This is a genomic window from Bacillus sp. OV166 (assembly GCF_900177675.1).
Lineage (GTDB): Bacteria > Bacillota > Bacilli > Bacillales > Cytobacillaceae > Neobacillus.
In genome coordinates, this window is the sequence record NZ_FXWM01000002.1 from 521,517 (window position 1) to 579,187 (window position 57,671).

General features: G+C 36.9%; 58 protein-coding genes and 5 pseudogenes (2 of these 63 cut by a window edge). 16 read left to right on the forward strand and 47 right to left on the reverse strand.

Translation table 11 applies throughout. The features are described from left to right. Positions 1-355, forward strand: the 3' portion of a protein-coding gene (locus CCK98_RS34300; protein ID WP_088091016.1) for a GntR family transcriptional regulator. The gene continues 311 nt to the left of window position 1, outside the view; the window shows 355 of its 666 coding nt (coding positions 312-666); its start codon lies beyond the left edge, outside the window; its stop codon occupies positions 353-355. 227 nt (positions 356-582) lie between these two features. Here the strand turns inward: CCK98_RS34300 and CCK98_RS34305 are convergent. The 8 genes and pseudogenes from CCK98_RS34305 to CCK98_RS34340 all read right to left on the reverse strand — a co-directional run bounded on the left by CCK98_RS34305 (position 583) and on the right by CCK98_RS34340 (position 10,451). Then, a pseudogene (locus CCK98_RS34305) lies at positions 583-2,054 on the reverse strand (IS1182 family transposase). A 90-nt stretch (positions 2,055-2,144) separates the two neighbouring features. Next, positions 2,145-3,485: pseudogene (locus CCK98_RS34310) on the reverse strand (IS3 family transposase). 200 nt (positions 3,486-3,685) lie between these two features. Continuing rightward, positions 3,686-4,978 carry an MFS transporter gene (locus CCK98_RS34315; RefSeq protein ID WP_088091017.1) on the reverse strand — a complete coding sequence of 431 codons (1,293 nt, stop codon included), beginning with the start codon at positions 4,976-4,978 and terminating at the stop codon, positions 3,686-3,688. A 589-nt stretch (positions 4,979-5,567) separates the two neighbouring features. Further along, positions 5,568-6,548: an electron transfer flavoprotein subunit alpha/FixB family protein gene (locus tag CCK98_RS34320; protein ID WP_088091018.1), complete on the reverse strand. Its 981-nt coding sequence runs from the start codon at positions 6,546-6,548 to the stop codon at positions 5,568-5,570. A gap of 10 nt (positions 6,549-6,558) precedes the next feature. Then, positions 6,559-7,320 (reverse strand): electron transfer flavoprotein subunit beta/FixA family protein, encoded by a 762-nt coding sequence (locus CCK98_RS34325; protein ID WP_088091019.1) that lies wholly within the window; start codon positions 7,318-7,320, stop codon positions 6,559-6,561. Between the two features lie 209 nt (positions 7,321-7,529). Beyond that, a complete protein-coding gene (locus CCK98_RS34330) occupies positions 7,530-8,150 on the reverse strand; it encodes a glycerate kinase (RefSeq protein WP_088091020.1) in 621 nt (206 codons plus the stop codon). 578 nt (positions 8,151-8,728) lie between these two features. Next, positions 8,729-8,908, reverse strand: coding sequence for a hypothetical protein (locus CCK98_RS34335; protein WP_088091021.1), 180 nt, complete (start codon positions 8,906-8,908; stop codon positions 8,729-8,731). 364 nt (positions 8,909-9,272) lie between these two features. Then, positions 9,273-10,451 (reverse strand): TetR/AcrR family transcriptional regulator, encoded by a 1,179-nt coding sequence (locus CCK98_RS34340; protein WP_256942638.1) that lies wholly within the window; start codon positions 10,449-10,451, stop codon positions 9,273-9,275. Positions 10,452-10,658: 207 nt separating this feature from the next. Here CCK98_RS34340 and CCK98_RS34345 point away from each other — a divergent pair, with 207 nt between their 5' ends. Both CCK98_RS34345 and CCK98_RS34350 read left to right on the forward strand, forming a co-directional pair. Further along, positions 10,659-11,996, forward strand: coding sequence for an aldehyde dehydrogenase family protein (locus CCK98_RS34345; RefSeq protein ID WP_088091022.1), 1,338 nt, complete (start codon positions 10,659-10,661; stop codon positions 11,994-11,996). 106 nt (positions 11,997-12,102) lie between these two features. Continuing rightward, positions 12,103-13,248: an iron-containing alcohol dehydrogenase family protein gene (locus tag CCK98_RS34350; RefSeq protein WP_179196086.1), complete on the forward strand. Its 1,146-nt coding sequence runs from the start codon at positions 12,103-12,105 to the stop codon at positions 13,246-13,248. A gap of 131 nt (positions 13,249-13,379) precedes the next feature. Here CCK98_RS34350 and CCK98_RS34355 read toward each other — a convergent pair whose 3' ends face one another. Next, positions 13,380-14,258: a YhgE/Pip domain-containing protein gene (locus tag CCK98_RS34355; protein WP_179196087.1), complete on the reverse strand. Its 879-nt coding sequence runs from the start codon at positions 14,256-14,258 to the stop codon at positions 13,380-13,382. A gap of 304 nt (positions 14,259-14,562) precedes the next feature. On the opposite strand from CCK98_RS34355, the gene CCK98_RS34360 reads away from it, so the two are divergent. Further along, positions 14,563-14,850, forward strand: coding sequence for a MerR family transcriptional regulator (locus tag CCK98_RS34360; RefSeq protein WP_088091025.1), 288 nt, complete (start codon positions 14,563-14,565; stop codon positions 14,848-14,850). 341 nt (positions 14,851-15,191) lie between these two features. After that, positions 15,192-15,314, forward strand: coding sequence for a hypothetical protein (locus tag CCK98_RS37175; protein ID WP_256942639.1), 123 nt, complete (start codon positions 15,192-15,194; stop codon positions 15,312-15,314). Between the two features lie 694 nt (positions 15,315-16,008). Here CCK98_RS37175 and CCK98_RS34365 read toward each other — a convergent pair. The 6 genes and pseudogenes from CCK98_RS34365 to CCK98_RS34390 all read right to left on the reverse strand — a co-directional run. After that, positions 16,009-16,293: pseudogene (locus CCK98_RS34365) on the reverse strand (DUF1641 domain-containing protein); the annotation flags it as partial. Positions 16,294-16,437: 144 nt separating this feature from the next. Further along, positions 16,438-16,824, reverse strand: a complete 387-nt coding sequence (locus CCK98_RS34370) for a hypothetical protein (protein ID WP_088091026.1) — start codon at positions 16,822-16,824, stop codon at positions 16,438-16,440. Continuing rightward, positions 16,824-17,369 carry an NAD(P)H-dependent oxidoreductase gene (locus CCK98_RS34375; RefSeq protein ID WP_088091027.1) on the reverse strand — a complete coding sequence of 182 codons (546 nt, stop codon included), beginning with the start codon at positions 17,367-17,369 and terminating at the stop codon, positions 16,824-16,826. Before CCK98_RS34375 ends, CCK98_RS34370 begins: the two co-directional genes overlap by 1 nt. Positions 17,370-17,497: 128 nt before the next feature. Next, entirely contained in the window at positions 17,498-18,133 is a 636-nt protein-coding gene (locus CCK98_RS34380) for an HlyD family secretion protein (RefSeq protein WP_088091028.1), read from the reverse strand. 36 nt (positions 18,134-18,169) lie between these two features. Then, on the reverse strand, positions 18,170-19,804 hold the full coding sequence (locus CCK98_RS34385) for an MFS transporter (protein WP_088091029.1): 1,635 nt from the start codon (positions 19,802-19,804) through the stop codon (positions 18,170-18,172). Between the two features lie 260 nt (positions 19,805-20,064). After that, a complete protein-coding gene (locus CCK98_RS34390) occupies positions 20,065-20,493 on the reverse strand; it encodes a MarR family winged helix-turn-helix transcriptional regulator (RefSeq protein WP_088091030.1) in 429 nt (142 codons plus the stop codon). A 300-nt stretch (positions 20,494-20,793) separates the two neighbouring features. Between CCK98_RS34390 and CCK98_RS37180 the strand changes: the two genes are divergently transcribed. Both CCK98_RS37180 and CCK98_RS34400 read left to right on the forward strand, forming a co-directional pair. Next, complete coding sequence (locus CCK98_RS37180) at positions 20,794-20,907, forward strand: hypothetical protein (RefSeq protein ID WP_088091031.1); 114 nt, start codon at positions 20,794-20,796, stop codon at positions 20,905-20,907. Positions 20,908-21,149: 242 nt separating this feature from the next. Beyond that, a complete protein-coding gene (locus CCK98_RS34400) occupies positions 21,150-21,638 on the forward strand; it encodes a site-specific integrase (RefSeq protein WP_373408561.1) in 489 nt (162 codons plus the stop codon). A gap of 472 nt (positions 21,639-22,110) precedes the next feature. Here the strand turns inward: CCK98_RS34400 and CCK98_RS34405 are convergent, their stop codons facing one another. The 8 genes from CCK98_RS34405 to CCK98_RS35935 form a co-directional block, all read right to left on the reverse strand. Further along, on the reverse strand, positions 22,111-22,938 hold the full coding sequence (locus CCK98_RS34405) for a sugar phosphate isomerase/epimerase (protein WP_088091033.1): 828 nt from the start codon (positions 22,936-22,938) through the stop codon (positions 22,111-22,113). Positions 22,939-23,040: 102 nt separating this feature from the next. Continuing rightward, positions 23,041-24,474, reverse strand: a complete 1,434-nt coding sequence (locus CCK98_RS34410) for an aldehyde dehydrogenase family protein (RefSeq protein ID WP_218780194.1) — start codon at positions 24,472-24,474, stop codon at positions 23,041-23,043. 97 nt (positions 24,475-24,571) lie between these two features. Next, positions 24,572-25,528 carry a hydroxymethylglutaryl-CoA lyase gene (locus CCK98_RS34415; protein WP_088091034.1) on the reverse strand — a complete coding sequence of 319 codons (957 nt, stop codon included), beginning with the start codon at positions 25,526-25,528 and terminating at the stop codon, positions 24,572-24,574. Between the two features lie 105 nt (positions 25,529-25,633). Continuing rightward, positions 25,634-27,400 carry a thiamine pyrophosphate-binding protein gene (locus tag CCK98_RS34420; protein WP_088091035.1) on the reverse strand — a complete coding sequence of 589 codons (1,767 nt, stop codon included), beginning with the start codon at positions 27,398-27,400 and terminating at the stop codon, positions 25,634-25,636. Next, positions 27,400-28,398 carry a zinc-binding dehydrogenase gene (locus CCK98_RS34425; RefSeq protein ID WP_088091036.1) on the reverse strand — a complete coding sequence of 333 codons (999 nt, stop codon included), beginning with the start codon at positions 28,396-28,398 and terminating at the stop codon, positions 27,400-27,402. The genes CCK98_RS34420 and CCK98_RS34425 overlap by 1 nt, the downstream gene beginning before the upstream one ends. 320 nt (positions 28,399-28,718) lie before the next feature. Continuing rightward, positions 28,719-29,729, reverse strand: coding sequence for a LacI family DNA-binding transcriptional regulator (locus tag CCK98_RS34430; protein WP_088091037.1), 1,011 nt, complete (start codon positions 29,727-29,729; stop codon positions 28,719-28,721). A gap of 325 nt (positions 29,730-30,054) precedes the next feature. Then, complete coding sequence (locus CCK98_RS34435; protein ID WP_088091038.1) at positions 30,055-31,365, reverse strand: MFS transporter; 1,311 nt, start codon at positions 31,363-31,365, stop codon at positions 30,055-30,057. Positions 31,366-31,870: 505 nt separating this feature from the next. Continuing rightward, positions 31,871-32,233 (reverse strand): substrate-binding domain-containing protein, encoded by a 363-nt coding sequence (locus tag CCK98_RS35935; RefSeq protein WP_088091039.1) that lies wholly within the window; start codon positions 32,231-32,233, stop codon positions 31,871-31,873. On the opposite strand from CCK98_RS35935, the gene CCK98_RS34445 reads away from it, so the two are divergent. After that, complete coding sequence (locus tag CCK98_RS34445; RefSeq protein WP_088091040.1) at positions 32,195-32,383, forward strand: hypothetical protein; 189 nt, start codon at positions 32,195-32,197, stop codon at positions 32,381-32,383. The genes CCK98_RS35935 and CCK98_RS34445 overlap by 39 nt on opposite strands. On the opposite strand, the gene CCK98_RS34450 is transcribed toward CCK98_RS34445, so the two are convergent. Beyond that, positions 32,380-32,943 (reverse strand): shikimate kinase, encoded by a 564-nt coding sequence (locus tag CCK98_RS34450; protein ID WP_088091041.1) that lies wholly within the window; start codon positions 32,941-32,943, stop codon positions 32,380-32,382. The genes CCK98_RS34445 and CCK98_RS34450 overlap by 4 nt on opposite strands. A gap of 108 nt (positions 32,944-33,051) precedes the next feature. Continuing rightward, entirely contained in the window at positions 33,052-33,291 is a 240-nt protein-coding gene (locus CCK98_RS34455) for a hypothetical protein (protein ID WP_088091042.1), read from the reverse strand. 409 nt (positions 33,292-33,700) lie between these two features. Between CCK98_RS34455 and CCK98_RS34460 the strand changes: the two genes are divergently transcribed. The 4 genes from CCK98_RS34460 to CCK98_RS37185 all read left to right on the forward strand — a co-directional run bounded on the left by CCK98_RS34460 (position 33,701) and on the right by CCK98_RS37185 (position 35,455). After that, a complete protein-coding gene (locus CCK98_RS34460) occupies positions 33,701-34,060 on the forward strand; it encodes a substrate-binding domain-containing protein (RefSeq protein WP_088091043.1) in 360 nt (119 codons plus the stop codon). Between the two features lie 235 nt (positions 34,061-34,295). Continuing rightward, positions 34,296-34,595 carry a hypothetical protein gene (locus CCK98_RS34465; RefSeq protein WP_306299007.1) on the forward strand — a complete coding sequence of 100 codons (300 nt, stop codon included), beginning with the start codon at positions 34,296-34,298 and terminating at the stop codon, positions 34,593-34,595. A gap of 385 nt (positions 34,596-34,980) precedes the next feature. After that, positions 34,981-35,286: an IS3 family transposase gene (locus tag CCK98_RS34470; RefSeq protein WP_142292263.1), complete on the forward strand. Its 306-nt coding sequence runs from the start codon at positions 34,981-34,983 to the stop codon at positions 35,284-35,286. Between the two features lie 49 nt (positions 35,287-35,335). Then, the gene (locus CCK98_RS37185; protein ID WP_373408556.1) at positions 35,336-35,455 is read left to right on the forward strand and encodes an IS3 family transposase; all 120 of its coding nucleotides are present in this window, start codon (positions 35,336-35,338) and stop codon (positions 35,453-35,455) included. Positions 35,456-35,773: 318 nt separating this feature from the next. Here the strand turns inward: CCK98_RS37185 and CCK98_RS34480 are convergent. Then, positions 35,774-35,959, reverse strand: a pseudogene (locus CCK98_RS34480) (CorA family divalent cation transporter); the annotation flags it as partial. Between the two features lie 376 nt (positions 35,960-36,335). Here CCK98_RS34480 and CCK98_RS34485 point away from each other — a divergent pair. Next, on the forward strand, positions 36,336-36,587 hold the full coding sequence (locus CCK98_RS34485; protein ID WP_088091046.1) for an AbrB/MazE/SpoVT family DNA-binding domain-containing protein: 252 nt from the start codon (positions 36,336-36,338) through the stop codon (positions 36,585-36,587). Continuing rightward, positions 36,584-36,988 carry a type II toxin-antitoxin system death-on-curing family toxin gene (locus tag CCK98_RS34490; protein WP_373408557.1) on the forward strand — a complete coding sequence of 135 codons (405 nt, stop codon included), beginning with the start codon at positions 36,584-36,586 and terminating at the stop codon, positions 36,986-36,988. The genes CCK98_RS34485 and CCK98_RS34490 overlap by 4 nt, the downstream gene beginning before the upstream one ends. 113 nt (positions 36,989-37,101) lie before the next feature. On the opposite strand, the gene CCK98_RS34495 is transcribed toward CCK98_RS34490, so the two are convergent. From CCK98_RS34495 to CCK98_RS34545, 11 genes are all read right to left on the reverse strand, one after another. Next, positions 37,102-37,836: a hypothetical protein gene (locus CCK98_RS34495; RefSeq protein WP_088091047.1), complete on the reverse strand. Its 735-nt coding sequence runs from the start codon at positions 37,834-37,836 to the stop codon at positions 37,102-37,104. A gap of 264 nt (positions 37,837-38,100) precedes the next feature. Continuing rightward, positions 38,101-38,592: an L-serine ammonia-lyase, iron-sulfur-dependent, subunit beta gene (locus CCK98_RS34500; protein ID WP_256942640.1), complete on the reverse strand. Its 492-nt coding sequence runs from the start codon at positions 38,590-38,592 to the stop codon at positions 38,101-38,103. A 22-nt stretch (positions 38,593-38,614) separates the two neighbouring features. Next, a complete protein-coding gene (locus CCK98_RS36915; protein ID WP_306299014.1) occupies positions 38,615-38,722 on the reverse strand; it encodes a hypothetical protein in 108 nt (35 codons plus the stop codon). Between the two features lie 244 nt (positions 38,723-38,966). Next, entirely contained in the window at positions 38,967-39,428 is a 462-nt protein-coding gene (locus tag CCK98_RS34510) for a TlpA disulfide reductase family protein (RefSeq protein WP_088091049.1), read from the reverse strand. A 78-nt stretch (positions 39,429-39,506) separates the two neighbouring features. Beyond that, positions 39,507-40,424 (reverse strand): glycine betaine ABC transporter substrate-binding protein, encoded by a 918-nt coding sequence (locus tag CCK98_RS34515; protein WP_088091050.1) that lies wholly within the window; start codon positions 40,422-40,424, stop codon positions 39,507-39,509. Positions 40,425-40,451: 27 nt separating this feature from the next. Continuing rightward, positions 40,452-41,309, reverse strand: coding sequence for a proline/glycine betaine ABC transporter permease (locus CCK98_RS34520; protein ID WP_088091051.1), 858 nt, complete (start codon positions 41,307-41,309; stop codon positions 40,452-40,454). Next, entirely contained in the window at positions 41,306-42,568 is a 1,263-nt protein-coding gene (locus tag CCK98_RS34525) for a glycine betaine/L-proline ABC transporter ATP-binding protein (protein ID WP_088091052.1), read from the reverse strand. Before CCK98_RS34525 ends, CCK98_RS34520 begins: the two co-directional genes overlap by 4 nt. A 106-nt stretch (positions 42,569-42,674) precedes the next feature. Next, positions 42,675-43,817: an aromatic ring-hydroxylating dioxygenase subunit alpha gene (locus tag CCK98_RS34530; RefSeq protein WP_088091053.1), complete on the reverse strand. Its 1,143-nt coding sequence runs from the start codon at positions 43,815-43,817 to the stop codon at positions 42,675-42,677. An 81-nt stretch (positions 43,818-43,898) separates the two neighbouring features. Then, positions 43,899-45,050 (reverse strand): N-methyl-L-tryptophan oxidase, encoded by a 1,152-nt coding sequence (solA, locus tag CCK98_RS34535; protein ID WP_088091054.1) that lies wholly within the window; start codon positions 45,048-45,050, stop codon positions 43,899-43,901. After that, a complete protein-coding gene (locus tag CCK98_RS34540; RefSeq protein ID WP_088091055.1) occupies positions 45,034-47,508 on the reverse strand; it encodes an FAD-dependent oxidoreductase in 2,475 nt (824 codons plus the stop codon). The genes solA and CCK98_RS34540 overlap by 17 nt, the downstream gene beginning before the upstream one ends. Before the next feature lie 333 nt (positions 47,509-47,841). Then, positions 47,842-48,207: a helix-turn-helix domain-containing protein gene (locus CCK98_RS34545; protein ID WP_088091056.1), complete on the reverse strand. Its 366-nt coding sequence runs from the start codon at positions 48,205-48,207 to the stop codon at positions 47,842-47,844. 147 nt (positions 48,208-48,354) lie between these two features. Here CCK98_RS34545 and hxlA point away from each other — a divergent pair. Further along, positions 48,355-48,989, forward strand: a pseudogene (gene hxlA / locus CCK98_RS34550) (3-hexulose-6-phosphate synthase). Here hxlA and CCK98_RS34555 read toward each other — a convergent pair. The 10 genes from CCK98_RS34555 to CCK98_RS34595 form a co-directional block, all read right to left on the reverse strand. Beyond that, a complete protein-coding gene (locus CCK98_RS34555) occupies positions 48,922-49,419 on the reverse strand; it encodes a hypothetical protein (protein WP_088091057.1) in 498 nt (165 codons plus the stop codon). The pseudogene hxlA and the gene CCK98_RS34555 overlap by 68 nt on opposite strands. Before the next feature lie 240 nt (positions 49,420-49,659). Next, positions 49,660-49,848, reverse strand: a complete 189-nt coding sequence (locus CCK98_RS34560) for an aspartyl-phosphate phosphatase Spo0E family protein (RefSeq protein WP_088091058.1) — start codon at positions 49,846-49,848, stop codon at positions 49,660-49,662. 56 nt (positions 49,849-49,904) lie between these two features. Then, positions 49,905-50,123: a S8 family serine peptidase gene (locus CCK98_RS37190; RefSeq protein WP_142292271.1), complete on the reverse strand. Its 219-nt coding sequence runs from the start codon at positions 50,121-50,123 to the stop codon at positions 49,905-49,907. A gap of 176 nt (positions 50,124-50,299) precedes the next feature. After that, positions 50,300-51,190, reverse strand: coding sequence for a LysR family transcriptional regulator (locus tag CCK98_RS34565; RefSeq protein ID WP_088091059.1), 891 nt, complete (start codon positions 51,188-51,190; stop codon positions 50,300-50,302). A gap of 103 nt (positions 51,191-51,293) precedes the next feature. After that, on the reverse strand, positions 51,294-51,617 hold the full coding sequence (locus CCK98_RS34570) for an MFS transporter (protein WP_088091060.1): 324 nt from the start codon (positions 51,615-51,617) through the stop codon (positions 51,294-51,296). A gap of 70 nt (positions 51,618-51,687) precedes the next feature. After that, on the reverse strand, positions 51,688-51,969 hold the full coding sequence (locus tag CCK98_RS36760) for a hypothetical protein (RefSeq protein ID WP_256942641.1): 282 nt from the start codon (positions 51,967-51,969) through the stop codon (positions 51,688-51,690). A gap of 160 nt (positions 51,970-52,129) precedes the next feature. After that, positions 52,130-53,440, reverse strand: coding sequence for a nitrate/nitrite transporter (locus CCK98_RS34580; protein ID WP_088091061.1), 1,311 nt, complete (start codon positions 53,438-53,440; stop codon positions 52,130-52,132). Positions 53,441-53,455: 15 nt separating this feature from the next. Then, on the reverse strand, positions 53,456-54,886 hold the full coding sequence (locus CCK98_RS34585) for an FGGY-family carbohydrate kinase (RefSeq protein ID WP_088091062.1): 1,431 nt from the start codon (positions 54,884-54,886) through the stop codon (positions 53,456-53,458). 14 nt (positions 54,887-54,900) lie between these two features. Continuing rightward, complete coding sequence (locus CCK98_RS34590) at positions 54,901-56,412, reverse strand: FAD-binding oxidoreductase (protein ID WP_088091063.1); 1,512 nt, start codon at positions 56,410-56,412, stop codon at positions 54,901-54,903. Between the two features lie 36 nt (positions 56,413-56,448). Then, positions 56,449-57,243: an SDR family oxidoreductase gene (locus CCK98_RS34595; protein WP_088091064.1), complete on the reverse strand. Its 795-nt coding sequence runs from the start codon at positions 57,241-57,243 to the stop codon at positions 56,449-56,451. A 161-nt stretch (positions 57,244-57,404) separates the two neighbouring features. On the opposite strand from CCK98_RS34595, the gene CCK98_RS34600 reads away from it, so the two are divergent. Continuing rightward, a protein-coding gene (locus CCK98_RS34600; protein ID WP_088091065.1) for a MurR/RpiR family transcriptional regulator crosses the window boundary here: on the forward strand, positions 57,405-57,671 show its 5' portion. The gene runs 483 nt beyond the window's last position; the window shows 267 of its 750 coding nt (coding positions 1-267); its start codon is at positions 57,405-57,407; the stop codon falls past the right edge of the window.

Sequence of the window (57,671 nt, forward strand, 5' to 3'; positions counted from 1 at the left end):
CAAAGATATAGAAGAACTCGAAAATTATTATCATGACATGGTTAATGCTGGAGTAAACAATGATTTAGAAAAAATTAGGATTGCTGATGAAGACTTCCACACTAAAATATATAAAACGGCAGACCATAAATTCCTGTTTAATGTTTGGGTATCCTTGTCCTCCAAACTAAGTCGGATATGGTACCTTAACAGTCAAGTGTATTTTACTGATCTGTCCGAATTAGCCAGCATTCACGAATCCATATTAAAGGCTTTCCAGAACAGGGATTTGAATGGCTGCATAAAGGCATTTCATCAACACGTTAACTATGAGCGCAAGCAAAGAGCTTCCCTACCTTTAAGTTCAGCAGACTAATCCAATAACCTAAAATTAATACAAGAATGAAAAGAAAAAAGGCTTACCTCAGTTAAAGTGTACCCGTTGTAAAGGACATTTTAAAAAAAGACCTAGTCAGTTTCAAGAAGATGATCTCTGTATTGAACGAGGGCACTGAAAAACATTACTTTTTTAGTGATTTATGTGTTTACATCAAAAAAAATAGGCAACTTCTTGTACGATTTCGAACAAGAATTTGCCTATTTCTATTCTCCTTTACTATTTTTTTCTTTTAAAAGCGTAATGATTCGTTTGAAATTGACGGCGAATATAGTTGTTGCACCTTGTATTTCCATACCAAATAGACCCGAGGCTGATGCCGTATTATACCCGTGTCCATGTTTTAATTCACTATTTTTTGCTTCAATTTTATACCGTGAACGTGAGAGTTCTTTAAACTCTTCGCTGTTTTGGAATGCTTCCTGTTCCTTATGTTCAGTTGATTTGATTGAAACAGAATACGTTTTACTTTTCGCTCCTCCTTTCAACATCCTTTACGGAAAGGACATATTTTACATTTTTCAATATCAAAATAATAAACTTGTTGTTGGTTGTTACTTTTATTTTTCTTCCCTATCAGTGCTTTACGAAGTGCCATGTGACCAGCTTTACACACATACATTCCCGCATCTTTATTGAAATCAAATTCATCTTCCTTCGCACGTTTCCCATGTGTGATTAGTGGATTCAGTTTAGATACAAGTTGAAATGCCTCTTTTTTTGCATACTGGATATTATCTTTTTCAGAATAAGCTGTATCTCCAATGACTGTATTTATTACCAGGCCTGCTTTTTTACTTTTCTTAACTAATTCTTCAAGATATTTTCCATCACTTTTCTCTCCGGTTGTTACAACTGCAGCTGTAATGATCCGTTCATCACTCATCGCAATATGTGTTTTAAAGCCAAAGAAAGAGGACTCAGCTGATTTATGTCCAACACGAGCATCAGGGTCCGTTGAATAGCTCAGCTTTTCATTATAATCTTCTATGACTTCTTTTAAGACATTTAGTTTATCTTTTACAGCTGGAATTACCTCAATTTGCGGTTGGGATTCAACTACCTGGATAACTTGAAGACAATAATCTACTTCATCTTTTACTTCGTTAGAAGTCGGTTTCGATGGGAATTTTTCTTTTATTGATTCATCTATTTGATAAACAGCTTTTCGCAAATTATTTGACTTCTCTTGTATAAATTCTTTAGGTGATTTTTGATTGTAGCGTGCTTTTGTATGTGTGGCATCCACGATTATTTCATTACTCTTAATGATTTCTTTTTCTAAGGCAACCTCAACGGTCTTGCCAATAAGCATATCTAATAAACTCACATCTTGGAGACGGAGCTTACGGAATTTAGTCAATGAACTAGGATTAATAACAGGTTCTTCTGGTGCCATATCTAAAAAATATTTAAACGACATATCATATTTAGAACGTTCAACCACATCTACATCGGATAAATCAAAAATTGATTTTAATAGTAAATATTTAAACATACGAATAGGTGGCACTGCATTACGACCATTATCAAGACAATATTTATTTTTTAGTTCTTTTAAAATGAAAGAGAAGTCAACAAGTTCATTGATTTGACGAAGCATATTATCCTTTGGCACAACAATATCGTAAATTGCCATAAATGGACTAAGATTGAGAGATTCTTGGTTTGAAATCATTTTGGAAATCACCTACATACAATTAATATTATTAATTATAAAATAAAAAGGCAGTTGAAAGTTCGATTCAATTGAACTTTCAACTGCCTTTTATAAATATTGGACTTTTTCAGTGCCCTCGTATTGAACAGGGGTCATCTTATTTAAGTTCCATTGGTATCTGTAGTTATTGTAATAGATCATATATTGCTTAATTTCACACTTTAGTTCGTCTAAATTCGAACATGGCTTAATAGAGGCCACATCCTTAAAATGGCCATAGAATGATTCCTGCGGAGCGTTATCCCAACAATTTCCTCGTCTTGACATAGATTGACGCAATCCAAGCTTCTTCACTAATTTTTGAAAGTCAGGGTGTGTATAGTGAGTACCTTGATCGGAGTGAATCAATGCATTCTCTGCTTTTCTAAAGTTTCGATTCTTCTTTAACTTAAGAAGGGTGTCTGTAGCTAAATCCATCGTGATACGGTCTGACACATGATAGGCCACGATTTCATTAGTGGAGCTATCTTTAATTGTCGATAAGAAGGCCTTCTGGCCCTTTCCGTAAAATAAATATGTAATATCAGTTAGGAGGACTTTGCCTGGGACTTCCTGCCTAAATTGTCGGTTCAATAGGTTCGGCACAACTCGATGTTCCTGTGTGGCTTTCATCATACGTTTATATGGATTTGCCTTCCGAATGGGGCAGATAATGGCGTACTTATTCATAATTCTTCGAATCCGCTTCAAATTGTACTCAACATTAAATTGACCCGCCAAAGTCATTTTGATTCGACGTGCCCCTTTTTTACGGCCCTTAAAATGAAAGGCTTTCAATATTACTTCTTTTACGATTTCATCCTGTTCATCTTTTTGTTTTTTTCGTTCTTGAGATTTTGCAGAGAAATAATTATAGTAGCCAGAACGTGAGACTCCAGCGACATCACATAAATAGCTCACCATATTTTTTAATTCGTACTTCTCAATAATTGAACGAATGAGGATAAACTTTTGGTCAGCTGATAAAGATATTTCTTTTTCTTCAGCCCCCTTTCTGCAAATCGTATCTTTTTTAAAAGATCATTTTCCGCCTTTAATAAATTGTGTTGAGCTTCTAATCTTGGCGTATTTCTCCTCTAATGTAAGTTCTCTTTCACAAGGTCTTCCTGAGTTCTCAGTTCTAGTATCACGCAGCCCAGATACACCATTCTCTCGGTAGGTTGCACGCCATCTCTTGCCTGATGATCTAACTCTGTCAATTCCAATAACGTCTATATCGAATCCACATTCCTCAAATATCTGTCTAGGTAATTTCCCCTTATCATTTTCTGCAATAAAAATATGCTTAAATTCATCGGTGTAAGTAATCCCCTTTGGACTAACTGACTTAACATAAGGGTTATTTGAAAGTAAATTAATCTCTTTCTCTGTAAATACTTTTTTACTCATTTCTAGCTATTCCCCAATCCCCATTTTTTCTTAATTATACAAAAAAGTACCCGATAGGTAGACTTTTTTATAAGTGTCTACACTATCGGGTACATTTTAAGTTCATAAACCTGAGATTGGCCTTTTTTCTTTTGTCTGCAGTTTATACCAATTTTATTATTGTTTGTTATACAAACTTATGCATACCTTTTTTATATTTTTTATTGGGCACTCGCACTTTGTGTAAGTTCCTTATTGGACACATTTGCTTGTATCGGCTTTACAAAAAAGGCTACAGCAAGTGCACCAATAACACCCAATCCTCCCGCAAGGAGAAAAGCACTTGTAAAATGTCCAGTATATTGGACAATAAATCCAGTCACAGATGGACCTATAATTCCGGAAATATTGGCCAGACCATGAACAAATCCACTGACCCCCCCGACCTTATCACCGGTGACTAAATCCTGAATAATGGACCAATAAATCGAGGCGGTTAAGTATGTGAAGCAAATTCCGAGCGCCATTAATGCAACAATACTGTTCAGAGATGAAGCTAATCCTGTTAAACCAACACATACAGCTGCACCTAGCAAAAATGTGACTAACACCAATTTTCGTGAAAGCATAAGTTTCCCTGTTTTCTTGTATAAAAAGTCTGTAAGAATACCTCCGCCAATCAATCCCACTGCACCAAAAGCCCAAGGAATCATGGTTACTACACTCATTTTCATAATACTTAAACCTTTAGCCATAGTTAGATAGCTTGGAAACCAGGTCAAGAAGAAAAAGATGATGTAGTTATAAGCAAAGAAGGATAACGCCATTACTAATATAGTAGGTTGTTTAATATAATAAGAAAGTGGAAGACTCGTTGAGGATGACGCTTCTCCTTGTAATTGTCCTTCTCTAATCACTTTCAGTTCAGCTTTGGTCACTTTTGGATGCGTTTCCGGACGGTCTGTGACTGTTTTCACCCAGAGAAGAGTCCATAATAACCCGATCAAAGTAATGATTACAAATGACCACTCCCAACCGAAATTCAGTGCAATTAAGCCCACAATGGGTCCCGATATTGCACCACCTAATGGAAGACCTGCTTGATTGATCCCAATAGCACGTGCCCTTTCCTTAATCGGGAACCAATTGTTAACCGCTTTATTCGCAGTAGACGAAAAAGGACCTTCTCCAACACCAAACATTAAACGGACAATAAACAAAGAGAAAAAGTTAAAAGTAACTGCTGTTAAACCGCAAAAAATGGACCAGACCACCATGGATACACTAAAAACTTTCCTTGGTCCGTAAACATCCGAAAAATATCCTCCTATGAAATTAAACAATGCGTATCCAATAAAGAAACTGCTGAGAATAAGCCCCATTTCAGCTGGTTCCAGATGAAATCGCTTTGATATAAAAGGCATTGCTACAGATAAGGCACTACGGTCAATATAATTAATGATTGCTGCAAGAAAGAGCATAAAGACAATATACCATCTGAAATTACGAAACATACCAAACCATCCCCTATTATTTTTTTTAACAATCGTGGTTATCTGTGTCTCTGCCTAAGGTGAAATAGGAATTCTGTTTTGAAGCGCTTTCAATATTGAATAAAAAAACATATAAAAAGCATCTTTTAAATAAAAATATAATCGATAATATATACTTTACGGTACCATGGAGAGTGGAAATTAGCAATATTTATATTATATTGTTGTTATTAAAATTATGTTTTTAAAGTATTTAATTTTGATAAAGTTTAAGGATAAAATACTTAAATGTTAATGATAGATTTAGAGTCCGAAAGTCGACGAGATTAGTTGTCCCAGAATGAACGAATTTCTACCCAAGCGTAGTCTAAAAGGGAGAGTCACGCCAACAACTCTACCTTTATGACCCGTTAGACCATTTGATCATCAATAATTCGAAATCTATTTCTGTACTTTATATAATATAAGTAAACAATGAGACGCATTGTAAAGGAGAAGGAATCAACTCACCCCATATGTAATACGGTCCACATTTGTTAAATTATAGTTATCAGTAAAAAACTTAAGCTATTTCCTTTCCCTTGAAACAATTATTAAATCTATAGGATTATTATTTGACTTGACTTAGTAATATATTGGAAAATTCATTTGTCAATTGTGGAACAATCTCGAATAAATCTCCTACGATCCCATAATCAGCCACTTCAAAAATTGGCGCCTCCGGGTCTTTATTTATGGCAACTATAAATTTGGAATTGGAAATGCCAGCAACATGTTGGATTGCACCTGAAATTCCACAGGCAATGTATAAATCAGGTGTTACCACTTTCCCGGTTTGACCGATCTGCAACGAGTAATCACAGTAATCAGCATCGCAAGCTCCACGTGAAGCTCCCACAGCTCCGTTTAGTACATCTGCCAATTCTTGTAAAACTTTAAAGCCTTCAGCACTTTTTACTCCTCTCCCGCCTGAGACAATCACCTTGGCTTCCGTTAAATCAACTTTTTCAGCTGCCTTTCGAACTATCTCTTTGATTAGCAGGGTAAGAGAAGGCTTCTCAACTGCATACGAAATGGTCAACGCCTCAGTAGCATGCTGGATAGGTGTTATATTATTAGGACGAATAGTTACACATATAGGACCACTATTAAACTTTTTCTTTTCAAATAGTTTCCCAGAAAAAATAGAGCGTGTAACCACAATCTCTTTGCTAGCATCCAAATTGATATCAATACAATCACTAGCCAAACCCAATTCCAATCTTGCCGCCACCCGGGGAGCAAGGTCTCTGCCATTTCCAGTATGGCCCATAATAATAACATCAGGTTGAGTTTCTTGTATAAGTTTCACCACAGCATGAGTATATAATTCAGGAAGGTATTCATCATAATCGGAATCTTCTACTTTATATATCTGTTCAGCACCATATTGTGAAAGTAAATCTACCTGTTGAGCAGCTTGCGTTCCCATAATAACGGAAATGACCTTCCCTGCCCCTGCAACTTGCTTCGCAGCGGTTAGGGCTTCTAAGGAAACATTACGTATTTTCTGCCCTTTCATTTCTGTGATAACCAGAACTTTTCTGTCCATAATTTACCTCCTAAAATATTTTAGCTTCTTCAAAGAGTAGCTTGACCAATTTTTGGCTAGCCAAGCTAGGCTCTCCTTCTATTCGAGTGCAAGCTTCCCGTTTCTTGGGTTGATATCTTTCTACTACATTTGTTTTTTTAGTAAGATGCACACTCTTTTCAACTAGATCGGCTACACCTACATGTTCCAGGGATTTGCGTTTTGCTTTCATTATATTCGGTAAAGACGGATATCTAGGTTCATTAAGCCCTTGCTGGCAAGTAACTAGAACGGGTAATGGAGTTTCCACTTTATAGGTTTCACCTTCAACATCTCGCTCAGCAAGTACCCTTTGATTCTCGATTTGCAGTTTGACTATGGATGTAATGTGAGGAATCGAAAGCTCTTCAGCAACTCTTACACCAACTTGGCCGGCACCATTATCTATTGATTGATTCCCCGTTAAGATAAGATCGAATTTTTTTTCTTTTGCGTATGCAGCAATGACTTTGGAGATGATAAATTCATCACTATCAACCTCTTCAATTAAAACAGCATTATCAGCCCCCATCGCAAGTCCATGGCGTAATGCGCTTTCCGATCTTTCCTTACCTATTGTTAGAACGGTAACTTCTCCCCCGTGCTCCTCTTTTAATCGAAGCGCCTCTTCAATGGCATATTCATCATAAGGATTTACAATCCACTGACTTGTTTCTTCGATTATTTTTCCTTCTTTAAGTTCAATTTTTTCTTCTGTATCAAAAGTTTGCTTAATACAGACTAAAAAGTTCATGTAATCACACCTTTTTTTGATTTATATGATTATTGATTATATATTATCGATTATATACAGTTTATCATAACGCTTTTTATATGTCAAAATATTATTTCTATTCCGTCAAAAAAAAACCTACCTGCTATTCCCCCTCCGATCCGCATTCCTTCGGACAAATCGATTTTTATTTGAAGCTCCATTAAAGACTGATTTTACTTCATTTAAAGTCACTTCTCGTGAAACCTCACTTGAACTGTTTGAAGTAACCGAAATATTTGTTTTGTCGTTGACCTTAAATTATTATATGCCACTTTTGAATCCATAGCTTCTTCTAGTGTCATCGGTGCATTGACTATCGAAAAATAGGAAGTAACACCAAGTTCATTTAATATTTCTGTCTCTTCAGTTATACCGCCTGCCAGTGCAAGGACAGGAATCTTATACTTTTTGGCAAGTTGCGCTACCCCAACGGGCGCCTTTCCCATGGATGTTTGACCGTCAAGTTTCCCCTCACCTGTAATAACAAAATCGACCCCTTGCATGTTCTTTTCCATCTCAATAATTTCCAATACTAATTCGATTCCTGATTGGAGATGGGAATCTAACAAGCCCGCAAACGCATCTCCAAGGCCGCCGGCAGCTCCTGCACCAACTATATTATGAATATCTGTCCCTAGCTCCTGGAGAACAATCTGGGCAAAGTTTTCCAGCCCTTTATCGAGCTCTTTTATCATCTCTGCCGTCGCTCCTTTTTGGGGGCCAAAAACATAAGTTGCTCCGTTTGGTCCGTAAAGAGGATTGTTCACATCACACGCCACTTTAATTGTGCAAGCCTTCAACTCGGGGATTACATGGGTCTTATGACCTCAGCCTGAACAGGCCGTTTTCGTCGGGTAAACTTTTCCGCATCATAAATAAAAAATCCCCTTCCGCAAATATAATAGCGTAAGAGGACGAACAGTTTTAGGCAACTATCAAAACAGTTTTAACCGTCAGCCTTAAACAGTCTTGCAATGAGACTGGGCGGAAACCGTGTAAGTTAACGGATCAATCAACGGCAACAATCACCGAGTCAATCATCGTCAAACCCTTTCGGGAGTAAGAACGTTGGCGGGACCGCGTGGGAATCGAACCCACCAGACCTGGTACGCAAGTCTCAAGCAGTTTTGAAGTTAGAGGTAGGCGTTATTTCTATTTATTATTAGTTATCATTCGTCATCTGGAATCCTTAATTATAAAGAGGCTTCGTCAAATTTTAATATTTTAGTTACCTCTAATTATCAGTAAATATTTTTAATTCGTGACCAGTAGGTGGCCAAGAACCAAGATAGTATAGATTCGGAAACACAGTACTTCTTCTATTTATTTATAGTTACCGACATTAACTGCAAATCCTCCTTTTCACAAGGATTTGCAGTTTTTAATATTATTTAATTAAAATGACCTGTTTTCCAATCATAAAAAAATTAATTGAAAGGTATATTATTTTCCTTTCATATAAAACCCTAGTATCCCTCCAAACTAATTCTCCCAAAACCCCTACTGCCTTTTGTTCATCAATTTCTTGGTCTATAAGGGTGATTTCTTCTCCCTTTCTTATTACCAAGCACATAACACCCTAATACTTGTACCAGCTACACATTTTTATTTAATTGTTATTATTGTTAAGCCGACCGTTGCTTTAACATCTATTATTTACACTTATAAGGAAACGTTTCGCACAGTACAATCCTTCAAAATCTGTATGCAAAAGTACCTTCCAAGTTAATCCCCTCTTATTCCTCACTAAATTTGAGTTGAACACTTTCAATAGGAAGATTTCTCTCAAGCAATCTCCCTATTTGTTCTTCCATCACCTGAGGTGTATTAGCCGGTTAAACCACCATTTTTTTTCCTCCTGTTAGTTACCCATTAAGAAATGTCTTTCCCTTTCATAATGGTATTTTAGGCAAGCAAAGATCTTATATTACTTACAGTAAGGTAATTTTGTATTTTTTTAGATCAAGAAATTGTATGAATTCTTTGGCCAGAAATTCGGGGGAATGCTTCTTACCTTCGTGCGTCCAGAAAATAGCAAGACCGATGATCATTCCTGACACATAATAGGCATACATGTCCTTGCTCGCTTTAAGGGTAATATCCTGCTTAAGGTAAAACTTGCTAAGACAGCCGATAATCTCAGGTATCGGATCAGGAATACCATAATCAGCGTTGATAAAGTGGACAACTGACAAATGCTCGGTCAGATAAGTAAACAACTTGACAAGGACTTTTTCTGATTCTGCAACAGTATAGTTTTCTGTCCGTTCTTCAATCGTAAAAATATTGATAAGGTTACGGCAAAAATCCTCAATGATTTCTTTAAACAGGGCATCTTTATCAGTGTAGTGGTCATAGAAAGTTGCCCTGCGAATATCGCTTTTACGAGTGATATTCGAAATCGTGACGGCCGAATAATTCTTTGTTTCTAGAATCAATTCCGATAATGCTTCCTTTAAACCTTGCCTTGTCCGTAAAACCCTCCGATCTACATGCTCCTTATCTTCCATTTCTTTAACAGAATTGCCAAATATCCAATAAAAGCGCTTCTCAGAAATTAGCTCCCAGAATTCTTGACTGATTTGTTCTGGTGAAAACCCCACGCCTTCATTAATCCAATATAAAATAATTGCATATGTGTACAATGCCCGGTAATGGGTATAAAGCTCCTGCTCTAATGGAGACAAAGGAACATTTAAAGGTGATAAGACTACTTCTTTATTAAAGATATCGATAAAAAATCTATGAAAATTAACATAGGGCATTTTATTTCGGTCTATCATTGTTCTGAAGAAAGCTTTATTTTCGGAAACAAACGATAAGGTCGGATGGACTCTTAGGTTCATATGATGCAAATTGATATAGGACCCGTCTTTCAGGGAATCAAGAATGGCTTTTCTCAAGCCTTCCTTTTTTTCCTCAATAATTTCTTCGAACACTTCAAATTTATCTTCGTAGTGAAAGTACAAGGAACCTCTGCTGACACCCGCCTCTTCAGTTATTTCTTTTATAGTAATCTGACGGATGTCTTTTTCTGCTAGCAAATTCAATAATGTATCTTTAATTTTCCTTGTAACAGATTCAGCGTGGCTTTCTTTCATGGATGACATAGGATCTCCTCCCCTGGTTAATCAAATAATAAGCATGAAAGGCGGACATTGAACAATTTAACTTAATATGTACGATAAAGTACAAACGATTTATGATTGTCTTTTTTTCGACACATTCCACATCTATAATAGATTTGCAGGATAAAGAAAGCAAACATTGAAAACAACTTATAGGTTTACTCAACTTGTTTTAAGGAGGAAAAGAACATGGATGTACAAACAAAACAGGATATACAGCGTGTGTTCCAGCTTCAGAAAAAGAATCAAAAAAGTAAGCGTGTGACTACCGCAGAACAGCGTAAAGCTAAGCTAAACCGTTTCTTGGATGTAATTACGGCCAATGAGGAAGAAATCATTGCAGCGATTCGCGATGATGTCCGCAAGCCTTATATTGAAGTAAAACTAGCTGAAGTAGTTGGTACAGTTAAATCTATTAAACATAATATCGCAAACCTTGACGAGTGGATGGCTTCTAAAGAAGTAGGATCATCCATTAGTCCCGATGCTCAAGGAATTTTAATGTATGAACCTAAAGGGGTTTGTTTGATCCTCGGACCATGGAACTATCCTTTTATGTTGACAATGGTTCCACTTGCTTCAGCAATTGCCGCTGGAAACACTGCAATTGTGAAACTATCTGATTTTACAATGAAGACGAGTAATATTGCAGCTAAGATTATCCGTGAAGCATTTGATGAGAGTGATGTAGCAATTTTTGAGGGTGAAGTTGATGTGGCGACAGAGCTTTTAGAACAGCCATTTGATCATATCTTCTTTACTGGAAGCACTAATGTCGGAAAAATCGTTATGGCAGCTGCTGCGAAGAATCTTTCTTCTGTCACACTTGAACTAGGCGGTAAGAGCCCAACAATTATTGACAACGGCTATGATTTAATGGATGCAGCCAAAAAGATTGCAATTGGCAAATTTATCAATGCGGGACAGACATGCGTTGCTCCGGATTACGTCTTCATAAAAAAAGAAGAGCAGGCAATGTTTGCCGGCATCATGGAAAAGGTTGTCCAAGCAGGATTCCTGGCAGAAGATGGTACTGTTGACCGTAATAAATTCACACAAATTGTCAATGATCGCAACTTCAATCGTGTAAAATCTTTGTTTGACGATGCAATTAGAAAAGGTGCAGAGATTGCATTCGGTGGTCAATTCGATGCAAGCGACCGTACAATTGCACCAACAGTCTTGATTAATGTCACACCAGATATGGCCATCATGCAGGAAGAGATCTTTGCGCCAATCCTTCCAATCTTGGATTACGATCAGCTTGATGAAGTGATTGATTATATAAATGACCGTGACAAACCACTGGCGCTGTATGTATTCAGCCAAAATCAAGAGGTCATTGACGAAGTATTGAACAACACAACATCCGGAAATGCTTCAGTAAATGATGTAGTTGTTCACTTCACTGATGTAAACCTCCCATTTGGAGGAGTAAATACAAGCGGTATGGGTTCTTATCATGGGGTTTATGGATTCAGAGAATTCTCCCATGAAAAAGGCGTATTCATACAGGCTAAAAAATAAGAAATTGCATCTTGAGCAATTTTATTTCTATATCATAAGATCACAAGGAGTGTTATAAAAAATGGATTTAATCAATCAACCATTCAATCTTAATCTTAATGTGGACTTGAAATTTGGTCTGAATATTGTTCAGCAAGAACTGGCAAATAGCGTGAGACAAGCTAATAAAAATAAAGCATTTATTGTTACAGATAAAGGATTAGTTGCTTCAGGTGTCATCGAAAAAGTGACGGCTCCCTTAACTGAAGCAGGCATTGAGTATTACGTTTTCTCTGATGTGGAGGCTAACCCGCCAGCAAACTCTGTTATGGCTGGAGTAGAAAAGTACAATGAGGAACAAGCTGACATGATTATTACAATTGGTGGCGGAAGTGCAATCGATTATGCAAAAGCATTGGCTGTCGGAGCAACACATGAAGGATTTGTTCTTGACTACAGTATTGGCGGCAAGCCTATTGAAGACAAGCTTCCATTATTGTTTGCGATTGGTACCACAATCGGTACTGGTTCCGAGGTTACTCGTGTAAGTGTTATTACTGACACAGATGCTGGCAGAAAATTAGTTCTAGCGTCACCATACATCATCCCTAAAACTGTATTTGTGGATCCATCATTGACTCTAGGACTTCCAAGACAGCATGTGGCAGCAACTGGTGCAGACGCACTTGTCCATGCAATTGAATCTTATGTTTCATTACCTGCAAATCCATTTACTGATGCCCTTGCATTGCAAGCAATTCGCATGATCTGGGATAATCTTCCTCAGACTTATGCACACGCAGCAAACGTTGAAGCTCGTGCGCAGGTACACCTTGCAAGCACACTTGCTGGTATGTCATTCAGCATTGCCGGCCTGGGAATGGTACACTCATTGTCCCACCCAATGTCTGCAAGATATCATGTACCACACGGTCTTGCGAATGCAATTATTTTGCCGCATATTATCGAACATAATATCCCTGCTAATCCCAAGAAATACGCTGATATTGCCCGCATGTTCGATCCAGCATTAGCTTTGGAAACTGATACACAGGCAGCAAAAAGGCTTGTACTTCTTGTAAAAGAATTCTTGCGTTCTATAGATATTCCTGAAAACTTCAGCTATCTTGGAGTTGAATTTACTGAGGACAAGATTGCTCAATTAGCAGAAGATGCAATGAACGATCATGGTACTGTTCATTTCAACCCTCGTAAAGCAGTAGTAGAAGATATCGTTAAAATCTACAGCATTGTTCTTCCTGCACAGAAGTAAGAAAATAGATCTTCTGCTAAAAGCCTTCCGTTGAAGGAAGGCTTTTTATTTTTTCATGATTATTATATTTTTCAATTGAGATGGTCCATTTACGGTCGGTTCCACATAATAATGTAGACTTATAAATTCTCTCAACTACACTGGTAGTGCAAGTACCCTATTAAAAATAACCTCGAACCATTTAATAGAGTCGGTAATCCTGAGGCGAGTTGACCAGAACTAGTGTTCAAAGACGACAATCCAGTTCCTAATGAACTAAATCCATTCCTTACTTGTGTCATCCCCACTTGAATTTGACCCGCACCACTGGATATTTGGGTAGCAGCGTTACTTAATTTTTGGGCACCGGATGAAAATCCACCTATAGAACCAACCTGTGTTTGCATTCCGTTCACAATATCTTTGGTTCCGGAAGATAATTGGCTGATTCCTGTAGTAATCTTCTTAGAACCATTGCTTGCATCTTCAATGCTATTTCCTATCGAGGCAATGTCACCAAAAACCACCTCGGCATAATTTTTGCTCAATTGTTGAGACAATTTTGTTCTGATTTTATCAACACCTGTTGTGCCAATTTGGGAAGCGATGAAGTTGCTTCCTACATCCACCTTATAATAAAGATTAAGTGGTATCGGTTTTTGAGAAGTTAAAGTTGTTGCTCGTTTTGAAAAATTATCTGGAATAAAAATCTCAAAATAGTATTGATTATTTTTTAATCCTGTATCCGCCTTCTCCTTATTTACAAATCTCCAATTGAAGCTCTTGTCTTTCTTTAATTCCTTTACAAGTTCATTTCCAATTGCATATGTTTTTCCTTTATAATGGACCTTAACATCTTCATTTACTACAGCAACGGGAAGCCGCTCTAAATGGGCATACGGATCCCAATTGGCCCACAAATAGGTTCCACTGTATAGGGTGGGTACAAATAATATAACAAAAATGGCAGCCATTTGTTTTTTGTTTTTTAAAATATGTATCCATTCATTTTTAATCCAAGCAACATCCATTTGTATGCACCTCAAAATATATTGAACTTTCTTGTATTTCTTCCTCATTTTTTGTTTGAAGTAAAAGATTTATGCAGAGTATTTAAGAATTATGTTGAAAAATGGTGATATAGGGGAACAGAAAATCCTCTTCAATCTTTTAACGTATTAAATGTCACTATTAACTTTATTTTCAATTCATACTGCTCGTAAGTATCGTAGTCCACGTTACTCTAAGTACATTCCTTCACTTCCCCCTTGAACCTTACGCCACATTAGGTTGTATAGTAAAGTTGTAAGAAAATTAACCATCCGAAAGGAGGTTGTGAACATTAGTAAAAAGAATTGGAAAATAGGGGAATTAGCGAAACAGACGGGTCTTTCGATCCGAACACTTCACCATTACGACCAAATAGGGCTTTTATCCCCGTCAATGTATACTGAGTCAGGTCATAGAATTTATAACGAAATTGATATTGCCAAACTTCAACAAATTATGTCACTTAAACAGTTAGATTTTTCTTTGGAAAAAATTAAAGAAGTCATTGAAAACCAAGATTTTGATCCAATTGAGCTTGATGTCTCTCTCAGAGAATTGGCTTTTCCATTTTAAACTATCCTGTCCTTGATTTAAGTGCACACCTTAACAATCTCACTAAGCTTTAACACTGATATCTTCTTTCTTAAATGTTCTTGTTCCATTTCCGGCCCGTTTATTAAGAAGAAAATACACCTCTTAATAGGTAAAAGTTTCTGCTTTTGTTGAGAAAAGGTTCCTATCCATTCAAACTCATTACCGGAATGAACAACGCAAGAACCCATATTGGCTACAACAAAACTATAGAGGAATCCTTGTGTTTTTATCCGCCTGTGCACGCGATAGGACAAATTGCAAAAGAGGAAGTTGTAATCGAGGTTAAGACCATAAATGCAGGATCCTAGGTGATTAGCTGGGTGGCATCAGCAAATCGTGATGAGCGTAAATTTACGGATGCTTCAAAATTTATCATTGATCGTAAGCCCAATCCTCATTTAAGTTTCGGATTTGGTATTCATTTTTGCCTTGGTACCCATTAGCCAGGTTAGAGGCAAACATATCCCTTGAAATATTGCTTAAGCTTTTCTCAAAACTTGTTTTAAAAACGGGTTCGGAGCTTGAATCTATTCCAAGCCCATTTGTTTTTGGTGTAAAGAACTATCCGGTAACTTTTCAAAGTTAGCGAAAAAAAGAGGCTAAAGCGACAAAAAGGTGCTGCATCTTATTTTCAAAGTTTTTTGAATAACTATTGGGGAATTTTGTTTAAGAATAATGAATCAACCTTTTCCTGGGTGCTTATTTATTAAGCAATATTCTTCCACGATCGGTTGCTTTTCAAGAATAACAAAAAAGCCCAATTTCTCAGTACAAAATTGAGAAATTGGGCTTTATATTGTAATTTCCTTAGCATTGTAAATTCGTGTTTTGCTGACTTAATTTAGGGGTATCGGGCCTCCTGCAATTGCATCTATTTCAAAACACTGACAGTTAGATTTATTGCCAGCAGACATAAAATAAGATTACTGATTCTACCCCTTATTTTCAACTAGAACAAGCTCCTTTTTCTAGGTAGGCTTAAACAGATGGTAATTGGGTGAGCAGATCCGTGCTTGAGTCCTCGTCATTGTAGCGCCATTATTCCCATGAAATGAATCTGATTGGCTGCTAGATGTTTCTTGAGTCTGTGCAGTGATTTTCCGTTTCATAGGAATCGCCATTAGTCCCATCCAGCCAAGCGCAGTCTTTTGCTTCAATATCAGTCGCAGCTACGTTTTTCACGGTTTCTTTAATAGGTTCTACAATCTCTGTTATGGCACCAATCGTATCATTTTTTAATAATTCAATCGTTGCAACTGACTGGGCAAAGTCATAGGACTTTGTTAACAAATTCACAAGTTCGTTTAATTTTGGGAGCTGTTCTACTAAAGTAGTCAATGATTTCTGAACTTCTTGCTTCAACAACTGATCAAGCACATCAAGTTGGTCTCGGTTGGTCTCTTCTAGCTTTGGTCTGTCCATAACTTCTAACATATCGATAGGCCGTTAGTAATTGGTTTGGTTACTCTTTTTAATGAATGGTCCATTTATGAATGACCTAAATAAATTTCCGTAATACGTTCTACCGCGAGAGTTCCTGAAATGATCCGATTGTTAGATAATTAGTTAACCATTAAAATTTTCGGCTTTGTTTGACATCGATTGTAATGCTTTTCTAAAAACATCATCATTCATTTTCTCTTTTGAGTTGATGTCAGAATCCTCTTGATCTGCCTTACTAAAAGATTGGAGAGCTTGCCGGTAGGCTTGGTCACTTATACTAGAGGTTTTGGGCTGTTCCAATTCATTAATTATTATTTTTTCTTGACCCTTTGTTTCAACAGGATTAGCGGTTGGCAAAGATGGTTCGACCTCTTCTTTACTTGGTTCTAGCCCCTTATTCTGTGAACCATGCTTTAAAGTCTTTTCATTCGTAACTGCGTTCATGTTGAACATCATTAAAACGGCTATAATTACGATTGCAATGGCAACTAATGAGATGATTACTAACATTATTTATCCTCTCCGTGTTTTTCATTGGTAAAAGATTTTGTAACCTGAGCAACCCGTTCCCCTAAGGCTCTTCCTAATTCGAAACCTTCTTTTGGAATAATCGCGGAACTCTCTACAGGACAGGTAATCCCAACACCATAATAAGAACCATATAATGCATTTGCTGGTATATTTCCAGGTAATCCAACAATAATCATACCTTGATGAAGCATCGGGGTAATCAGGTTAAGCATGGTTGCTTCTACACCGCCATGGGTAGTTGCTGTTGTACAGAAGACGGCTCCAATTTTATTAACTAATTTTCCCTCTGCCCATAAATAGCCCAATCTATCAATCCATGCTTTTAGCCCAGAACTAATCGTCCCAAAATGACCTGGACAGCCCCAGATGATCGCATCCATTTCTGAAAGCTTATATATATCCGCTTGATTAACATGATCAATGTATACTTCCGCCCCATTTACTCTTTGAGCACCTTCAGCAATCGATTGCGCAAGTGTTTTGGTATGCTCTCCTTCGCTATCATAAATGACATAAATCTTCATCTTTCAATTCCTCCTTATTGTTGAAACAGTATTAAAATCTGATTTAATTCCTCAAAAATGATACACATCTAACAGATGAATCCCCATTTGCATGAGCAAAAGGGGAATTCATAAAGGTAAATAAATAATTATATAGAAATTTTGACTTCGGCATTCATTCCGGGCAGTACCTTGATTGATGGATTTTGAATCGAAATTTTTACTGGTACCTTTTGAGTTACTTTTGTATAATTTCCGCTTGAGTTTTGAGATGGAAGAGCAGAAAATACTGAATTTGTCGCATAACCAATTTCTTCAATTTTCCCACTATATAATGATCCAGATTCCCCGTCGACAGTAATATCAACACTATCGCCAACTTCTATATTGTTTAAATCATTTTCTGCAATATTGGCTGTAATATATAAATTATTCATATCAGCTGTTTGGGCTAAAACCTGACCAGCCTGTACCATTTGGTTCGCTTTTACTTCATTTTTGATGATGGTTCCTTCTGACATGCTGTCAATAGGAAGAGCCTGTTGTCCATTTGTAATTTTGCCTAATTCTTCTTTTTCAGAGACAATCTCTCCCTCTTTACCATTCCAATTTGTCAATAAGCCAGAATTTGTTGCTACAACTTGTGCAATATCCGCCGAGACAATAGCATCCTCTGTTTTAACGTAATTCTGATTCTCATAGTAGTAGTATCCACCTGATGCAATTAATGCTAAAACTACGACCATACCTACAATATTAATTAGTATTAAACGACCTTTACTCATGTTTCAAATCTCTCCTAACTTTTTTTGTTATTTAATTTAAGCTGATGTCTCCATTCCATCTTTCTCTTTCGGAGCTGGCAGGAGCAATCTCGTCTGTTTCTGAACCAATGACCGCCCTTTTCCAGTCAAAGTTTTACCTATCGAGCCAATAAGCATGATGATACTTAGTATAAGCAATATCGTAAATAAATCATGATAGGCACCCAATACCGCAGACTTTTTAGAATTTGCGACTAGTTCATAAGCAGCTTTACTTTTTGCCTCTGATAAGGATAAGTGGTTTCCCATGAAGGACCGAATTAATTTTGTCATTTCCCATTTAAACTCTGAACTATTTGGGTCCAATTGCCCTCTAATGTCTTCAAAGTTTTGCGCATTTTGTGTAGTTATAAACCAGCCGATTACTGGTGAGATAACAGCACCAATAAAATTTCGAATGGAGTGCAGGGTTACTGACCTCATGGAAGCCTTATGAATATCACCAGCTAATGCTGTTCCAAGAGCACCTGAAACGAGAGTCATACTGACTCCGCCACCAAGACATGCAACTTGAAAATACAAGGAATGTAAGGAAGTTTCTGGGCCAATCACCCTCCACTTGATACTTACATATAGAACTACAAGTGATCCGATTATTCCAAGTACGCCGGCCCCTAATTTATCATAGAATAGGGTTTTGAATATGGCAGTAAACACAATTCCTACAAAGAACCAAAAGTAAAAGTGGCTAAGATATACAAATGGAAGGTTCATATTATTTCGTAAAAATCCGTTAATCCCCGCAATTGCAACAATAAGGGAGACATGCGATGCGACAGCCATGATGGTACCAGAAATAGGTTTTGTTGCCTTTAATGTTCGAAAGGGAACTAATGGAGTCTCCGCTTTTACGTCCACATAAATAAACAAAATTAACAAAATGAGTCCTATAAGAAGAAATGGCCAAACATATAAAGAAGCAAATCCTTTATCTAATAAGTTACATAGTGGAAAAGCAAGGACTATCATTAATAGACTTAACAAAAATACTCCTGTTTTATCGACAGGACTATGGTCATGTCCATGCTCTTCATTTTTAGGTAAACCGAGAAAACCAATAATTAAGCAGCATAATGACGCGACTATGTTTAGAATATACAACCACCGCCATGCATCAGCTCTTAAGGAAATGGAACCGAATAAAGCTCCAATGGCACTTGCCCCAAATAATCCTGTAATAACCATAAACAAAAAGGTATTTCGGATTGCATTTGGGAAGGATTTTAAGCTAACCGGCAGGATGGTTAAGAAAAGAACACCTGCACTCAAGCCTTGAATGATTCTCCCGACAATTAAAATGACCAATACAGGAGATAGGGCAGAAATGATGGAGCCACATAAAAAAATAAAAATAAGCATTAAGTAATTTCTTCTTAACCCGAATTTCCTCGAAAGTACTGGACCAAATGGCACACCTAGCGCAAATGCCAAATTCGATAATGTAGATGGGTATAGTAAGTGTTTCGAACTTAGTTCCAGCCCGTTCTGAATAACACCTTGGTTTAGGATGTATGACAGATTAGAAAAATACTGTGAACCGATAGCAAGTATCGTTAAGATGGATATAATCAAGTATTGCGGGACAGCAACCTTTTCGGTTTTTGAAGCCGCAGTATAAACTTGTTGACTCATCCATTTTCCTCCTTTCATTAGTTGGAATATTTCTAATTTGATCAGTTAAAAAGAAGCAATTCTAAAATTTTCCTTATTAACATTTTCATCATTAATATATTGTATATTACAAGTTGTATTATACAATATAATTTTTAAAAAAATCAATGTAAAATTTTATCATAAAGAGTTAGTAAAACAAAAAAGATTATGACACATTGTCACAATCCTTTGTTATTATGTATGTTCTTGTTTTTGGAATTAAATAAACCACAAAAAAATCATCTTTTTCGTTCTTTAAAATCCTTATTTAATCGAATTAAATTATCTTCCAATTGTTTTATTTCCGCCTGCGACCAGTTTTGGAGTATCTCTGAATAAAAATTATAACGAGCTTTTTGAACAGTATTCAGGATTTCTTGTCCTTTATTCGTCATTTCTATAAGACTAATCCTTCCATTCTCAGGATTGGGAAAGCGCTTAATATATTCTTTGGATTCTAAAGTACCAACCTGTCTACTAGCTGTTGATATGCTTAACATTAATTTATCAGCTATAACATTAATTGCTAGCGGCTCATTTTCATTAACTTCACTTAATATAAGATACTCTGAACGATCCAAGTCACCTAGTTTTGGACTATAAGCTGTTATAAGCCTGACCAACAAAGCAATTTCATATTCAATAGATTGGAGTGAGTCTAAATTCAAAAAGTCCTTCCCCCTTAAAGCGAAAACCGTTTTACTTATTGTAAACAAATTAATTTTATAATAACAGCTATATCCTAGAAAAAATTTTATCGAAAAGTTTATTTTTATTACTTCATTATAGAATGAACCGCAACTCTTTTTAAAAGTCCCTCTATAAATAAAGTGGCTCCTGTGTAAACTAAGTCAACCTCACCAGACCTCTCGAACGTTTAAAAAATTCCCCACTAGTAGTTTTTTTATTTCCGCTGGTGTAAATGATTCCAGTGTATCTTCTGGGGCTTTAACTGGTTTAAAATTTTCATGGATACCCTTGAGAATTATCAGTACATGATTCCTCAACATCTTAAGCCTTCACTGGGCAGCATTAAAATTGCAAAGCTCCATCCCTCACATTTTACAAGAATATTATTCTAAAAAACTTGCAAGTGGAAAATTTGATGGAGAAGGACTATCACCTACATCGGTGAAACATCACCACAGACTCATACACAAAGTTTTAAAGGACGCAGTTAAATGGCAGTTCTTAGTAAGGAATGTAGCTGAAGCCGTTACTCCACCAAAAGTTTAAAAAGTCGAAATGCAAACCTGGGATGATGAGCAGGTTTAGACCTTTTAGCATCTAAATCCTCTGTCTACTATTCTATCTTCTAACAGCTATATTTACTGGAATGCGGCGTGGTGAGGTTTTAGGGCTAGGGTGGCAGGATGTTGATTTTGATAATCTTGTGCTTTATGTACGTCAATCGTTGCAAGAAGTAAAAAAGATTGGACTGACATTTAAAAAACCAAAATCAGGCAAAAGTCGGTCTATTACAATTACCCCTACCCTAGCAAAGGAACTAAAAAAATTATACAAACAGCAATTAGAAAATAAGCTTTTTCTCGGTCAAGAATATCATGATTTAGATTTGGTATTTGCACAACAGAATGGAAAACCAATTCAGCCCACTGAAATGGCAAGGGCGTATCGTAAGCTGGTTGAAATTAGTGGCTTGCCTTATATTAGATTTCACGATTTAAGACATACCCATGCAACGTTAATGCTTCAACAAGGAGTTCATCCTAAAGTTGTGTCCGAACGTCTGGGTCATACAACAATTGGAATTACAATGGACACGTATACTCACGTGTTACCAAACATGTAAAAAGAAGCTGTCCATCAATTTGAACAACTCTTTAAATAACCTATGTAGTGACCAAAGTGTGACCAAAGAAGAAATTTTCACTTGTTCGCGAACAATTTTAACCCTCTTCTAACTTCATTAAAAACCCCTCATAAATCCTTATATATCAATGGTTGGCGGGACTGCGTGGGAATCGAACCCACCAGACCTGGCACGCAGGTCTCAAGCAGTTTTGAAGTTTGCTGGCACCTGTTTTTCTAGTATCTCGATGTACCCAGACATCTTGATAAATCAAGGTTTCTTTATTCCCAGTGTTTTCTTGTGATTTGTAATTTTTAAAATTTGGGCACAAAGCATGGCACCACTTACTTTTCGTAACAACATAATGATAGGTTAACTCTAAAAAAAAGCCGTACAAAAAAACGCATCAGTGAAAAAAATCACCGTGCGGTAAGTAATGATTATAGTTGGAAGTTTTTCTGTCTTCGTATTCTTAACTGCATAACTCTAAACTAGAATGTTGATCAAAATATTTGTTTGCTGATTGTAAGCATCGCCGCGCATGTTCTTCATAGCCAAATGCTTCAACACGCTTGATGTTTGGCAATTCTATCGAACATGGAATTTCTGGAATTCGATCTATAATACTTGCAACATCAATACCACCTTCTCCAACATATAGGCGTTCTTCCCGAAGAATTCGTGTCATTTCTTCCATTGAAGTAGGAATTTCCTTAACAGCATCGCAAAGATGGAGAAATCTGAACCATTCCCGTGGTACAGAATCCAGGTCCTCCACTTTATCACCTGAACGATGAAAGTGGTGGATATCGATCATAAGACCAGCATTCTCCTGTTTTGCAGTTCGAAGAACGTCGTGGGCACCTGCAAGATTGTGGACGCTTGCGATTGGAACAAACTCTAATTCGACTGTAAGCCCGAATGGTTTTGCCAATTCACACAGTTCAGCAAATCGCTCGATACCATAGTTGTGATCGTCCGACCAGATGCTGCTGAGAACATGTTTTCCACCCAGTTCCGCAGCTGCTTCCATAGCAGAAAGATAATTTCTCAAATCCACGCCATCGTAAATCTTCGCTAGTTCAATATCAAGAAGCTTAACATCTGTCTCAGCAAGCGCCTTTTTCGTTTTCCTCATTAATTCCTTATTTTCAAGTGAAAAGTTTGGCTCTCCAGGTAGACTCATATAAATAGGACGTAAGCTAACATAATCATATCCAACTCGACTAGCGATATAAATCATCTCAGGTGGCGGACAACCAAGTACTGTAAGATAGGCTAAAGAATATTGTTTTTTCATCGTACCTCTCCCTTATAAAAAAGACACAGAAGGCGATATTCTTATCCTTTTGTGTCTTTTTATATGAAAATAATAGTGATAACGTTTGCCAGTAGCTAGTTATTATTTTTCTAATTCTGGATCGTAGAATTCGCCAAATAATTCTTCATCTGATGGTCTGTCTTCCGGAATTGGACTAGAAACCCAAGTTGTATTCATATAATGTTTTAGAGAAACATTTTCAGATGTAGCATTTCCGCCCCAAGTACCACAGCCCATTGAAGAGGTTTGGGGCATACCATTAGTAAATGAGCCCGCATTACCGATGGAATTAGGTTGACGAACCATGATCCGGCTAAATGAACCCCACTCACCTAAACGATTAATATGTTCGTCGTTAAATGAGTAGATCCCGCAAGAGTGACCAATCCCTCCGTTTTCAAATACACCTTCAGCCACTTTCAATGCATTTTCAAATTCGCCATCATATTTGTGAAGAGTTAGTAAAGTAGTTAATTTTTCATCTGCGAATACTTTACCTTTTCCTACACCATCACTGATTACCATGATGAATTTGCGGTCTTCCGGAATGCTAAAGCCAGCAGCTTCAGCAAGTTTTTGTGGAGAAATCGCAACCGTATCTGGTAAACGATGTCCTTCTTCATCCCAAATAACTACGCGAAGTTTTTCTCTTTCTTCATTGCTTGCTAAATATCCGCCTTCTGCTTGAAGCTGTTCTACCATTTGATCATAAATAGATTCATGGATGATTAAGTTACCATCTGCGGAACAACCGGAGCCAAAGTCTTTTGTTTTACTTAACATGGTATTGTGAGCTGCATCTTTTACATCCGCAGTTTCATCAATGATAACTGTCGCGTTACCTTTACCTACGCCATATGCAGGAGTGCCGGAACTATAAGCTGCACGAACCATATCTTGACCGCCTGTTGCCATAACTAAGTCAGCACGAGACATTAATTCGGTTGTTAGGGTTTTGCTTACAGTTGGTAAGCATTGCAGAATATCCGCCGGCGCGCCTTCTCTTTGAAGAGCTTCTCTCATTAAACGAACTACTTCGTTCGAAGTACCTTTTGAACGTGGATGTGGACTGAAGATCACAACATCACGAGCTTTAATCGCATAAATGGCTGTAACTACCGGTGTTAATTCCGGGTTGGTTGTTGGAATGAGTGAAGCAATAATACCTGCTGGTTTCCCATATTTTTTGATACCTTTTTCAGGGATTTCTTCGATAACACCAACACTCTTTTCACGTAATGCATCTCTAAGTACCCCACGAATTTTCATGCGTTTTCCGACACGATTAACAGGATCACCTAAGCCGCTTTCTTCAACGCCCATAACTGCAATACGTTCAAAAGTCTTTTTATTTGCAACAGCCCAAGCAACAGCTCGGATTAAGCGGTCTACTTGTTCCTGGCTGTAGCTTTTAATAACTTCGAAAGCTTTTTGAGCTCTTTCAAACGCTTCATCCAGTAGTTCTTCTTGTTCTGGTGTTATTTCTTTTGTTTTTTTAACAGCAGTAATTGACAAAATAATTACCTCCTAAAATTTTAAAATGAATTTTAAATATCCAAAAAGGATCTAGAAGAATTGTAGATACAAAGAGATTGGTAGATCGATCTAATTATTATCCAAGCTTTAGTTGTGATTTTGGTGCCGCATGTAATTGTGAACATGGTCCAGCCTGCAGCATATAACTGCCACCATCATGGCCTATTATGTGCTTAACTTCCTTTGCAACATTAATGAGTGCTTCTAAATTAATACCAGTTTCAATCCCCATCTCAGACAATGTATGAACAAGGTCTTCAGTTGCAACATTTCCTGTTGCACCAGGAGCGTATGGACAGCCCCCTAAGCCTGTAATTGAACTATCAAAATTGATGATTCCCTGCTGCATTGCAGCAACTGCATTGGCAATCGCCATTCCTCTTGTGTTATGGAGGTGCATTGTAAAAGTTATATCCGGAAATTTATTTCGAAGATGACCAACAGTGTTGTAAACCTGTCTTGGATTCGTCATTCCGGTTGAATCGGCTAGAGAGATTTCTTCAATTCCATAACCAATGTATCGTTCAATAATAGTGTCGAGCCGGTCGATTGGAACTTTTCCCTCAAAAGGGCAGCCGAAAGCAACTGAAATAGATCCTCCAACTTTGACATCATGTTTACTGGCTAATTCAATAATTGGAGCAAAGCCATCCAGTGCCTCTTTCGTTAAGCAGTTAGCATTAGATAAGCTGTGTGAATCCGATGCAGATAACATCAGCTTCAACTTTTTAATTCCTGATTCAATTGCTCGCTCTGCCCCCCGAACATTAGGAACTAGAGCCCGAAATTTAATTCCGGTCAACTCTTGTGAATGTCTTACTACTTCTTCTGCATCCTTTAACTGCGGGATCGCCTTTGGATGAACAAAAGAAGTGATTTCCATCGATTGGATTCCTGTTGTTGCTAATTTTTTAATAATTGCAATCTTATTCTCGGTTTGAATCCATTCATTTTCAGCTTGAAAGCCATCTCGTGGTGCCACTTCACAAACAATCACTTTTGAAGGCAGCTTCAGGTCAGTTGAAAAACTCATCTTATCACTTCCATTTTAGAATCACATATAAAACCAAGTTTTCTATTAATCTATTTCACTTCTCTCTTTATAGAGAACAGCAATATTGGAATGATTATTCCATGGTCACACAGTAACGTGGTGTACTTTCTTACCTGGCGAATAGATATCCATGATATTCCAATGCCCATCTGTTGGTACAGGATTATTCAGCATTGCAACATCAATAACGACTGGCTTATTAGCCTTGATGGCTCTTTCTAAAGCCGGCTTAAATTCTTCAGCAGCTTGAATTTTAATTCCTTCAATTCCATATGCTCTTGCAATGGCTGCAAAGTCTGGTGAGTATGGCTGATCATCTTTTGTAAACACTGTCCCTAAAGTAGTTCCGAAATGAGCCTTTTGCAGGCCTGCAATTGTTCCAAACGCGAAGTTATTCATAATTACCCATACAACCGGGATATCTTCCTCAAACGCTGTGGCAAGCAATGCTGGATTTTGACCAAATCCTCCATCACCAACTAAAGAAACAACAACTTTGTCAGGAGCAGCAATTTTTGCCCCTAAGGCTGCTGGTGCCCCAAATCCCATGGTACAGAAGCCACCAGGTGTAAGAATCGAGCCAGCTTCATAAATTGGGAATTGCTGTCCGACACCGTTTTTATTCCAGCCAACGTCAGTCGTAATAATTGCATCCTTTGGAAGCACCTCACGTACCTCTTCCAAGATTCGTTGAGGCATCATTGGGAAGCAATTTTCGTGAATAAATTGTTGATTGTTCTCCTTGAACTCTTTTCGATAAGCTTCAATCTCTGCTTTTAGAGATTCCAGGTATACCGGCTGCAACCCATGTGGATACATTTCTTTAGCAACACGATTTAATACAGCCAATGCTTTTTTTAAATCCGCAACAACACCGATATCAACAGGGTAGTTTCTACCAATCTCAGTTGGATCGATATCAATTTGAATAAGTTTTGTTGGCGGGAAATTGAACGTATATTCTGGTTCCCAAGAACTGCTGTCTGCTTCGCCAAACCGAGTTCCTAATGCTAAAATATAATCAGCTTCTTTGCATTTATTATTGATGAATTTTGTTCCCCAGAAGCCGGTCATACCTAATGTTAATGGATGGTCATCTGAAACAGCACCTTTTCCCATTAAAGAATGAGCGACTGGGATATTTAAGTGATCAACAAGCTCTCTTAACTCTTCGGAGGCGTCTGCAAGCATGATCCCGCCGCCAACATAGAACACAGGATTTTTTGCAGCTGCTAATGTTTGAATAATTTTCTTAGCTGTTTCATCGTCAATTGAAGGCTTGTGCAACGCTTTTGTATTATGCTTTACTTTTTCAAACCAAGAAGTTTCGAGTTCTTTTGAAAAAATATCCATTGGAACAGATACTAACACTGGACCAGGATTTCCGCTTTCCGATAATTGAAATGCTTTTTCTAAGATTTCAGGGAATAAATGTGGACTATCCACACGCCATGCACGCTTTACAAATGGACGATAAATCTCATATTGCGTTGCATCAGCATGTAAGTTTATCTCTTGGTGTGGATGTTTTCCGTAATAATGGGTTGGTATATCCCCGGCAATAACAACCATTGGGATGGAATCCAAAGCAGCATTAGCCACCCCTGTTGATGCATTAGTTAGACCCGGACCTACGTGACTTAAAACAACAGCTGCTTGTTTTTTTACTCGTGCATATCCATCTGCCATATGGGCGGAAATTTGCTCGTGTCTTACATTTACAAATTTAATGGAGCTCGTTTCCAATGCTGATAAGACAGCAATGTTGGTATGTCCACATAGTCCAAAGATGTGTTCGATTCCTCTATCTTCGAGGTACTTTACTAATTGGCGAGAAATAAGTTCTTTCATTAATTTTGCTCCTCCCTAAAATCAATTAAAATTTTGCCATATTGACCTGAAATAGCGTCACCATAAGCCCTTTCAAAATGGCTTAATGGAAAAATATTTGAAACTATTGGTTTAATATTAAAATCTTCATCCATTAGGTATTCAACACATTTTTCGAAATCCTCAGGAAAACTATAAATAATCGAACCTTTTATAGTAATTTCGTTTCGAACAATATGCATAATTGGGAAAGTAGCTTCAGGAGCCAACCCTATGTATACAATTGTTCCGCCTGGTTTAATAATTTGTAACGCTTGTTCGGCAGAAGCTCTTGCTCCAGCAGCTTCAATTACAATATTAAACGCTTCTCCCTGTATTTCTTGAGGGAGGGCTATTTTAACTCCTGCAAACCCATTACGTACTTTCTCAAGTTTCTTTTCGTTAATATCAACAGCAGTAACTTGTGCCCCTAAATATTTTGCTAATGCAATTGAAAGCATACCTTCCGTCCCGCACCCAATCACACAAACAGAAGTATCTTTTGATATTTTAACTTTTTGAAAGGCATGAACAATTACTGCAAAAGGTTCAATCAGTACTGCTTTTTTATTTGGTAATGATTCAGGAATTGGTAACACATACTTTGATGAAATGGTAATTTCTTCAGAGAAAATTCCAGAAATATTAACACCAAGGGAAAGTTTATTCATACAAATATTTTTTCTACCGTTTAAACAATTTTCACATTCATCACAGAATGTATTTGGTGTAACTACCACTCTAGTTCCTACAGTAAATGGTACATGTTCACCAACTTCGATAATTTCGCCGACTAATTCATGACCAGGAACTAGAGGGTACTTGGCGTGACCAAGTTTTCCTTTAAATACACCAATGTCGGAACCGCAAATCCCACCATATATTAATTTGATTTTTACATCATCTTCCTTAATATCTGTTACGGAAGGAAGTTTCTTTAATTCTAATTCACCAGGATTTTTTATATATAGCCCCAACATTCTCTTCACCGCCAATCTATTTAATTGATTTAAAAATAATTACCTAGTTTATAGTTTTGTAGATCGATCTAATTATCGTTAAAATTTTTTTCAAACAAAATAGATCGATCTAAAAAATAGCCAAGCTTTAAAGATTATTGAACACCACCCCATTACTTGAGAATTTAAAAAACATGATAAGTAAGCGTTATCACTATATTATCTTACAATTTTGATATTTGCAATACATTTCCTTCAAAAAATAGATCGATCTAAAAATTAATTCATCTTAAAATAAAAGAGAGCATTCAAGTGCTCTCTCTTTTCAAAGGTGTTAGCCTTTATGATGATTTTCGGACGACGAGTTCTGGTTGTAAAATGATTCGTTGCTTTTCGCGATTCTGATCTAAAATTCTGTGATGCAAGAGATTTGCCGCCTGTGATCCGATAAGTCTTGCAAAAGAAGACACAGTAGTTAGGGGTGGATTATATAAAGGGGCTTCATTATTATTATCAAATCCGACAACCGCAATATCTTTTCCGGGTTCTATTCCATTCACTTTCAAACCCTGCAGTACCCCATGTGCGACAAAGTCGTTAAAGCAAAAAGCGGCAGAGGGTGGTTTAGGATTATTAAGTACTTGTTGAACTGCTTCTGTTCCACCGTCTCGTGAGACAGCGCTTTGAATTATCAACGACTCATCAATTTCAATCCCTGCTCGTGTTAATGCCATACAATACCCTCGCCTTCTTTCTTTCCAGGCGGATGATTCTGACGTTCCTCCTAAAAAAGCAATTCTTCTATGTCCTTTTTGAATTAAATGGTTTACTGCCATTTGTGCTCCTGCAGCATAATCAATTCCTACATAATCACACATCACATTTTCCAATTCTCGAACGGCAAGAACGATAGGAATGTCAATTTGTTTTATTCGTTCAATTGTTGCTTTTGAACTGTCTGACACAGGGCATAGAATGATTCCCCCTACCCGATGCTCTAGCATTCTCGATATCAGCTGCTCTTGCCTGGTATCTGAATCAAACGTAGTGCCAAGGAAGACATCGTAACCCGCCTCTTCCAACGCATTATGAACCCCCCTTAACAGCTCAGTATAAAAAGGGTTGGCGATATCGGTAATAATTAGTCCAACAGTGGTCGAACTTTTTTGGGATCTCATATTTGCAGCAACACGATCATAAACATATCCCAGTTCCCGCATTGACGCTAAAACCTTTTTCCTCGTTTTTTCAGCTATCTTGGGACTTCCTCGAACTATAAGTGAAGCGGTTGCTCGGGATACACCTGCATGTTTGGCAACATCCATCAGGGTAACACGTTTTTTTTCCTCCATGAAAAATCACCCTCTAACTATTTATAAATTGTGTACTAACAAGTTATGACTTGAAAAAAGAAACTACACATTCTCTAAAAAATTTTAAAAAATAAAAGACAACTAAATTATAATTTTGAAATAGAAATAATGTCAATCATATGAGGGTATAACTTCATGGTGGCAATTCTATAGACACCATGAAGGATTATCGAAAAAAAGAACTTCACCAACTTATCAGATAAGGATTGTAATCCATATCCATCAAGAGGGAAGTCCTTTTTATGCTGGTTAAAAGAATGTTATCGAAAAAACATGTAGATAAATCCTCTTCACCACTTAATAACTATTCTTTTAACTCCAGACGCTGGATCTTACCAACAACAAACAGAAGTGATAATGCACCAGAAAGTGCAAGAACGGCCATATAGATTAAAGCACCTGTAAATGAATGTGTTTTTTGGACAATGATACCGATAATAATTGGAGTAAGGATCCCTGAAAGGTTAGCGGCGACGTTAAAAATACCACCTGCCAAACCTACTAGTTTAGTTGGAGCCAGGTCAGAAACCATAACCCACCCAGTTGCTGCCATACCTTGTGAGAAAAAGGCAACAGACATGATTGCTATTACTAAGCCAGGTACTTGGGTGTAGTTGGCCAGAACGATTAAACATGCACCTAATGCTCCCGTAATGATTGGCGTTTTTCTAGCAACTGTTAAGGATTTACCACTTTTGACCATTTTATCCGACCAAGCTCCCGCCAGTAAAACACCAACACATGCGGCGATATACGGTAGAGACCCCATAAAGCCGGCTTTGATAAAGGACATATGTTTTTCTTGAACAAGATAGGTTGGGAACCATGTTAAGAAAAAGTACAGCATTGACGCCACAGAGAATTGTGTAAAACTTATTCCCCAGATTTGACGGTATTTTAGCAGTTGTTTAACTTCTGACCATGTGATCTTGTGTTTCTCACCAGCATTTTCAGCTAGTCCACCGCCTTCACGTATGTAATCCATCTCTTCTTTATTAATAGCTTTGCTGTATTTTGGATCACGATAGTACTTTACCCAGACAAATGTAAATAGAATTCCCACAATACCCGTTACAATAAAGATCATTTGCCAGCCAAAATTCGATAATAGCCAAAATAGAATTGGTGTCGCGAATGCTAAGCCTACGTATTCACCTGCAGTGTAAACACCCGTAGCCATTGCACGTTCCTGTTTTGGAAACCAAGCAGCTACAACACGACTGTTAGTCGGAAATGCAGGTGCTTCCGTGATACCTAATGCCAGACGGAGCCCAAAGAATCCTGCAAAATTTTTTGCAAACCCTAAGCATAGGGTAGTGATTGACCATGTACAAAGCGATACGGCATACGTTAACCTAGGACCAAATCGATCTAAAATCCAGCCGCCTGGAATCTGCATAAAGGCATAGGACCAGCCAAAAGCCGAAAAGATCAAACCGAGTGTAACCTGATTTAAGCCTAAATCCTTCTGAATGGAAGATGCTGCAACTGAGAGGTTAGTTCTATCAAGATAGTTGATTGCTGTAATGATAAAAAGAAGTGCCAAAATTGAGAAGCGAGCGCGCGTTGGTTTCTTCAATGGTATTGTCATTGATTTCCGTGCTACTTGTGCCATTTAAATCCCCCTTATCGGTTTCCCTACTTTTTTGTCCTCTTGCTAATACACAACATGATAGCGATTACATTTTAATTAAAATGTAAACTGTAATTAGACTGAATCTCAAATAAAATAGTAAAGGGATCAAATTTATAAATTTTGTAAACTAGAATATCAAAGACTCGGATAACGCTTACAAAATTCAATGATAACTTTCATAGATATTTATTTGATATATCCAATCTTTTAAATTACGCTCACTACCCAAGAATAAAACCTTTCACTTTTGTTTTTCACCCCCCGCTTTAAAAATTAGACCGATCCAATTTTTCTAGTAGATCGATCTACTGAATCTTTAATTTATTATATAATAAAAGAATTAGTTTGAACATATTTTTTAAATTTTTGTGACTATTCTCTCATTTTAAATTTCAAGGCATTAAAAAACTTTAGGAGCAACGAAATGTATATCCTGCGGTGATATTTTTGAATTCACTCCAGATATACATTTAAGAGGAACTCCTTACAACCAATTCCGGCTTAATGATGATTCTTTGCAGTCTCGATCAAGGCCGATAATTCTTTGATGAAAAAGATTGGCAGCTTCAAAACCGATCTGCAGGGCAAAAGAAGAAACAGTTGTCAAGGGAGGATTATATAAATATGATTCTGATACATTATCAAATCTGAGGACTGTAATATCTTTCCCTGGTATTTTTCCTCCATCAATCAATCCCAACATGACACCATGGGCCACGAAATCGTTAAAGTAAAAGACTATAGGAGGTGCATCCGCAAGAGAACCTGGCGGATAGCATTCGCTCCTCCCTCCCGGGTTACATCGTTCATGATAATTAATGATTTGTCTACCTCGATACCAGCTTATATTAGTGTATTACTATACCCTTACTTTCTTTTCTACCGTGCAGATGATCCCGAGGAACGCCAAGAAATGCGATTCCTCGATGTTCCTTTGGAATTAAATGGTTTACAGCCATTTGTGATCCTACAACTAGCAGCCTTAATTCTTGGTTAAATGCCATTTGAACTTCGATCATAGATATCATAAGCAACTTTCAACGATTCAACAATAAAGTCTGCTATATCGTTAGGATTAAGATTGTCGGTTTCAAGTTTGGAATGATGAATATTGTATAATGCTTGTCTCTGATAAAACAACTTTTCGATTTCTTCGGTGGTTTTCCCGTGCAATACTGGCCTAGTATCAATTATAATATTTAGCCTTTCTTTCCATGATTCCCATGTAATATCTAAAAAAATTACTATACAATTTTCTAATGTAACTTTACGAACTTCTTCTTGAAGGTACGCTCCTCCGCCTAAAGAAATTACCTTTAGTTTTTGGGTACAGTTTTCCTTAATTATTTCTTTTTCCTTTTCACGAAATGATTGCTCACCGATGAGTTTAAAAACATCCACAATAGGAATATTAAAACTATTTTCAATAACCTTATCTATATCAATAAAATCCCTATAGAGCTTCTTCGCAACCAATTTTCCAACGGTAGTTTTTCCCACTCCCATAAATCCTATAATAACAATACTTTTCTCCCTTATTGATCCTCTATTGTTCATAAATTAAAACACTCTTTCTAAAGGTAATTTTCTTTACACGATCATAACAAATATTTCTTTAATATAGTTTAAATTTACGTAATATTCTAAAGAATTATTGTCTAAAATTTATTCTATTCCTACACTATTTTTAAGTTTAAAAAACAAAGCCAACTTTTCTTCATTTTCCAAATTACTATTCATAATTTCACTTACCTTACTTCCTAGAGCTGCATTTTTTTCCAACATAATACTTAGATGAATCAATTGTCTTTTTTCTTCTTCCTTTAAAGATGCTTCATCAACTCCGAATATTAATTCCAATGCCATATACCCAAACGTGCTGAACATCTTATCATAAAATGACATCCCAGTAACCTCCCATTGTTTTTTTAGATTGATCTAATTTTAAAGCGAACAAATGTTACTTTTATCTCGCAGGTGTTTTTCTAAAGCTAACAAGGTTTTAGCCAGTACTTGCAGAGATGTAAGTATTTGGGGTGGTGGACAACCAAAAACAGTAAGGTAAGCTAACGAAAATTGTTTTTCCGTCATGTATTCCTGTTTTGTTAGATCGATACAATTTTTAGCGTTAGGTCCTCCCGAATTGTTTAGGTTTATTTTATTAAATAATGTTTATGCCTTCAATGTATTTATAAGAATATTTATATTATTTTTTCTTAAATACAAATGTCTGCATATGATACTCTATTTTGATGAATATATCGCCTAAAAATTCCTTCTCTCTGAAATCCCATTAATATAATAATATGTTGGTATGTTAGCAAGAAATCCAGATTTAGATGGTATTTTTGCAATTTGGGATGAACCAGCGGAAGGAGCACTAGCTGCAGCTCGTAAAGCAGGGATAAATGATATAGTCATTACTACAGTTGATTTGGGAAGTAATGTGGCACTTCAAATTGCTTCTGAAGGAAATATAAAAGGTCTTGGAGCGCAATTACCTTATGAAAATGGAGTTGCTCAAGCAATTATTGCGGGATATTCATTACTTGGTAAGGAAGTAGCTCCATTCTATGTTGTACCAGCAATGAAAGTAACAAAAGAAAATGTCTTAAAGGTTTGGAAACTGGCTTATCGTCAAGATCCTCCGGATGCGATTCAAAAGTACTTTTAATTAGTTCGATTATACCGGTGACAAGAGTCATCAACCCCAATATTACCGTATATGAATTTTTTTATGGGAGAGGCCGGATTCACGCTGAAGTCGGCCTCTTTTCATGGTGACCGTTTTCTCTTTTCGAAAATTTATTTTTGCACCAGAGCCAAAAAACTTACTATTTAGTCTGTAAGGATCAAATTTAGCTTTCAGAGGAGAAAAATCAATATCGGATGAAAGAAATGAAGGAGCATTGGCTGCGGCCCGTGCCGCAGGAAGAGATAATTTGGTCATCACGACGATTGATTTAGGTGCTACTGCAGCTTTAGAAATGGCCAAAGATGGACTTATCAAGGGATTGGGCGCCCAAATGCCATACCATCAGGGAGTCGCCGAAGCAATCTTGGCAGGGTATGCGCTGCTTGGCAAACAAGCACCAGCCTATGTAGCTGTCCCTGCTCTAAAAGTAACAAAAGAAAATCTCCTTGACGCTTGGAAACTGGTTTATAACCAAGATGTTCCGGAAGCCATCCAAAAGTGCTATGATAACTAATAAAACCTACAGAGGCTTATAAAAAATGGCTCTTTTCGTAAACTTTGGTGTTTTCTGTACTAATTTTTGAATACTATAAAGACTCATTCGGACAGGTTTGGTGAATCCAAGGGCAATCCTCTATGGGACAATACCTCCACGGGAAACCGGGAAACTGTCCAATAGAAGAAGATGGGTTAGGATTTATAGAGATCAGAAAGAAACTGGAATTATTGGAAGTGGAAATGTACATCCCGATTTGAAGTTACAAAAAGATTTAGAAAAAAAATTAAGGATCTTGAAAAGGAGAATGAAATTTTAAAAAGGCGATGCACATCTTCACGAAAAACCCGAAGTAATTTATAAGTTTATTAAGGAACATGATAATTTGTTTCGAGTGGTGAAGATGTGCGAGGTGTTAGGAGTATCAAAAAGTGGTTATTATGACTGGCTCAAACGCCCTCTTAGTAACCAGGCAAAGCGACGACAAGAGTTGACTAAAGAGGTTATACGTGTTCATAGAGATTCATTTCAGATTTATGGCAGTCCTAAAATTCATAAACAATTGAAAAATGAAGGGATTATCACTTCTGAAAGAACGGTTCAACGTATTATGAGCGAGGATCAATACGTTCAAAGATTGTTAAGAAGTTTAAAGCGACAACAAATTCAAATCGCGGAAGTCAATATGCATCTATTGATTATCACTTAAGAAAGAATTAATTTATCAAAAGAAATATAGAACTCGTGACGAAGCAATAATGAGTATTTTTAATTACTTGGTTGGATTTTATAATTCAAAACGTATCCATTCTACTTTGGGATATGTTTCGCCAAATATGTTTGAAAATCAATACTTTTTAAAGGTACAAAAAGCTTAATTGTGCCCATTTTCCTGCTGGAATAGTGACACTTATAAAAGTGTCACTATTCCAGCAGGTTAGCAAGCGAAGCGCGGTAGTGTTTTTAATAAAGAAATTCCAATTTATTTTGTCCGTTTTCTTGACGTAGGACCAATACCTCCACGGGAAACCGGGGAACTGTCCAATAGAAACGCTCTATGGTATAAAACCTCCGTGTGGGAATGGGAACGTGACTAAAGTGATTCGCGGTCAAAAAGACCGATGCCAGTTATCCCCAGTTACTTGATGACCTTTCCTTAAAACAAACAAGCTGAGTGGGTCTGACCCCTATACTCGTTACTTTTTAAATAGCCAGCCTTTTTTGTTAAACCAAAAAATCATGACTATGACAATGATCGCCATTACCCCAAGAGTGACAAAATACCCGTATTTCCAATGTAACTCTGGCATATGATCAAAATTCATTCCCTACACGCCCACGATAAATGAAAGTGGCATAAAAATGGTTTTTATTACAGTAATTGGTCATAAGGTGGTCAAAAACCTAGTAAAAGGAAGCGAAAGAAACAGGTGAGGTAAAAACATATGTGATTGAAGGTTTTATCCTATGTGCCATTAACCCACCTACCTCCTAACCCCCAAAACAAAATCAAATTATTTTAATCCTTTTTATTCCCAATTAACAACGTCCGAGGGTGACTCGTTTATCCTTTCAAGTTCTAAGATATACATCGCTTATAGGCAACAAGTAGTTAATAAACTTTGGAAAAAGTTGGATTTATTTATCTTTTTCCATTAATTTACCAGATATCATCCAATTTGACTTAATAAGTGCTATTAATTACTATAGTTTATACGTTATAATCGTTATAACAGTTATATTTAAGGGGTGGTATGATTGGAACAAATTGAAAGAAAGGTTACAAAGATCGGCAATAGTTTTGGTATCACATTACCTCCTGAATTATTAAGACAAGTTGGGTTGGCACAAGGTGATGATGTACAAATAGAGGTAAAGGATGGAAAAATAATTTTACGAAAGAAAGAACAACTGGAACTCCCAGATGGTGTAGATGCTGAATTTATGGATATTTTAAATGATGTGATAAAAGAACATGATAAGGCATTTAAAGGGCTTGTAGACAGGTGATAAATGACAATATTGTATACCTAACGACAAATCAAGTTATTGCCATTAATACCGTTCAAATTCATCTTTATTCACCACTAGAACCTGTAGGCGTAAAAGATCCGAGCTTATTGGATTCCGCCATTAATCGTCCTTTGCAATCTGCATTTGGAATGGATGCATATCCAACTATTTATGAAAAAGCTGCTGCACTTTTCGAATCAATAGCAAAGAATCATGCTTTTCACAATGCTAACAAACGAACTGCACTTGCTTCACTCATTGTATTTCTAAAGATTAATCATTATAGATGGACAATGGGGATTGAAGAAGAACAAGATTTTACAGTTGATGTAGTAAACCATAAATATTCTTTTGAAGAGATTGTCTCTATGATCAGAGAACATACAATTATTATTTAAAGCCATTCGCCTCTAATAGAGAAACGAATGGCTTTTTTCTTTGGTTTTTTGATAATTTTGAACAAAACTTGGTGAGTTGGCCTCCAAATAAAACCCAAGATATGTCTTTATAGCTAATCAGTATATGAAAAATAAAGATGTTTAAGAAACAATAACGTTAACTTTTTCCAATAGTAAATATCTATAAAAGTATATTTTAATAATAATGATGATATAGTCAACAAGGTTAAAGATAATTTATATTTCAACATATAAGATATAATGACATATATGTTGAAATATATTTTGAAACTATTATTAAAATATTGGTAGGGAAAAGACAGTCGGAGGTGTACACAAGTACACAAAAGCCGTATCCTAAGAATACTTGTAGTGAACAACTTCCATTCGATATAACCAGAACAACGTCCTGAGATCTGGAGCCGCCTGTAGTTCATAACAGCAACAGCAAGAGCCTGGGCAGCGAAGGCTTCATTTAATTCTATCAGCCCTATGTCGACCATTTGCAGTCCAGACCTATTTAATAGTAATGAAACGGCTGGAACTGGACCGATTCCCATATATTGTGGATCGACACCTACTGTTGCCCAGCCCTTAACCTTGGCTAGAGGTTTTAACCCCAATCCTTGAGCTTTTTCTTTGGTCATCAAAACGATGGCACTTGCACCATCATTTCGTCCGCAGGCATTTCCCGCGGTTACGGTTCCATTTTTTTTGAAAACTGGTTTTAAGCTAGCCAATTTTTCCAATGAAGTCTCACGCATATGTTCGTCTTTTGCGAACACGGTCGATTGATTTTTAAATTTCACTTCAACAAGGACAATTTTGCCATTTGTATCATCCTCCATATGATTTGTACGCCCTCCCAGGTAGTCACCCCATGAAGTTAATGCTAATATTAATATTAATGTTAATCATAAAATTAACGCCCATGTACTCGTTAATTACGTTCTCTACTATACATCTAATACCTCCCAGCACTTGTGTAATGTGTAATTTGATACCTTCACCCTAACACGTTACCTACCTATGTACAGAGGTTACATAAATTAGTTAATGGTAATATTAACCCTAAAATTAACACTACGCATTAACATTAATGATAACTCCTGTTATCTTGGTCCACGCCGCTCAGAAAATATATAACCAAGTGCACTTGCGGTAAACAATCCCATAACTAAATCTTTATAAGAAGTGCCATCATTCTTATGAAGCGAAAACAATGCTCCAGGTAAAATACCTGCTGCGCCTGCTGTTGGAGTTGCTACAATGACCCCCATCCGTGCATTACATTCAGAAGTCGCAAGCGAAAAAGTCATTGCATCCCTTATGTAATGTCCGGTCAGGGCTTTACCTTGATTTACATAATCCTTCATTTTTACTGCATCACCGCCGGAAATTCCACTTGGTGCAGTAGAGGTATCTACAATAGCACTATCAACAGCTTCCTTCATTTTGATTAATCGTTCTTCCATCATGCTGGTAATCGTCTCTTGATCTTTCCCTGTTTTCGCTACTTCAATCATTAGCATTATTTCACCAATTGTTTTCTTTTCCTGTATACAAATATCAATCAGTTCATTCATAGACCGAATTTCCATCATGATCCCTCCATCACTATTTCTTTCACCCTATATGGACGGTGGTGTGATTTACAGTTAAACCGACCTCTTCAAGTAACTGCTCTGCTTCTTTTCCTGTTAAATCCAATGGACGCACATCCATTAGTACAATATGATTATCTGTTCAACCTGAAACTAGGGATCCACCTTCTCCTTTTAATACTTCACCAAGTGTCTTAGCATTATCGATGACTTGTTTGGCATATTCTTTAAGTAGGAGGCGCGTTTCCGCGCCGTCCTGATAGTACCCATTAAAGACCTTACTGCTAGTGAGTTCGAATGTTTCTAGTAGGATCCTTCTTATCTTCTTATCTTCTTATCTGTTTTTCTATCATTAATATTGGGAACCTATTTGGTTAGTAATTTAGTTTATGTTTATTTTCATTTAATACACGTTCAATACGTTTACGAAGCATTGGCATACCGCTTCCTCCAGCTTGAAAATGACGGAGTTTTCCTTCTTTATCAAATAAGTAGTAAGCTGGAACATATTTATTTTCGAATGCAACCGTTAATTTATGTTCACTGTCTATGAATATAGGTTGTGTAATGTCATGACCCATTGCCATTGCTTCAATTACATTTATATCTAGGTCATCTTCTGAACGAGGCATATGAACAGCTACAACATTTAAATCATCAACGTATTCATCTCGCAATTCATTTATTTCTGGCATGGTCTCTTTGCATAAGTAGCAGCTTACAGACCAGAAATGGATTAAGGTTGCCTTTTCCCCAACTAATTGTTCATTTGATACTACCTCGTTAATCCATGCAGTTGCACCTGTTAATTCTGGTAATTGTTCTCTTAGTTTCATCCATTTTGACCTCCCGCAATGCTATTTTAAACTTGGTTATCTTCTATAATCTTTTGGTTCATTTAACGATTACAACCATTATTTCAACCAGGCATCTGCAACCGTTTTATTGTCAGAAAGCCATTGTTTCACACCTTCCGTTTCATTTTTTTCATTATTAATCTCGGATTCTAGCTTTGCTAATTGATCGGAGGTAATCGTAAACTCTCCAAGCCATTTAGCGACTTCAGGGTAATCGGTTGAGAATTCTTGGCGGCCGATCATTTGAAGTCCTTCTGCTCCGTTTGGATTCATGAGTTTTTTAGAATCATCTAAATAACGCAGATTATATTTTTCAAATGCCCAGTGAGGACGCCATAATGTGACAACAATCGGCTGTTTGTTTGATACAGCTTTGTCCAGTTCTGCCATCATGGCCGGTGTGCTGCTTTCAACTAATGCCCAATCATCTAATCCATAACCATGTATCGCTTCTCTACTTAGACGCATTAAACCCGCCCCTGGTTCGATTCCAATGATTTTTCCTTCTAGTTCATCCTTTAGGCTTTTTAAATCTTCTATTGATTGAACATCCATATAATCCGGCACTGCCAGTCCGTTATCGGCTTGTTCGTACCACGTACCAAGTACTTCTAAGTTATCACCAAACTTATCCATGTAGGTAGAATGTGTAGATGGCATCCAAACATCTAGAAATAAATCAATATTTCCTTGAGCCACCCCAGAGAAGATAGGAGCAACATCCGCCAAAACCACTTTAACCTTATACCCTTTTTCCTCTAATAACGTCTTCCATAAAAAGGTAACAGCAACATCTTCATCCCACGGTATGTAACCAATGGTTATTTCCTTCCCCTTATTTCCCCCTTCTTTTGGCTCCACCTGTGTTATATTTGTTTCTTCACTGCTCGTTGTACTATTACTTCCACAGGCAGTTACCAACACCATCATTAATATGCTTGAAATAATAATGAAAAGTTTTTTTGTTTGTTTCAATATATCCTCACTCCTATCTGTTTTAATTCACGATTGAATACTTCTTTTTTTCTGAGCTTTAAAGTTTGTCATTCGATCTAAAATAATTGCGATAATAACAACAGAAATACCACCGATGAAACCTAAACCAACATCGAGCATACTGATACTTCTTAACACCTCAGCTCCCAGTCCGCCAGCTCCTACCATCGATGAAATAACAACCATCGAAAGGGATAACATAATCACTTGATTCACACCTGACATAATCATTGGTAAAGCTAATGGCAGCTGGACTTTGATTAACTTTTGCCATTCAGTCGCCCCAAAAGCTTCAGCTGCCTCCAAAGTCGTTTGCGGAACTTGTTGAAGTCCTAGTAATGTTAAGCGTACCGCCGGAGGCATCGCAAAAATACAAGTGGCAATGAGAGCTGTCACATTACCTAAACCAAACAGAAGAACAGCTGGGATTAAATAAACAAAAGCAGGCATTGTTTGCATAATATCGAGCAAAGGCATGACAATAGCTCTCACTCTATCAAGACGGTAAGAAAGAATACCTAAAGGAACACCAAATAGAAGAGAAATCATAGTGGAAGCTAGAACGAGAGATAACGTCAGCATAGCTGCCTCCCATAATTCTAAACTTATAATGAGAAGTAAACCCAAAGTTGTGAATGTGGCTATTTTCCAATCCGTTAACCACCAGGCAAGTACTACAAGAATCACCACCATAACCAGTGAAGAAGGTGTCGTTAACATCCATTCAAGACCACCAATTACACTTGTCATGATGTCATTTATTACATTAAATAGCCCTGAAAAACGATCAGTTATATAATCTACAAAAGAATTAGCCCATTGATCTAGAGGAATATGAGGTATAATTGAGGAAACCATCGTCATCTTTGCTCCACCTCCATTTGAAAGAATTCAACATCCTTCTCCGCAGCCACTTCTACTCGTTCTGTTAAACTAGCAATCAGCGTACTTTGTAAGATCATTCCTATTAAGTGATTTTGACGATCAACCACCGCTACCGGAAGATTATTATTTACAAATAAAGGGATAACCTCTCGTAAAGACATATCTGGATGAACTTGATGTTGTTGGTGGTCAACTACTTTTCCTCTTAAATCCCGTTTATGAAATTCAATGAGTTCCACAACTTGGTGAATATGCAATAAACCTAATAGATGACCCTGATCAGTTAAAACAAAAATGGTAGAAAGATTGTTCGTTTTCATTCTCCGTAACACCACTTGTGGTAATTCATTTTCGTAAGCAAAGACTTCAACAGGAATCATGGCGCTCTTTGCCAGACGAATTTTACTGTAATCGACATCTTGTACAAGCTGTTTTACGTACTCTGTTGCAGGTTGGCTTAGAATATCTTCTGCTGTTCCAAGCTGCACAATCTCTCCGTCTTTCATGACTGCCGCGCGGTGCCCTAAAGTGAGTGCTTCATCTAAATCATGGGTCACAAAAATAACGGTTTTCTGTATTTCTCCTTGAATATCAAGGAACAACTTTTGCATTTCGCGACGGATAAGTGGGTCAAGGGCTGAGAAAGGTTCATCCATCAGTAAAATTTCTTGATTAGATGCAAGTGCTCTTGCTAAGCCGACACGCTGCTGCATCCCTCCTGAAAGCTCATAAATTCGCTTATACGCCTGACCATTTAATCCAACCATTTCAAGCGCATCTTTCCCTTTTTTCTCTCTTTGATTTGCTGGCACACCTTGTATTTCTAACCCAAATGTCACATTATCAATGACGGTACGGTTTGGTAAAAGTCCAACATTTTGAAAGACCATCCCCATTTTATTTCTTCGTATTTGCTGAAGCTGCTTCTTGGCAATATGTGCAATATCGTCATTTTCGAGAAATACCATGCCTTCTGTTGGTTTAATAAGACCATTTAAACATCGAAGCAACGTCGATTTCCCACTGCCAGATAATCCAATTAAAACAAACGTTTCTCCCTTTTTCACTTCGAAATTAGCATTAAATATGGCAACCGTTGTCTTTGTTTCTTGTTCTACCTCATCCTTGCTTATTCCTGACCTTCGAAGTTCAAGCGCTTGCTCTTTTTGACGCCCAAACACTTTTGAAACATCGGAAACACGAATAATTGGCTCTAGCGATTTAGAATTTTTTCTCATATCATTTCTCCTTTCTTATATGTAAGAAGTGGATTTTTGATAAAAGGTTTGACACAATTATGCATAGCTCATCTAGAAGATAGTACGTGCCAAACCTGAATAGTTATTATTGAGCTTTCAAATCAATTGATTCTAATACATAGCTATAAAACTTAGAAACATGCTGTTCAATTGGAACTAAGATTCCACCATTTTTGTATGCTTTTGATTTCATGTTTTCTTGACACCACCCGCAAGCATCGAAATCCTGTTTGTTTACACGATGAAATAATTCAACCGCGTTCATTGGATCGAAGTCTGGTTTTTCCATTTCTTCCGGATCAAATAACCATTCACAAATAACTTTAGATTTCTCCGCACTAATTGGAATAATACGATGAACAATGACATGATCTGGCGTTAAATTGATGAATACGAGCGGGAGAATGGTCATTCCATAATATAAACGGTCATCTTCTGGAAACAGCCCTTTTAGCATTGGACGATTTCCTTTGCCGCTTATTGAGAAAGCTTCCAGCTCATCATTAAACTTCGCTCCCCCGCCGCCCCCGTTTTGGGTCCCGATTCCTGAACGAAATTCTGGAAGAGTTGCTGTTAATTCAGGGTGAATGGCAGAACAGTGATAACATTCTTGGAAATTTTCCACAATAATCTTCCAATTCGCCTTTACATCGTACTCTTTGCGATGAGCCACTCTTAAATTTTGAATTTGATATCGAGAGAATGTCTCAAGCTCACCAAAACGTTCAAATATTTGCGTGTTTAATTGTTGTTCAACCAGCAGTGGATTTTCCGATACGTTCAGCCAAATCATTCCATGCCATATTTGAAGGTGTACAGGCTCTAAGCCGTAATTTTCATTTTCAACTAACTCTTGACGGCATTCACTTGTATTCGGAACTCCGAGTAAGGACCCATCAAGACCATAACTCCAGGAATGGTATGGACAGCGGATCACTCCCGTCTTTCCGCAAGGGTCACTGCAAAGTGTTGCTCCACGATGACGGCATACATTTAAGAAGGCACGTAGCACACGGTCTTTGCCCCTAACAATCAAAATATTTTCTCCCTCAACCTTTGTTGTGATATACTCACCTGGCTCAGCTACTTCATATTCATATCCAGCTAAAATCCATGATTTTCCAAAAATATTCTTTTTCTCTAGTTCAAAAATATCAGGGGATGTATATAGTTCTCCTTTTAATGTTGATCTGATTTTACCTACATTATTTATAACAACATGTTCCATAACCTTTCATTCTCCCTTCTTTCTTCTTCTAAAAGAATAGATTTATTTATGGATAAGTATCTATACGAATTAATAGATATTTTATTGATATGCAAAGCGTTGCGGACTAAATAAATCAATTGGATGTTTTGTTTTTCCATCTATCACTAAGTCTGCTAAAATTTCTCCTACAACACTAGCAAACTTAAATCCATGTCCTGAGAATCCAGCTGCAACAGCCACCTGAGGATGATCAGGATACGGAGAAATAACAAAATGTTCGTCAGGTGTGTTTGTATACATACATGTTTTTCCTTGTAAAAAGCGTCCGTTTAACTGTGGAATACCTTTAGCTATATAATCTCTCATCATTTCCACTTCATAGTCATATACGTTTCGGTCAATTGTTTCTGGTGTACACGCTACTCCCTTGCGGAAAAATGCAATTTTTGCCCCTTCAGCCCCAATACCTGTAGAAGGAAAACCATATAATTGCACATTGTCATCTGCTTCCCATATATAAATTGGTTGTTTTCCAATACGGAATGGCTCAATTCCTCCCGTTGGTTCAAAAAACATTTGAATATGTCGTTCTACTTGTAAGCTTACCCCTAAATCTTTTAATAACTGTGGTGCCCATGCTCCTGCCGAAATAACTATTTTTCCAGCTTCATATGTTCCATTACTTGTAACAACACGTACACCTTCACCAGAAGGATGTGCTTCCCAAGATTGAACAGATTCAAAGAATCGAAGATCCGCACCATGCTTCTCTGCTTGAAGAAGATGGGTATATACACTTAGTTCAGGTCTGACAAATCCAGCCTTTTCTTCATATAAAGCTATAGTATTAGGTGAAGGGTTAAACACCGGGAAACGCCTGCGAATATCCTCCGCCTCCAGAACCTCATAAGCCAGATTCCACTGTTTCGAACTATTAATACTCCCGGATACAGTTAGACTATCAGGTAGTCCCATCATGAGGCCTCCTGTAACAGTCATAACCTCTTCTCCACTTTCTCTCTTTATCTCATCCCATAATTCATATGCACGAAGCAATAATGGAACATAGGCAGGATCTTCAAAATAAGATTGTCGAATGATTCGTGAACCGCCGTGGCTTGATCCTTGGTCATGTGCAGGACCAAACTGATCAAGTCCTAGTACACGTTGCCCCCTCTTTGCTAATTGATAAGCAGTTGTACTACCCATAGCTCCTAACCCGATAACAATAACATCATATTGTTTTGACATGTACAATCCTCCTGCTATTGATTTTATTATTTTGTGAAAATACAGCTGATTCGGTTATTATTTGAGCTGTGTAGCGTTCTCCAAAGTATTCAATACTTAATTCGCTTCCTTCATTTACAACTTCAGGTGCTAATAGTGCATACACAATTCCCTTACCTATGCTGTATCCATATCCAGCACTGGTCACAAATCCAACTGCCTTATTTCTACAAAGAACTGGCTCATACCCCATTACAACCCTAGATGGAGCTTCTATCATTAATTTTGTTAACACTATACTAGATCCCTTTTCCTTTCGAACAATCAATGCTTCTTTTCCAATAAAAATTGATTTATTTAGATCTATCATATTTTCAAGTCCTACCTCATAAGGATCATGTTCACTCCAAAAGTCTTTACCACTTCTAATTAAAAGTGATTCGATTCGAAGGTTTTCAAGTGCACGATCACCTGCAGCTATGACCTGATATGGACGTCCCGATTCAATTAACACATCCCACAATTGTAAGCCTTGATCAAAAGTAGTAAACAACTCCCATCCTTCTGTCCCTAAATATGAGTCATATACTGCTAAAACTGGAACATTGCCGATAAATAATTCTTTCGCTCTCGCCATCTCCCATTTACTTTTTGCAAAAGTATCCGGAGCAAGAGATTGCATTATCTGGTTTGCCTTAGGTCCTATTAAACTAAGGCCGCACATTCCAGCTGTAAGATCTTGAACCAAAACCCGGCCTGATGCTGAGACGTGTTTTTTAATCCAACTTGCTTCAACGGCTCCTGTACAAAGAACAAAAAATGTTGTGGCTTTTAAACGGATTACTTTTATCTGATCTTTTATACCAGCTAATTCATGCAGCATAAGTGTAGTTGTCAAATGACCGATTGGAATATCGATATTGCTTGTTGTGAGTGTCTGTAAAAACTCAACTGCTCCTTCACCACTAACTTTTAAACGTTTTTTCGTTGCTGTCACATCATAAAGTCCGGCATATTGACTTGTATGAAGCTGTTCTGCTTCAGTAATTGGAGACCAGTATTGAGCTACCCATCCCTCACGCTTCAATATACTTTTTTCATACTTTGCAACAAGAGAATCATTTGCTTCATACCATTGAGGTTGTTCCCATCCAGATTTTTCACTAAAATAGGCACCTAATGTTTTTTGGCGACTATGATAAGGACTTACTCGCATATCACGTGAAGTTTCTGGAGGCATAAATGGATGATGAATATCGTATACTTTTTCATAATTTTCAATAGAACGCTTTTTATAATAAGCTGGGCTTTGAGCATATGTGTCAAAACGATTAATGTCGCATAACTCTAAATCAAGGGCTGGTGCTCCATTCACAATCCATTCAGCCATTGCTTTACCAACACCAGCAGAATGGGTTACCCAAATAGCTTCTGCTACCCAAAATCCATGTATTTTTTGTGATTCTCCTAACAAAGGCATACCATCAGGTGTAAACGAGAAGATTCCATTTATTCCTCTTTTCCATCCTGCTTTTTTTAAACCTGGAATGAGTTTAAGCGCATCTTGCCATGGCTTTTCAAAATCTTCCGGTGTAAACTCTTTAACGGATGGCATCTCTTTGGATTCACTATATTTAGTGATTTCGCTGACCTCGACAGGCAATGGTCGATGTTGATAAGAACCAATACCTAATCCATTGAATACTTGACGATAGTACATAGCACTATCTTGATGGCGGATAAGAGGGGCTGTTACCTCTTCTGTTTCATTAGCAAGTTCTTGTAGATCATTCGAATATACATATTGATGGGCTATTGCTTGAAGAGGAATAGTCACTCCCACCATTTCACCGATACGTGGTCCCCAGAAACCAGCACAACAAATGATCAAATCAGCTTCAAATCTTCCAGCACTAGTTTCGACTGCCTTTACTTCATCATTTACAACCTCTATACCCGTCACTTCGGTATGTCCGAGGAACTTGGCACCACAAGATTCAGCAAAACTAGCCATCTTATCAACAGCACGAAGAGGCTTAGCAATTCCATCTGATGGTACATACAGACCGCCTAAAATATTATCTGGGTTAATTAGTGTACACTTCTGTGCACATTCTTCTGGAGAAAGTATATATGCATCCATTCCCCATGACTTCCCTATTCCTGCTTTTCGTTTCAAATCCTCAAAACGTTCAGGGGTCTGTGCAACTTCGATACTACCTACCGTATAGAATGAAGGTTGTTCCTCACTGCTTAGCTCTTTGAAAGCCTCCACTGTTTGGTTAGCTAATGTAGTTAAAATTTTTGACGAATTAAGTTGAAACACAAGCCCAGGAGCATGTGATGTTGATCCTCCTGTTTCAAATAATGGCCCTTGTTCAATAACTGTTATATTCCGTTGGCCCATTTTGCTTAAATAATAGGCAGTACTACATCCAACAACTCCAGCTCCAATAATGACAATTTTCTTTTGCTCCATACCTCCACATCCCTCTCTTTCTTGATAACTCTAGTTATCTTTATTACATGATATCTAGTAAATTTTAAAGTTTTTCACTTGTTGCTATATAAACTCTTGCTGAACTCTTTTATAAAGGATTTTCTCATGCTTTTAATCCCTTTTTCATAATCAAAAATTTTTATGAGTTTGATTATTTTTATCCTAATTCAATACTTTGCACAATAGAGATGTCATAAAATATAACAGTGTTTTTTGGGAATATTTAGTTCTTGCTCCCTTTCTTCCTACTAAAAGCAAAAAAAAGAGTACAAAGTAATTTTTCATTACCTTACACTCTTATATTATTTCTCGTTATTTAATTGCATCTTCTTCAAACTTAGTATGATGTAAATATTTTAATCGATAATTTTTTCCCCACTCATACATGGTTTCAAGTATTGGCATTAACGTATGACCTTGTTCAGTTAGAGAATATTCTACCTTTGGGGGAACAACTGGGTACACTTCACGATGAACAATTAGATCTTCTTCTAGCTCTCGTAATTGATTGACAAGCATTCTTTGTGTAATGTCTGGGATTATAGATCTTAATTGATTAAAACGGAGTGTTCCATGTTTGCCTAAATACCACATAATTAACATTTTCCATTTTCCACCAATTACATTCAACGTTAATTCCTTCTCACAATTAAACGTTTTTTCATCAAATCTACTCATCACTTTCACCCCATATTAAAATTTCCCTTAAATTCATAGTATACTTTTGGGAACTATATGAATTTAAAGTGCGTACTTTTTTTTCTGAACATTTAAAATATAATTGAAAATATAAAGAAATACAAGAAACCTTAAGGAGGAATAATGATGGAATTACAATTGGCATTAGATCTAGTAAATATTGAAGAGGCAATAAAAGTCGTGAGTGAGGTTCAGGAGCATATCGATATCGTAGAAATTGGAACTCCTGTTATTATTAACGAAGGATTGAAAGCAGTCAAAGAAATTAAAGAAGCTTTCCCTGCTTTAACTGTATTAGCAGATTTAAAAGTTATGGATGCTGGTGGATATGAAGTGATGAAAGCCTCTGAGGCAGGAGCTGGAATTGTTACAGTTCTCGGTGCACAGATGACGCAACTATTAAAGGTGCTGTAGAAGAAGGTAAGAAACAAGGTACAAAAATTCTTGTCGATATGATCAATGTTAAAGATATTGAACAGCGTGCAAAAGAAGTTGATGCACTTGGCGTTGACTATATCTGTTTACATACAGGATATGATCTTCAAGCTGCTGGTGAAAATTCATTTGAACAGTTAAGAACAATTAAACGTGTTGTAAAAAACGCAAAGACAGCTGTTGCTGGTGGAATCAAATTAGAAACACTTCCAGAAGTCATTCAAGCTAAGCCAGACCTTGTCATTGTTGGTGGAGGAATTACCGGTAAAGAAGATAAAAAAGCTGCTGCAGCCCAAATGCCCATGAGCTTGGTGACGTATATCTAAATATAGCACCTACTCTAGAATCACCATTCTTTAACGTAAATTGGAATTCGTAGTCACCATCTGCAAGCTGAGGTGAGTTTTGATCTACTACTATAAGATTATTATTCATTCCTCTTATCATTTTCATTTGATTATTTTCTACCGCTAGTGTTGAAGCAGTACCAACAACAGCCTGCCAGTCTCCAATATTTCCGTCATCAAAATTTTGTACATATGGATTTTCCCAATCATACTGATTAAGCTGCTCAACGTTAGCAGCATGTGCTGTAGAAACAACATTTTTACCTAGAAAAGGAATATTAAAGTCAAATACTTGTGTAAACATAAATAATGATAAAAATAAACTAATTGTTTTTTTATAAACTTTTAAATTTCCCCTTTTCTTCATACACTTTCCCTCTCTCTTATTAATAATTTCATGAAACCCCATAAACCTCCCTTAATAATCAAAATATGTGTTATGTTGCAAATTTCCAGCTAATTTAATATTAGAACAAACTAAGTTAATACTTAATGATATATTTTAACTAAATTTTGACTATTCTTTGTTTTTTTGATAGTCGGATAATTTTAGCCTACATGGAGTTCACTGATTGCTGCAGTAGACCATGTTATAGGTATTAACAGACAAACAGCCTTTGCAATTGATAAATTTTGTATATAGGATGGCTTAATACCACACCCCATCATGCCTTATTTTGAATAACTGATTTAATAAATTGTCTAACTCTTGACTACATTGAATGGTTTTGGAATGAAGAAATCCATACCGCTTATTAATATCAAATAATTCATTTCTTTTTTCCTCTATCTCTTTTGTTACCTGTTTTAATAAAGTATCCATCCCTTTACTCTCCATTCAAATAACTCTCCAGTAAGAATTCTATCTTGATGTGACTGCCGAAATTAACGGCCCTAACCACCTTTGTATGCATCCTTTAAATCAGGGTGATTATAGTCAATCCCAGTATCAAGAACAGCTACTTTTACGCCTTCTCCGGTAATGCCTTCCTTATGTAACTTGTCAATCTTAAAATAAGGAATACTCTCAACAGAAGTTGTGATTTCTCTATCAACATCTGTTGGAAGATCTTGCTTAATAGGATCAACCGTACTTTTCTTAAAATTCTGAATTTTCCACCCTGACCATGCCTCTTTTTTAGAGTAATATTATCCGTATGTCCAAGAGTTAGAGATTCATTGCAAATGCTCTTAAGTTATTGCACCAGAACCTGTTCCACCTGTCATAACGTTACCTCCCCACTAATAACGGTGTAATATCACTACTAAAAGAATATCGTTCGGCTTTGTTACTCCATAGTAGAAATGCTATTCCAAATTTTTTGGATTACATTAATAAAAGATTGAATTGTTACTACGTTTTCTTTTTCCTTCAACGTAATGATAGAGGTTTTTACTTTTACCTTGTTCTCAGTAACTAGGATCGGGACTAAATCACCATTGCTAATTTCCTTTTTTATGCAGACACTGATTCCCAACCCTACCCCGATATTATTTAATACGGCCTTTTTGATTCCTTCTAAACTTCCAATTTCTATTACGTTTTGTGATGAGAGTTTCGATTGTCTCAAATATTTACTCATCATCGTTTCATAATATCCATCAGCTTGATATTTAATTAAAGGAAATTTCGTCAGTAATTGGTCTTCCGGGTACCTAGCATATAAATCTTTAGAAACCACTAGAACCATGTCTTCCTCTGCAATCACGATGTTTGTCATTCCATTTTTACTTAGCTCGCCCGAAATAATCCCTATATCGTATTTGTTTGATTCTATCCCTTTTATAATTTCATCCCTTTTACAGGAAATCAACTTAATCTGTACATGGGGATATAGCTTCAGGTACTCAGATATGACATAAGGAAAATAATTCGCACAATAGCTTTCACCAGCTGCAATCGTTACATTGCCATACGAATTTGAAAGTTCGGTGAATGATGATTCAATCTCCTCTACTATGGAAAAAAGCTGATCCGTATATGTTTTAAGGATTTCACCTGCAGGTGTCAAAAAGTTCTTCTTTCCAATCCGTATAAATAGCTCCTGATTCAATTCTTGTTCGAGCGTCTGAATTTGTACAGTTACAGCAGGTTGAGTAAAGTTTAACTTTTGCGCAGCCTTTGTAAAATTTAAGTACTCTGCTGCGAATTTGAAAGTTTTCAGATGTCTTAATTCCATAATAGTTGCTCTCCATACTATCAAATTTTTTGGACTGGTACATATTAGTATAGTGCAGAATATCAATAAAATAATGTTATGGTTACCATAATGTCTTTTGATTTTACATTAACATCCCCTTCATTAGTATTTTGGGAATGTTATTACAATCTTGTACTGTTTGTATCACTTTTGGCGGTTTGTAATATTTAGCTAATAATAGAGTTACAACAAGACCAACGCCTCCAATATTATAAAACATAACGCGCCAGCCCCAAGTATCTGCTTTTAAACCAGTAAAGTATAAAGTGATAGCCGACCCTATTAACTGAGCAACAAATAAAATTGACTTCGCTCTTGCCTGAACTTCTCTTTTGAAAATTTCTGTAATAGCTACACCAAAAAAAGAGTGTTTAAATTGACAATCCTCAATTTTAACACCCTCCATTTGAGTGGCTTTTTATAATAATTAATCGTTAAATTCGATAACTGCTCTTCCTACATTTACACAATTGCAATCATGGAAAGAATTTAAATGGTTGATTAATATCTTCTAAGGCAATCCGATTCAACGCGAGCTCATCCAGTTTGAATTTCCCATCTAAATACATTTCTGCAATGATGGGGAAATCACGGAATGGCTTCACATTACCATCTAACAGCTTTCCTTCAAACATTGGACCCAATGCAGATTCGCATAAGTGAACTTCCCTAGTCACGCAAAATTCACATGTTCCGCAATATGGAACCCAGCTTAAAGCTACTTTCACGTTGGTGACATACCCCAACCGATTCAACAATTCCCGCTCCCTCATGTCCAAGAATTGTTGGTGTCGGCGTAGTCGAATCATTTAAAGAGTTTAAATCACAGAGGCTCCTGTTGCTTTAATTTTCACTAGAACTTCATTCGCTTTTGGTTCACTAAGTTCTACGTGTTGAATGGATAAAGGTTCGCCGATTTCAGGCATTTTTTGCAATGAGTTCATCTGGTTTAATTGATTTTCTAGCTTCCTTCTTTACTGACATTCTAAAGATTAACGTCATGAAGATAGCGAGGATAGCCGCGCAGGCACAGAAGATGAAGTATCCATTATATCCACCGTTAGGTCCGTATGTTTTAAACAATACAATATTGACGATAGGCATTAAAATATCAGGTGTATAGCCTATAAAGGATACAACTCCAATCGTTAGACCGAGTATCTTTTCATCTACCTTACAATCTCCAAGTAACGACCAGTAAAGACCTCTAATGGTATAAATCATTAAACCTATCATGACGACTTGGATTTTAAAGTAAATGAGAGGCATCGTAATTGGTAAGATTGATATAGCAATTAAAAAAGTGGCAGCTAACCCTAAGGCGATCATGAGGATACTGCTTTTCCCAAATTTATCACCTAAAAATCCGCCTAACAACCCGCCAATCGGCCGCATCCAAAGCATTAATACAGTCACTTCACCTACAGTTGCGGCATCAATTTTGATGTTCGTTTGTAAAAATCCACCCTGATAATATACGGCCCAGGTCACAATATAAGACATAAATATGATGCCGCCTAGCATCCATATGAACTTATTACTGAATAGTTGTTTGAAATCGTTCACATTAATTTTTTTACTGGTTTCTGCCGCTTTAGAAGAAGATTCTTTTTTAATAGAAGATTTGTCTTCTTTAACAAAAAATAAAATGAGTACGGATACCAAAATAAGCGCAGCAGAGTACATGTAAACCACAAATTGTAACGCTTCTTTCTTATGAACCAATTCTGTACTGTCTCCCAAAACGTTTGTAAAAATAAATAATGCGATACTTGCTAATATGGCCTCTACTATTCCACGGCCACCATCTAAAGCACCAAAAAATCTTCCTTCTTCTTCCTTTTTAGAAATTAACTTTACAAGTTTTAAATGAGCTGCCCAAAAGGTGAATACGGAAAAAAATCCCCAAATACCAAATATCACTAAGACCATTGAATAGCTCGGAACTTGAGCAAACCATAGTCCGGTAAGTCCACAAACCAAAAGTGAAATGAATAAAAGTTTTTTTGCGGAAAATCGATCAGCAAGCCAGCCACTTGGAGAGTATCCCACAAGATAAGCCACACCTAAAACGGAAAAAATGCCATTTAATTGTTTAAGAGTTATTCCGTATACTTCCAAAATCGTTTCTTGATAATTTGTTTTTAAATAGATAAGTGGAAATATCGATCCTGCTGCTAAAACAATGAGGAAAAATTGAAAATACCTTTGATAATTTTTCTCTGCCACAAAATCACTCTTTTCTTAACTAAAAATGGGATAAGATAGTTTTAAAATTTCATCGGTATGAACTCTCACCTTTTTAACGACAGTATCGTTAATGGTATTGTAGAGTACGTGATTTTTTTGGTTCGGTATAAACGTTTGTTGAGTTTTAACCATTTTACTTGCAGCCTCATAAAAATCTTTGTAAATCGATAGATGTTGGCAGACACATATAGCAGCTCCTAAACACGCACTACTGCTGCCTGCACGTCTGTGAACTGGCAATCCAAAAAGATCCGCAATAATTTGCATTATCACATCACTTTTGGAGCCCCCGCCTATTACGACTAAATCATTTAACTGTACGTCTATTTCCTCTAACATATCATCAATATTGTTTTTAATATTAAAAGCAATCGCTTCCAAAATTGAACGGTATATATGGTATTTTGTATGGCGCTGATCAAAACCAATCATGACACCTTTTCGATATGGTATAGATGGTGTCGATAACCAGTCTAAAATGGTAATCAGACCGTCACTGCCGACTGGAACATCTTGTGCTTTCATATTCAAGTATTCCTCTTCCAATACACCTAGTTTTCTTGCTTCTGTAACGAGTTCTTCACCAATCAGCTTTTTAAACCAACTCACGGTCCACATACCACGTCTTATTCCATTTGATTCATAAACATATTTAAATGGAATACATGCAAGCGTTGGAAAGAAATTAAGGGCATTTTCCTTAAATTCATTTCGTAACAGCATGGACGAAATGAATGTTCCAAGCGAGATCATGATGGTACCTTCGTCCTTAATTCCGGAACCCAGCGCCTCTACAGCTTTATCGTTAGCTGTCGCTACTACTGGTATATCATGATGGAAACCAAACTCCTCGACCAATTCTTGTCTCAGCATTCCCAGCTTTTCGCCTGGTTTTACAAGATCAAATACCATGTCTCTTTGCAATCCATTTGCCTCAAATACTTCCTCGTCTTTCGACCAATCCAACGTTTCACGGTCCAATGGCCAGTGAACTTCATAATTGGAAGCAGTGTCTTTAAATTCCCCTGTCAACCGAAAGCCTAGATAACCAGAGGTAGTCGTCACATACTTTACTTGATCATCAGAATGTACATATGGTTCGTTAAGTCTGGAATCCATCCAGCTTATCACAGGATAAGCTAGATGGCCCTCTTCCTTTAATAAAACACGACAACATCTAATGGTACAAAGTCCAATTCCAGCAATGTCTTTAGGATTGCCAGTAAAATGGGCTAGACAATTTTTAATAGCTCCGTACACACTGTCCCATAAATCATCTTCGGGATGGATGACAACCCCTGGTTCAGGTGATAGAGTTTCTTTTAATTGAAAAGATCCGAAAGCAACTTCATTACCTTTAACATCATAAATGGCTACTTTTGTACTTTGCGAGCCATTATCAATCCCCATTACATACCCGCTCATATAATCACCTTTTATTAACCTTTTATATATTTTTTGCCCTCTTCTTGAGGGAAGATTGTACCAAAATTCATGATTCCATTAGGGTCAAAAGCTTCTTTTAATTTTTCTAACATATAGTAAGCAGATCCATGCTCTTCTTCTGTCCACTCGGTACGATATTTTCCAATACCATGGTGATGGCACATGGAACCGCCAAGTTTCAATGTTTCTTCAATAATAATGGAATGGATTGGATGATGATAAATTCTCATTTCATCCTCTGGTGCACAATTAATATTATAGTTATAAACAAAGTACATATTGGTTCCATTTAGATAACTATGGGATGAGTGTCCACCAAGCATGGTTATATCTTCAATTCTGTCAAACTCTTCCATAACTCTTTTCATTACATTGTGATAAATCTTTGTAATGTTTTCCCAGTCAGCTGATACTTCCGTTGTAAAACCATCATGCTTATGATGATCAACCATTGTTTGGAATTCACGATCAATGTGTCCCTGCGTCCAATTCAAGTTATTAAACCAATTTTCGATTAATTGGTCTTCAACTTTTTCAACGATTCCATCTTGGAATTTAGCAACCGCTTCTTCAATTGCTTCATTCGTTGCCTTAACAATACCAGCTGGCCCTTCTGTCATAAAAATCAACACACATTTGTCTTTATAGAAATGAGAGAAATGTTGTCTTGCGTCTTCTTCAGAATAAACACGTGCCACAGATGGTCTAAAGCCGTTTGTAATCACTTCTCTTAAAACTTTAATACCCGTATCAACATCTTTTAATAAATAACCATGGAACACATTGTTTTTAGGATAGTATTTAAAAATTTTCACCGTAACTTCTGTGATATAACATAATGTTCCTTCATTGCCGATAACAATGTGTCGAATATCCGGTCCTCCAGCTCTTCTTGGAACATTTTTGATTCGAGAAATGTAACCGTTTGGAAATACACATTCTAATCCAACAACCATATCTTCAATCGCACCGTATAAAGTGGAGAATTGTCCAATACTTCTTGTTGCCAATAATCCACCAAATTGTGCAACTGGTTTAGACTGTGGAGAGTGACCAGTTGTGTAACCAATTTTACGCAGCTCATCTTCCAATGTTTGTAGTTTTACACCTGTTTGGACAGTTGCTTGCATGTTATATGGATCGATTTTAATGATATTATTCATTCTTGACCCATCGATAACCATAGCGATTTCTTTCCAGTTTTCCAGACCGCCTTCTGTAGCTGTTTTTCCACTACGAGGAATCACATTGATCTTGTGTTCATTACAGAACTGCAGAAGTGCCTGTACTTCTTCTGTAGAGTGTGGATATACTATCGCCATTGGCATTGGAACGTCAAGTACCTTTTTAGCTTTTGCATATTTTTTATATCGGTCAGAAGATGCATCATATAATGCTTCATGATCGGTATTTATTTGTTCGATTGAAATAATTACCTCTAATTCTTTTAACAATTGTTCTTTAATCTTCGTAGTTTTTTCTTTTAATAATTGTTCATTCGTCATCGCAGCATTTCTCCTTTTATCGATTTCTATATTTTGTTATCGTACTAAGTATCCGCCATCAACATTCACGAGAGTTCCATTTACATAATTGGAAGCGTTTGAAGCTAGATATACAACTGTACCCATTAAATCTGAGATATTTCCCCATCTATTGGCAGGAATATGATCTAAAATTCGTTGATTGGCTTCAGGATTCGCTCTAGTCTCTACAGTAACGGCAGTAGCAAAATAGCCAGGTGCAATACCGTTTACTTGAATATTGAATTGAGCTAATTCATCACAATATGCTTTTGTGAAGCCTGCTAAACCGTGTTTCGTTGCCGCATATGCAGGTGACCATTGACCTCCAAGGTAGGAAAACAAGGAACAAGTATTAATGATCTTCCCGCTTTTTTGTGGAATCATATACTTCGCCACTTCATGAGATAATTCAAACGCTGCAGTTAAATTGATTGAGACCATTTTATCCCATTGAAGTCGAGTAAACTTCGTCACATCTGGTTCATTGATACAAATGCCTGCGTTGTTCATGAGGATATCTATTTTTCCAAATGTTTTGATACATTCTTCTGCAATTTTTTTACAAGCATCCTCTTGAGTAACGTCTGCAATCATCAAATGGTACCGGACGCCTTCTGCTTCAATCATGTTTTTCGTTTCACCATTGTCATCAGCGATGCTGACTGCAAAAATGTCTGCCCCTGCTTTTGCCAGTGCTAAGGCAAAGCCTTGCCCCAATCCTGAATTTCCTCCAGTGATAATGGCTACTTTTCCTTTTAAGCTAAAAAAATTCATTGAGAAATCTTTTATATCGGTTTTATGAGTAGTCATGTTTACCCCTCCTCTTAAATGTTTTTTATTATTTACAACGTTAATTTACTATAAATACCTCCAAATGTAAACGGATTCTTAAGAAAATTTTCTATTTTTTTTAAAAAAAAATTATATTGTGGAAAATTTTCCACTATGGTATACTTTCATTAAGCACTAAAATGAGAAGAGAGGGAAAGACCATAAATATTAATTTAAATAAATTAAATGAGCTGGAGCTTTCGGTTCATATTAAACTTTCTGAAATTATTAAAGAAAAGGATCATTTAAAAATATTAGAGGCCGCTGAGTATTGTAATGTGTCTTCTTCAAAAGTATCCAAACTTGTAAGAAAACTTGGGTTTGAAAGTTTTAAACAATATAAACAATTTTTTGGCGGTCAGCCAATCATTCAGGAAGACAAAAAAACTTCAAGTGAGCTTGAACGA

Coding starts and splice junctions, on each gene's coding strand:
- CCK98_RS34315 (WP_088091017.1), bottom strand. CDS start 4,978: ATGTTTCGTAATTTCAGATGGTATATTGTCTTTATGCTCTTTCTTGCA.
- CCK98_RS34320 (WP_088091018.1), bottom strand. CDS start 6,548: ATGGACAGAAAAGTTCTGGTTATCACAGAAATGAAAGGGCAGAAAATA.
- CCK98_RS34325 (WP_088091019.1), bottom strand. CDS start 7,320: ATGAACTTTTTAGTCTGTATTAAGCAAACTTTTGATACAGAAGAAAAA.
- CCK98_RS34340 (WP_256942638.1), bottom strand. CDS start 10,451: ATGTCATCCATGAAAGAAAGCCACGCTGAATCTGTTACAAGGAAAATT.
- CCK98_RS34345 (WP_088091022.1), top strand. CDS start 10,659: ATGGATGTACAAACAAAACAGGATATACAGCGTGTGTTCCAGCTTCAG.
- CCK98_RS34355 (WP_179196087.1), bottom strand. CDS start 14,258: ATGGATGTTGCTTGGATTAAAAATGAATGGATACATATTTTAAAAAAC.
- CCK98_RS34370 (WP_088091026.1), bottom strand. CDS start 16,824: ATGTTAGTAATCATCTCATTAGTTGCCATTGCAATCGTAATTATAGCC.
- CCK98_RS34375 (WP_088091027.1), bottom strand. CDS start 17,369: ATGAAGATTTATGTCATTTATGATAGCGAAGGAGAGCATACCAAAACA.
- CCK98_RS34380 (WP_088091028.1), bottom strand. CDS start 18,133: ATGAGTAAAGGTCGTTTAATACTAATTAATATTGTAGGTATGGTCGTA.
- CCK98_RS34385 (WP_088091029.1), bottom strand. CDS start 19,804: ATGAGTCAACAAGTTTATACTGCGGCTTCAAAAACCGAAAAGGTTGCT.
- CCK98_RS37180 (WP_088091031.1), top strand. CDS start 20,794: ATGGATACCCTTGAGAATTATCAGTACATGATTCCTCAACATCTTAAG.
- CCK98_RS34405 (WP_088091033.1), bottom strand. CDS start 22,938: ATGAAAAAACAATATTCTTTAGCCTATCTTACAGTACTTGGTTGTCCG.
- CCK98_RS34415 (WP_088091034.1), bottom strand. CDS start 25,528: ATGAGTTTTTCAACTGACCTGAAGCTGCCTTCAAAAGTGATTGTTTGT.
- CCK98_RS34420 (WP_088091035.1), bottom strand. CDS start 27,400: ATGAAAGAACTTATTTCTCGCCAATTAGTAAAGTACCTCGAAGATAGA.
- CCK98_RS34425 (WP_088091036.1), bottom strand. CDS start 28,398: ATGTTGGGGCTATATATAAAAAATCCTGGTGAATTAGAATTAAAGAAA.
- CCK98_RS34430 (WP_088091037.1), bottom strand. CDS start 29,729: ATGGAGGAAAAAAAACGTGTTACCCTGATGGATGTTGCCAAACATGCA.
- CCK98_RS34435 (WP_088091038.1), bottom strand. CDS start 31,365: ATGGCACAAGTAGCACGGAAATCAATGACAATACCATTGAAGAAACCA.
- CCK98_RS34445 (WP_088091040.1), top strand. CDS start 32,195: ATGATAATTAATGATTTGTCTACCTCGATACCAGCTTATATTAGTGTA.
- CCK98_RS34450 (WP_088091041.1), bottom strand. CDS start 32,943: ATGAACAATAGAGGATCAATAAGGGAGAAAAGTATTGTTATTATAGGA.
- CCK98_RS34455 (WP_088091042.1), bottom strand. CDS start 33,291: ATGTCATTTTATGATAAGATGTTCAGCACGTTTGGGTATATGGCATTG.
- CCK98_RS34460 (WP_088091043.1), top strand. CDS start 33,701: ATGTTAGCAAGAAATCCAGATTTAGATGGTATTTTTGCAATTTGGGAT.
- CCK98_RS34470 (WP_142292263.1), top strand. CDS start 34,981: ATGTGCGAGGTGTTAGGAGTATCAAAAAGTGGTTATTATGACTGGCTC.
- CCK98_RS37185 (WP_373408556.1), top strand. CDS start 35,336: ATGAGTATTTTTAATTACTTGGTTGGATTTTATAATTCAAAACGTATC.
- CCK98_RS34495 (WP_088091047.1), bottom strand. CDS start 37,836: ATGGAGGATGATACAAATGGCAAAATTGTCCTTGTTGAAGTGAAATTT.
- CCK98_RS34500 (WP_256942640.1), bottom strand. CDS start 38,592: ATGATGGAAATTCGGTCTATGAATGAACTGATTGATATTTGTATACAG.
- CCK98_RS34510 (WP_088091049.1), bottom strand. CDS start 39,428: ATGAAACTAAGAGAACAATTACCAGAATTAACAGGTGCAACTGCATGG.
- CCK98_RS34520 (WP_088091051.1), bottom strand. CDS start 41,309: ATGACGATGGTTTCCTCAATTATACCTCATATTCCTCTAGATCAATGG.
- CCK98_RS34525 (WP_088091052.1), bottom strand. CDS start 42,568: ATGAGAAAAAATTCTAAATCGCTAGAGCCAATTATTCGTGTTTCCGAT.
- CCK98_RS34530 (WP_088091053.1), bottom strand. CDS start 43,817: ATGGAACATGTTGTTATAAATAATGTAGGTAAAATCAGATCAACATTA.
- solA (WP_088091054.1), bottom strand. CDS start 45,050: ATGTCAAAACAATATGATGTTATTGTTATCGGGTTAGGAGCTATGGGT.
- CCK98_RS34540 (WP_088091055.1), bottom strand. CDS start 47,508: ATGGAGCAAAAGAAAATTGTCATTATTGGAGCTGGAGTTGTTGGATGT.
- CCK98_RS34545 (WP_088091056.1), bottom strand. CDS start 48,207: ATGAGTAGATTTGATGAAAAAACGTTTAATTGTGAGAAGGAATTAACG.
- CCK98_RS34555 (WP_088091057.1), bottom strand. CDS start 49,419: ATGGGGTTTCATGAAATTATTAATAAGAGAGAGGGAAAGTGTATGAAG.
- CCK98_RS34560 (WP_088091058.1), bottom strand. CDS start 49,848: ATGGAGAGTAAAGGGATGGATACTTTATTAAAACAGGTAACAAAAGAG.
- CCK98_RS34565 (WP_088091059.1), bottom strand. CDS start 51,190: ATGGAATTAAGACATCTGAAAACTTTCAAATTCGCAGCAGAGTACTTA.
- CCK98_RS34570 (WP_088091060.1), bottom strand. CDS start 51,617: ATGGAGGGTGTTAAAATTGAGGATTGTCAATTTAAACACTCTTTTTTT.
- CCK98_RS34585 (WP_088091062.1), bottom strand. CDS start 54,886: ATGAGCGGGTATGTAATGGGGATTGATAATGGCTCGCAAAGTACAAAA.
- CCK98_RS34590 (WP_088091063.1), bottom strand. CDS start 56,412: ATGACGAATGAACAATTATTAAAAGAAAAAACTACGAAGATTAAAGAA.
- CCK98_RS34595 (WP_088091064.1), bottom strand. CDS start 57,243: ATGACTACTCATAAAACCGATATAAAAGATTTCTCAATGAATTTTTTT.